The organism is Pseudomonas sp. CFBP13509, assembly GCF_005233485.1.
Classification (GTDB): Bacteria; Pseudomonadota; Gammaproteobacteria; order Pseudomonadales; family Pseudomonadaceae; genus Aquipseudomonas; species Aquipseudomonas marginalis.
In genome coordinates this window covers 1-54652 of the sequence record NZ_QGAA01000018.1, presented here as the reverse complement: position 1 = coordinate 54652, position 54652 = coordinate 1, and the positions used below count along the sequence as shown (strand labels likewise).

The window sequence follows — 54652 nt, the reverse complement described above, 5'->3', positions numbered from 1 at the left end:
GATCAGGATCGGGGCGTTCGTTGCAGTCATGGGAGGCTCGCGTCGCTGGCAGGCGCAAATCATACCAGCGACGGGCCGCCCCTGTACTCACGCCGCCGCTTCGGAGGCCTTGCGCGGGGCTGGCGCTGGGTGCAGCCAGTTCGCCAGCAGGTGGGTCGACAGCGGAATGAACCAGTACACCATCAAGGGCGTGAGTGCCATTGTGCTGACCAGCACACGTGGCCCCAGCTCGAGTTCACTGAGCAGCGGCCCCAGGACGAAGTTGAACAGCAGCGACACCGGGAAAAACGCCAGCCAGATCGCCACCGCCTGCTTCCAGCGTGGCGGACGCGCACCCGCTGCGCCAAACCAGCCATCGATGCCCCGTACACGGTGCTCGGACGGGTCGGCGAACAAATCGCTGCCACGGCTCAACCACGCACTGCGTGAGGCGGAAAACTCCCAGGCGTGCAGGGTCTTCTCATCGGCGAAGCGGAAAATGATCTGGAATTCATCGTCATTGGGCGGTGGGGCCAGCACGCCGGAGCCCAGGTAACCGGGGAAGTCGGTGGCCAATTGCTCGCCTTCGCGCAGCCAGGCCATCAGTTCTTTATAGCGCCCTTTGGCCACGCGGCGCGCAACCATCAAGGTGACGGGAGAGGTAGACATTGTGTATCTCCAAATGTACGGGTGCACTGGACCGTGTAGGTGGCGCACAGACGAAGCTGCGGGGTGTTGCAGCGACGTGTAAAAAGCAGGCAAGGATTATTCCTGTTTTACCCGAATACACCAGCGACATTGGTCCGAAAAGCGGGAAACTTGAAAAAGACAGGTGTAAAGGGGTTAAATGAGCGCCCAGTTAACGTTGGTTTTTTGGTCAAAAATGCCCGTGATTACTGCTCCGCTTGAAAGTGTTTCGCATCTGGATTCCACTGATTCCGATGAGCTGTTTCCGATCCGTGAAGTCTCGAGATTGACAGGCGTCAACCCGGTCACCCTGCGTGCCTGGGAGCGCCGTTATGGGCTGATACAGCCCACGCGCACCGAAAGTGGGCATCGCCTCTATTCCAAGGCCGATATACAGACAGTCCATCGTATTCTCGATTGGATCGAGCGCGGCGTCGCCGTGAGCAAAGTGGGCAAGATCCTCGCTCGCGACGATCAGCAGGCCGAAGCCGTTCGTGCGCAGCGCGATGCGGTCGAGGAAAGCGAATGGCCGCAGTGGCAGGCGCGGTTGATGCAGGCCGTCAGCGACTTCGACGACCGTCAGCTGGAACGTGTGTATGGGCAGGTCCTGGCGACCTACCCACTCGACATGGTGTTCCAGGACATTCTGATGCCCCTGTGGAATGAGCTGTTGCGTCATCAGGGGCGTTTTGGCCAGGCCAGCGAGTGGCTGTTCTTCGACAACTTCCTGCGAGTACGTGCCTTGGAGCGCCTGCAACTGGCGTGTGCTTCACCCGTGCCGCGGGTATTGCTGGCGGCCATGGCGGGTGAGTGCCGCAAGTTGGAGTTGCTGGTGGCGGCGCTCCTGATGAGCCGGGATGACCTGGCCGTGAAAGTGCTGGGCATGGGACAGCCGTTTGACGAGTTGACGCTGGTCTGCGAGAAGACTCACCCACAGGCGCTGATCCTCTTCTCCAATTACTCGCATAACCATGATCTTGCGGGGCGCTTGAACCGCTTGGCGTTGACCCTGGATTGCCCGCTGCTGCTTGCAGGTGCGGCGTCGGATCTTGCCGAGGACGGCCTGGCCGGCACGTCCCTCGGCTGCCTGGGCAATGAAGGTCGCTTGATGCGGCGGCGCTTGCAACAGTTTCTCAGCGGCGGGCTGGATACCTGATTTCAGGCATGCATGTGCGGGTGGACCAGGCGGTGCTGGTGCAGGATGAACTGACGCAGACGCTCGGTTTCATCCACGTCGCTTTGGCTCAAGCGGTAGGCAAACAAACCCCGCGCCGTTTCCCGCTCGAATGCGCCGCGCAGCGCGATGCGTTCGTAGCCCGACGGGCTGAACCACAGGGAAAAGGTTTTTGGCGGCTTGATCCGGCCGCGAATCTCTACCAGCACACCCTTGAATGACACTTCATGCACCCGCAGGGCGCCAGCAGCGCCACGGATGTTCTCCAGCGCCACCGGCGTTTCAAGCGCCAGGCGCCACGGGCGTATCATTGGCCCGTCTTCGAAAATACTCGGCACGCCCAAACGCAGATGCACCGCATTGAACTCATCCTCTACCAGATGCAGGGGGAAGGTCAGTTGCTGGTTGTCGAACTGCGCCTGGATGGTGAGGTGGTCGTGGGCGGCCAGGCGGGTGAGCAAGTCGCGAATCTGTGCACCGCCGTTGACGGTCAGGCTCGACGAAGCATCCCGCAGGTTGAGTTGCGGGTTGTGCTGCATGCTCTGAATGAAATCCAGCTCATCCTGGGTCAGAAGCGCATTGCGTTGCATCGTGCTTGCTCAATGGAGGGGTGTTAAAGTGCCATTATCCGCTGTTATGGCCGCAGTTTCTAAATTTTGTTTAATCCGCTTGTCGCTTTGAGCGCTGCCAGCTCGGCCTTGACCTCGGCCAGTTCACTTTCCAGCTGCGCGACACGCTGCTGGGCCTTGACCTGGCGCGTGACGTCCTTTTGTACACCGACGAAATACGTCTGCTTGTCCGCTGCGTTGTAAACCGTTGAAAGGGACAGTTCGTTCCAGAAGTGGCTGCCGTCCTTGCGGTAATTACGCAGGGTTTCCCGGCAGGCACCGCCGTTCTCCAACGCGTCACGGATGGCCATCAGGGCCGGCTGGTCGCGGTCGCCGGATTGCAGGAAGCGGCAATCCTGGTAGAGGATTTCGTCGAGGGTGTAGCCCGTCAGCCGTTCGAATGCAGGGTTCACGTAGATCAGCGGCTTGTCCTTGCCTTCTCTTTCAGCGACGACGATGCCGTCGTTGGAAGCGTTGATCACCATTTGCATCAGCTTGGCGTTAATCATTGAGCGGTCCATGGCTTGTGATTGGAGTGGGCAGTTTAAGACATGCCTTGAATCTTGCACGGCGGGCGCCGAAATATTTGCGCCAGCTGCTAATATCCCAGGCTTTCGCTCAACTACAGGATCAGATTGATGAAAGTCGCCATCCTTTCCGGCTCGGTGTACGGCACGGCTGAAGAAGTCGCGCGCCACGCCGCCGACCTCCTCAACAAGGCCGGCTTTGAGGCCTGGCACAATCCCCGTGCGACCTTGGCGGATGTAATAGCCTTCAGTCCGCAAGCCTTTCTGGCGGTGACCTCCACCACCGGCATGGGCGAATTGCCCGACAACCTGCAACCCCTGTATTCAACCATTCGCGACCAACTGCCCGCCGCTTGGCGCGGCCTGCCCGGCGCAGTGATCGGCCTGGGCGATGCCAGCTACGGCGACACCTTCTGTGGCGGTGGCGAGCAAATGCGCGAGCTGTTCGGCGAGTTGGGTGTGCGTGAAGTGCTGCCGATGCTGCGCCTGGACGCCAGCGAAAGCGTCACCCCGGAAGCCGACGCCGAGCCATGGCTGGCCGAGCTGGTCACTGCACTGCGCGCTTGACCGGAAACTCGCGTAACAACGCCAGCCAGGCCTGGGCGGCTTTCGACAGGTAGGCGCCCTCACGCCAGATAAAGGCAATGTCCCAGCGCAGGTAGTCGGGCGCCTTCAACGTCAGGCGCACCACCCCAGGTCGCACGAGCCCACGGGCGACCACGCTGGGCAGCAGCACCACGCCTTGGCCGGCGGCCACCAAGGCTGCGAGGAAGTCCGCCTGGCCGCTGCGGCCGATTTCCTTCGGGGTAAAACCCAACTGCTGACACGCCTGCATCAGGCGGTCGTTAAGCACAAAGCTGCGCTGGTACATCAGGAACGGCGTGTCCGCCAATTCCTCAAGGCGCACCTGGGCGTTGTCCGCCAGGGGATGGTCAATCGGCAGCAGTGCGTCCAGGGGTTCATCGCAAAAGGCTTGCCAGGCAAACGCCGGGTCATTGGGTTTCAAGCTGCCGCCCACTTCCAGCTCACCGCTCAGGATGGCCTGTTCGATATTGCGGCTGCCACCCTCCAGCAACTGGATGATGACGTTCGGGTAGCGCCGGCGGTACTCGGCAAACAACCCGGCGAACAGCGTGTCACCCGCCAGCAGCGGCAGGCCCAGGCGCAACTCGCCGCGGGTGAGCTGCTGCATATCGTCCAGCTCGCTCAGCAGTTCGGCTTGCAGGCGCAACATGGCTTCGGCGCGTTGCAGCACGACCTGGCCGGCGGCGGTCAGGCGGATCTGCGAGCCGATACGATCGAGCAGCGGCGTGCCCAGGCTTTGCTCCAATTGCGCGACTTGCTTGCTGACGGCGGACTGGCTGATATGCAGGGTTTTCCCTGCCTGGGTAAAGCCCCCTCGGTGGATCACTTCGACAAAGCTGCGCAGCTGTTTGAATTCCATCGGCCTGATTCCAGTTTGGAATGGTTGGCAGTCTAACAATTCGCTGTGGGGATGGAAGGCCGCGTTCTAAAATGGGCGCCTGCGAGGACCCAAAGCCCATGAAACGTTTTTCCTTCAAACACCTTGGCCGTTTACTGACTGAATTGGTTGTGCTGCTCGCGATTTATCTGCTGGGCACCCAGTTGGCGACCTGGCTGGCCTGGCCCATTCCCGGTGGCGTGGTGGGCTTGGGCCTGTTGCTGGCAACGTTCGCCAGCGGCCTGGTCAAGCCGGCGGCACTGCAATTGGGCGCCGGGGTGTTGATGGCCGAGATGCTGCTGTTCTTCATCCCGGCCCTGATGAGCCTGCTCGATTACGGCGGCCTGCTGCGCAACGATGGCTGGCGCATCCTGTTGGTGATCGGCTTGAGCACGCTGGCGGTGATGCTGGTCACGGCATTTACGGTGGAAGCCGTGTGCCGCTGGAGGTTGCGCCATGAAGCTTGAACTGATGCCGGTGTTCTGGCTCGCCTTGACCCTGGGCGCCTACGTATTCAGCCGCTGGCTCTACCGGCGTACCGGGCGCTACCTGCTGTCGCCGCTGATCCTGGTGCCGGCATTGTTGTTGGCGGTGGCCGTGCCGATGCACACCGCCTATGCCGAATACGCCACCGACACCCACTGGCTGATGTTGGTGCTGGGCCCGGTGACCGTGGCGTTTGCCGTGCCGATCTGGCAGCAGCGCCGCTTGCTGGCGCGGCACTGGCCGGCGTTGCTGCTGGGTATGGTGGCGGGCAGTGTGGCGTCGATCGCGACTTCGTTCGGCCTGGCGAAGGCACTGGCGCTGGACGGTGCGGTGACGCTGTCGCTGGTGCCGCGCTCGATCACCACACCGTTCGCCATGCCGGTGTCTTCCGACCTGGGCGGCGTGCCGGAGCTGACGGCGGTGTTCGTGATGTTCACCGGTGTGTTCGGCGCCATGCTCGGTGGTGTATTACTCAAATGGCTGCCGCTGCGGACACCCCTGGCACGTGGCGCGTTGTTTGGCGTGGGAGCCCACGGTGCGGGTGTCAGCCGCGCCCATGAAGTGGGCGGCGAAGAGGGCTCGGTCGCCGGCCTGGTGATGGTGTTGACGGGGTTGCTCAACCTGTTTGCCGTGCCTTTTCTGGCGGCACTTCTCTGACGCGCTTTAAACAAACCTCAACTATTCTCTGAACTGACCCGCTCGGTCATCAAGCTGGCTGCCAAGGCAACTCCGGCGGCCATGAGGTCTGACTAGACTGGCCCATCACACAAAAAAACAACAATAAGACAGTGCGCCAAGGAGGTCATCGCCGTGAGCCTAGCCCCCGTTCTATCGCCGCAGAATGTCAAAGACCAGGTCAGCGCTGCCGAATGGCAGACCCGCGTCGACCTGGCAGCCTGCTATCGCCTGGTGGCGCTGCATGGCTGGGATGACCTGATCTTCACCCATATCTCGGCCAAGGTGCCGGGCACCGATGATTTCCTGATCAACCCGTATGGGCTGATGTTCCACGAGATCACCGCGTCCAGCCTGGTCAAGGTCGATCAGGCCGGCAACAAACTGATGGACAGCCCCTACGACATCAATCCGGCGGGCTACACCATTCACAGTGCCATCCATGAAGTTCGCCATGATGTGACGTGCGTGCTGCACACCCACACGGCCGCGGGGGTGGCCGTCGCTGCGCAGAAGCAGGGCGTGTTGCCCATCAGCCAGCAATCGCTATTCGTGCTGTCGAGCCTGGCCTATCACGCCTACGAAGGCGTGGCCTTGAACCATGAAGAAAAAGCCCGCTTGCAGGCCGACCTCGGGGATAGCAATTTCCTGATGCTGCACAACCATGGCCTGCTGACCTGCGGCAGTACCATTGCCGACACCTTTCTGATGATGTTCACCTTCCAGCGTGCCTGCGATATTCAGGTGCTGGCGCAGAGCGGCGGCGCCGAATTGATCGCCATCGGGCCGCAGATTCTTGCCGGTGCCAAGGCGATGGTGGCGGCTGTCACAAAGAGCGCCCAAGGCATGGGCGGCGCGCTGGCCTGGCCGGCCTTGCTGCGCAAATTGGACCTGCAAGACCCGGGGTATAACCGCTGATGCCACTCGCCGAAATCCCGCTCAGAGTCTGGCGCAAGCGTGGCCAGGATTTCGTCTTTCGCGGCCGTACCCTTCGCTATTGGGTGGCCGGGCAGGGCGAACCGCTGCTGCTGATCCATGGCTTCCCCACGGCCAGCTGGGACTGGCATTACCTGTGGCAGCCCCTGGCCCAGCGGCACTTGGTGATCGCCTGCGACATGCTCGGCTTCGGTGACTCGGCCAAGCCGCTGGACCACGATTACTGCCTGCTGGAACAGGCGGACTTGCAACAGGCCCTGCTCGAACACTTGCGAGTGGAACAGCCGGTGCATGTGTTGGCCCACGACTACGGTGACAGCGTCGCCCAGGAACTCCTGGCCCGGCACTACGAAGGCCGGTTTGAGATGGCCAGCTGTGTGTTCCTCAATGGCGGGTTGTTCCCCGAAACCCATCGCCTGGCGCTGGTGCAAAAACTCTTGCTCAGCCCCCTGGGCTGGATGATCGGCCGCGCCTTCGGGCGCAATGCCCTGGCGGACAGCTTCAGCCAGATATTCGGCCCCGACACCCGCCCCAGTGAAAGTGCCCTGGATGATTTCTGGAGCCTGATCAACGTCAACGACGGCACGCGCATCCTGCACAAACTGATCGCCTACGTCCCCCAGCGCCGTCGCCTGCGTGATCGCTGGGTCGCCGCCATGCAGCGCGGCGAAGTGCCGTTGCGGGTGATCGACGGCGAAGTGGACCCGATCTCCGGCGCGCATATGGTCGAGCGTTACCAGCAACTGGTGCCCGACGCCGACACGGTGTTGCTGGCCAATATCGGCCACTACCCGCAGATCGAGGCGCCGGTGCAGGTGCTCAGGCACTACCAGGCCTTTCGTGATCGGCTCCGGCAGCCGGCCTCGCAAGTGGCCTATTCCTGATCCCGAATCCTTTTCTGTAGGAGCGAGCTTGCTCGCGAAAATCGTCAACGATAACGCGGGAGTCCTGACACCACGCGGCGCTCTGGGATTTTTCGCGAGCAAGCTCGCTCCTACTGAGAGACGAGTCATCATCCCCCAGCCTTATCGAGCACCATTCAGCCTCCGCCGTATTTATTGTGACCGCAGGCGCGTTGCCGGACACTCGAACCATTCCCATTGTCGCCAGCGGAGTTCGGTATGAGTGAGTCAGTGCAGTTCCAGGATAAGGTCGTGATCGTCACCGGTGCCGGCGGCGGATTGGGCCGGGCCCATGCGCTGCTGTTCGCCAGGCACGGGGCCAAGGTCCTGGTCAACGACCTCGGCGGCTCTACCCAGGGCGAGGGCGCCAATGCGTCCGCCGCCGACCGAGTGGTGGCCGAGATTCGTGCTGCGGGCGGTGTCGCCGAGGCCAACCATGACTCTGTCACCGACGGTGACAAGATCGTCCAGAACGCCCTCGACGTCTTCGGCCGCATCGACGTTGTGGTCAACAACGCCGGCATCCTACGCGACAAAACCTTCCACAAAATGGACGACGCCGACTGGGACCTGGTTTACCGGGTGCATGTCGAAGGTGCCTACAAAGTCACCCGCGCCGCCTGGCCCCACCTGCGTGAGCAAGGCTACGGCCGGGTGATCTTCACCGCGTCCACCTCGGGCATCTACGGCAACTTCGGCCAGTCCAACTACGGCATGGCCAAGCTCGGGCTGTACGGCCTGACCCGCACCCTGGCCCTGGAAGGGCGCAAGAACAACATCCTGGTCAATGCGATTGCCCCTACCGGCGGTACGCGCATGACCGAAGGCCTGATCCCGCCGCAAGTATTTGAGCGCCTCAAGCCGGAACTGGTCAGCCCGCTGGTGGTGTACCTGGGCAGCGAAGCGTGCCAGGAAACGTCCGGGCTGTTCGAGGTCGGTGGCGGCTGGATCGGCAAGACCCGCTGGGAGCGCAGCCTGGGCGTGGGCTTCGACCCTGAAGCCGGGTTCTCCCCCGATGATGTGGCGGCGCATTGGGCGCAGATCTGCGACTTTGAAGGCGCAGCCCACCCCAACGACAACATCGAAGCGTTGAAGGAGATGATGGCGAACTTGCAGAAGTACAGCCTGTGATCGTTGCTTGAAAAAGCTTGAATCCCACGGGGCGCTGATGGCGCCCCGTTTTATTTCAGGCAAAAAAAAGCCGCTGCAAACGCAGCGGCTGAAGTCAGACGTTGGATCAAGGAGCGACAAATCAACGTCATTGAACACGGGTAACAGATTGAAAAAAGGCATCAATCCATTCGAGTCTGGCTGTTCTTCCCGATGGGGAAACGGGCTGTTTGCCCTGAAAGCGAGGCAAGAATAGTCGGTTGTTACAAAATGAGTAATCCCGATTCATGACAAGGACTGTTACTGAAAGCGCAACAGTTTGAGGGCGAGCCATCCATTCCCCTGATAACCCGCCATCCACCCAATCCATGGGCCCGCCCACACCCCGGCCAGAGCGGCTTGTCATCCTTTCGAGCGATAGAGCGAATCCCTCCTTGGTGCGCTTATCGCTCCTGATGCGCGGCAGTAGGGTGAGGCCTTCTGTCACTCACCGGGGAAGACGCATGACAAAAACAACAATGCGCGCCATCTTCACGCCACAGGCGCTGGCCGCTGCGGTTGCGTTGGGTTGCTGTGCCCAGGCACAGGCTGTTTCCTTCAACATTGGCGAGATCGAAGGGCAATTCGACTCCTCGCTGTCGGTCGGCTCGAGCTGGGGCATGCGCGATGCCGATAAAAAGCTCGTGGGCACCGTCAATGGCGGCACGGGCCAGGCTTCCACGGGGGATGACGGGCGTCTCAACTTCAAGAAGGGCGAGACCTTCTCCAAGATCTTCAAAGGCCTGCATGACCTGGAGCTGAAATACGGCGATACCGGTGTGTTCGTGCGCGGCAAATACTGGTACGACTTCGAACTCAAGGACGAAGACCGCGAGTTCAAGCAGATCAGCGACCACAACCGCAAGGAAGGCGCCAAGTCCAGCGGCGCGCAGATCCTCGATGCGTTCGTCTACCACAACTACTCCCTGGGCGACCTGCCGGGCACCGTGCGTGCCGGCAAGCAGGTGGTCAGTTGGGGCGAAAGTACCTTCATCGGCAACTCCATCAACAGCATCAACCCGATTGACGTGTCGGCGTTCCGTCGGCCCGGTGCCGAGATCAAGGAAGGGCTGATCCCGGTCAACATGCTGTTCGCGTCCCAGAGCCTGACCAACCAACTGACTGTGGAAGGGTTCTACCAGCTGGAGTGGGACCAGACGGTGCTGGATAACTGCGGCACCTTCTTTGGCAATGACGTGGCGGCGGATGGCTGCACCGGCAACTACACGGTGGGTAGTCCGGCGATTGCCCCGCTCCAACCGATCGCAGCGGCTCGCGGCCAAGGCTTTGTGGTGACCCGCGAAGGTGTGGTGGTGCAGCGTGCCGGTGATCGCGATGCACGGGATTCCGGCCAATTCGGTGCAGCCTTGCGCTGGCTGGGCGATGACACGGAGTACGGCCTGTATTTCATGAACTACCACAGCCGTACGCCGACTGTGGGCACGATTACCGCCAACACCAATCTGGCGACCATCGGTGGTATCGCGGCGGCTGCTCCGGCGGGCTTCGGTTCGGCCCTGGCCCAGAGCACCATGCTCGGCCGTGGCCAGTACTATCTCGACTACCCGGAAGACATTCGCCTGTTCGGCGCGAGCTTCTCCACCACCTTGCCCACCGGCACCGCGTGGACCGGGGAAATCAGCTACCGGCCCAATGCCCCGGTGCAGTTGAACACCACCGACTTGACATTGGCTTTGATCAATCCGATCGCCGGCCAACTCGCTTCACCCATCCGCAGCAACTTCGGTGACGACAACAAGGGCTACCGCCGCAAGGAAATCACTCAGATCCAAAGCACCATGACCCAGTTCTTCGACCAGGTCCTCGGCGCCGAACGCCTGACCCTGGTAGGCGAGGCGGCCGTCGTGCACGTGGCGGGCCTGGAGGACAAATCCAAACTGCGTTACGGCCGTGATTCGGTCTATGGCGCCTACGGTTTCCAGGGTGACACCGACGGTTTTGTCACCTCCACCTCCTGGGGCTACCGCGCGCGGGCGATCCTCGACTACAACAACGCGCTCTTCGGGGTGAACCTCAAGCCCAACCTGTCCTGGTCCCATGACGTGGCCGGCTACGGGCCCAACGGGATCTTCAATAAAGGCGCCAAGGCCCTCAGCGTCGGCGTGGATGCGGACTATCGCAGCACCTACACCGCCAGCCTCAGCTACACCGACTTCTTTGGCGGCGACTACAACACCCTGACCGACCGCGACTTCCTCGCCCTCAGCTTCGGCGTGAACTTCTGATTTGGCTTAAAGAAGGACAAGAATCCATGCGTAAGACAATTGCAGTATTGGCCCTCAGCCTGTTGGCTTCCCACGTGATGGCGGCGGTGTCGCCGGAAGAGGCGGCCAAGCTGGGCACCACCCTGACACCGGTCGGCGCCGAAAAAGCCGGCAACGCCGATGGCTCGATCCCGGCGTGGACCGGCGGTATCCCGAAAAACGCCGGCGCGGTGGACAGCAAGGGCTTCCTCGCCGATCCGTTCGCCAATGAAAAACCGCTGTTCGTGATCACCGCCGCCACGGTGGACAAGTACAAGGACAAACTCTCCGACGGCCAGGTGGCGATGTTCAAGCGCTACCCCGAGACCTACAAGATCCCGGTGTACCCGAGCCACCGTACGGTCAACCTGCCACCGGACATCTACGAGTCGATCAAGCGCAGCGCGCTGAACGTCAAGACGATCAACGACGGCAACGGCCTGGAAAACTTCACCGGTAACCGTTACTACGCGTTCCCGATTCCCAAGAATGGCGTGGAAGTGCTGTGGAACCACATCACCCGCTACCACGGTGGCAACCTGCGCCGCATCATCACCCAGGCCACCCCGCAGACCAATGGCAGCTACACGCCGATCCGCTTCGAGGAGGAAGTGGCGGTGCCCCAGGCGATTCCCGATATCGACCAGGCCAAGGCGGCCAACGTGCTGAGCTATTTCAAGCAATCGGTGACCGCCCCGGCACGCCTGGCGGGTAACGTGCTGCTGGTGCACGAGACCCTCGACCAGGTGAAGGAGCCGCGCCTGGCCTGGATCTACAACGCCGGCCAGCGCCGCGTGCGCCGCGCGCCGCAAGTGTCCTATGACGGCCCGGGCACCGCGTCCGACGGCCTGCGCACCACCGACAATTTCGACATGTTCTCCGGCGCCCCCGACCGCTATGACTGGAAGCTGGTGGGCAAGAAAGAGATGTACATCCCCTACAACAGCTACAAGCTCGATTCGCCGTCGCTCAAATACGACGACATCATCAAGGCCGGTCACATCAACCAGGACCTGACCCGTTACGAACTGCACCGCGTGTGGGAAGTGGTCGGCACGGTCAAACCGAGCGAGCGGCACATCTACGCCAAGCGCCACATGTACATCGACGAAGACAGCTGGCAAGTCGCGCTGGTGGATCACTACGACGGTCGTGGCCAACTGTGGCGCGTCGCCGAAGGCCATGCGCAGTTCTACTACGACCATCAGGTGCCGGCCTACACCGTCGAGACCCTGTACGACATCATTGCCGGGCGCTACATCGCACTGGGCATGAAGAACGAGGAGAAGAGCAGCTTCGTGTTCGGCTTTGCGGCCAAGGCAGCGGACTACACCCCGGCGGCGTTGAGGGCTGAAGGCGTACGCTGATCCCGGATCGAAGCGGAGTCAAAATGTGGGAGGAGGCTTGCCCCCCTCCCACATTGGGTTTTGTGCATGGCCTTCAATCATTGTGCTGAATACTTCTTCAACAACCACCCGCCACAGGACTAGGGTAAGCATCAGGTTGCATAACAATAAAAAAGCAGGATGCAGCAATGACTGCCATGACACGCTGCCTGGACCGTCCTGGATTCATGCCCCGGCTGTCCGCTCACCATCTGCTGCGCCCACGCCTGGCCGAGCCGTTGCTGACGGACCAGGCCAGGGTCAAATTACTCTGCGCCCCCGGCGGCAGTGGCAAGAGCGCGCTGCTCGCCGAATGTGCGTTGCAGGCGCCTGCGGGTTGCCAGGTGTACTGGTTGCCGCTCAATGGCGCGGTGCTCAGCCCCCTCGACCTGTGCCTGCGGCTGGCGCAAAACCTGGGCCTGACGTTTACCGATGAAACCACCTTGCTGCTCGACCTCAGCCGCTGGCAGGCCTCGGCGTGGCTGTTCCTCGATGATTTTTGCCGCTTGCCCACGCCCGACACCGACGCCTTGCTCGACCGCCTGCTCACCGCCAGCAGCCCGGCCCTGACCTGGTGGCTGGGCGCGCGGCGGCGACCGACGTGCAACTGGCCGCGCCTGCTGCTCGACGATGAGTTGCTCGAATGTGGCGCCGAACTGGCCTTCAGCCCTGGGGAAATCCAGCAACTGCTCAGCCATGCACCCGGGCATTCGGTCGACAGCGTGCAGCAATTCAGCGCCGGTTGGTGCGCGGGCGTGCGCATCGCCCTGCTGGGGGATGGGCACCCCGACAAGACCTTGCTCGACTACCTGCGACACGAACTGTTCAGCACACTGCCGCCGGAGCTGGCGGAGGCCTGGCGCGTACTGGCTCATCTGCCGCGCTTCAACGCCGGCTTGTGCGAGCACTTGTTCGGCGCGGGTGACGGTGACCAGTACCTGAGGGATCTGCAGGTGCTCGGCACCTTTATCCAGCCGTGGGAAGACACCGACTGGCTGCAGGTTTTTCCGCCCCTGGCGCAGCTGATGCAACACGAGCCCTGGCCGGCCAAACGCTCCTGGCATCGCCGCGCCTGCCAATGGTTCTGCGCCGAACAGGACTGGCAGGCCGCCTTCGAACAGGCGCTGCTGGCCGAAGAATATGAAATGGCGGTGAGCCTGTTGCAGCATTTCAGTTTCGAGGACCTGTTCCGCCAGCAGAACGCCGTCTTGCTGTTGCACCTGCATGAGCAACATGGCGATGAGTTGATGCTCGGCTCGGCACAACTGGTGGGGCTGGTGACGGCGGCGTTGCTGTTTGTCGGGCGTTTCGAGCAGGCAGCGGTGTGCATCGATCAACTGGCCCGGTTTGCCCCGCAACCGACGGCGGCGCAACAGCGGTATTTGTTGGCGCGCTGGCAGGCGCAATGGGGCTGGCTGCTGCACCTGGGCGGCGATGCCGAGGGCTCGCGCCTGCATTTTCTGGAGGCGCTGCAAGCCTTGCCCGACAGCGCGTGGACCTCGCGGCTGATGTGCCTGTCTGGCCTGACCCAGCAAGCCTTGTTGCGCGGCGAATTGGACGTGGCCCAAAGCCTGAACCGCGAAGCGCTGTGCCTGGCGCGCGCCCATGGTTCGTTGCTGCTGGAGGCGCTGCTAGAGCTGGATCACGCTCAACTGCTGGAACAGCGCGGGGCACCGTACCGGGCCCAGAGCCTGCTGGAAAATGTACAGGCCATGTTACTTGAACAGCGGCTCAAGGCCGGCCCCTTGGTGGGGCGTATCGCCTTGCGACGCGGGCACCTGGCCTTGCGCCAGGGCCAGGACAGCCTGGCCGCCGAGTGTTTCGACACGGGCTTGAAGATGTGCCTGCACAGCCAGGACAAGCGCGTGCTCTACGGCTTTCTCGGCCTGGCGCTGTTGGCTGCCAACCGTGGCGATTACGCCCAGGCCTTTGTCCAGTTGCGTGAGGCCGAGCGGCTGATGCAGCAACGCCAGGTGCCGGACACGGTGTACCGCGCGGTGCTGCTGTTGGTCAGCGGGCACTTCTGGTTGCAGCAGGGGCGCGCCGAATTGACCGTGGAAGCGGTGCGTCGCGTGCTGCGTCACTTCCGTGGGCCCCAGGGCAAGCAGGCGCCGCCGGCCACCCTGGAACTGATCCCGCGTCTTGAATACCTGTTGGTGCTGGCGGAGGTGAAGCTGGGCTGCGCCGAGCAACCGCTGGAACGGCTCAACGCCTTGCTGCAAGCCACCCATCAGCGCGGCATGCTGTGCCTGGAAATCGAACTGCACCTGGTGCTGGGCGAAGTCGCCTGGCAGCTGGGTGATCAGGCCTTGGCGCGCCGCTCGCTGCAAGCCGGCCTGGAGTTGGCCGGGCGTTGCCAGGTGCAGCAAGCGATTCGCGAACTGCGTCTGCGCGCGCCGGGACTGCTGAGTGAGCTGGGCCTGGAACCTCAGGCATCAACCCCCGGCACGGTGGAAAACCCCTTGAGCCAGCGCGAACTGGAAGTGCTGCAACTGATCGCCCTCGGCAGTTCCAACCTGGAGATCGCCGACCGCCTGTTTATCTCCCTGCACACCGTCAAGACCCACGCGCGGCGCATTCACAGCAAGCTCGGCGTAGAGCGGCGTACCCAGGCGGTGGCCAAGGCCAAGACCTTGGGCCTGATGGTTTAGATGAACGCCTGACGGTATTCGCCGGGCGTGGCGCCCATGGCCTGGCGGAAGCGATGGGTAAAGTGGCTGGCGCTGGAAAAACCGCACAGCAGGGCAATCTCGCCCAACGGCAGGGCGCCGCCACGCAGCAGGTTTTGCGCGCGTGTCAGCCGGCGCGCCAGCAGGTACTGATGGGGCGGCAGTCCGAAGCTTTGGCGAAACATCCGTGCGAAATGGTACTCCGACAACGCACACAACCCAGCCAGTTGCCCAAGGCTGATGGGCTCCTCCAAGTGCTGGTCGATGTAGTCCACCAGCAACCGTCGTTGGTAGGCGGCCAGCCCGCCTTTCAACCGCAGGCCTTCGCGGGCGCCCACCTGGCTGAGCAGGGTGTGGCTGAGCATTTCATGGGCGAGGCTGCTGGTAAGCAGGCGTTCGGCGGGCTCGTGCCAGTTGAGGGCGATCAGTTGGTGGAAGCGTTGGGCCAGGCGCTGGTCTTCCAGAAAGGTACTTTCCCGCAGCTCCAGCGTGCGCGGTTCGCGGTCAAGCAGGGTGACGCAGCCCAGGGCAAATTGCTCCGGGCTGAAATACACGTGGGCCAGGCGGATCTCACCGTTGATCACCCAGGCCGATTGGTGCTCGGCAGGCAGGATGCACAGCTTGTCGGGGCCGCCCTTGGTGCCCGGCCGGTCACGCCGAAACGTGCCGGTGCCGCCACCGACATAGCAGGACAAGGTGTGATGGCTGGGCGCCTGGTAGTCCTGGGAATCATGATGGTTGCTCCACAAGGCCGCGGACAAGCCGTCACCGAGCTCGGCGCAGGCTTCCAGGCGTGCGTTGGGCGAGCGGTTAAGGGCTTGGAAGACTTGCAGGGATTCCAGGTCTGGCATGGTGTGTGTTCTCCGACGCCTTGCATCCTACTCCGCGAGGCTGGCGCTGTGATCCCATCGCCCGACAAAAGCGCAAGATTGTGCAAGAGCCTTGCCCGGGTTGAAGGCGACACTGTGGCTCAATCGATGGAGCCCGCTATGAACCTTTCCCTGTATTTACTCACCGTGCTGATCTGGGGCACCACCTGGATCGCCCTCAAATGGCAATTGGGCGTGGTGGCGATTCCCGTGTCCATCGTCTACCGCTTCGGCCTGGCGGCCCTGGTGTTGTTTGCGTTGCTGCTGGTCAGTCGCAAGTTGCAGGTGATGAATCGGCGTGGGCACCTTATCTGCCTGGCCCAGGGGTTGTGCCTGTTCTGTGTCAACTTCATGTGCTTTCTCACCGCCAGCCAATGGATCCCCAGCGGCCTGGTGGCGGTGGTGTTTTCCACGGCCACGCTGTGGAATGCGCTGAACGCCCGGGTGTTTTTCGGCCAGCGGGTGGCACGCACTGTGTTGATGGGAGGCGGCCTCGGGCTGGCGGGCTTGGGCCTGCTGTTCTGGCCGGAACTGGTGGGGCATACCGCCAGCCCGCAGACCTTGCTGGGGTTGGGGTTGGCGTTGCTGGGGACGATGTGTTTCTCGGCGGGCAATATGCTCTCGAGCCTGCAGCAGAAGGCCGGTCTGAGGCCGCTGACCACGAATGCCTGGGGCATGTTGTATGGTTCGTTGATGCTGGCGACCTACTGCGTGGTGCGCGGTATTCCGTTTGAGATGGACTGGAGCGCACGGTACATCGGTGCGTTGTGGTACCTGGTGATTCCGGGTTCGGTGATCGGGTTTACTGCGTACCTGACCTTGGTCGGGCGCATGGGGCCGGAGCGTGCGGCGTATTGCACGGTGCTGTTCCCGGTGGTGGCGCTGAATGTGTCGGCGTTTGCCGAAGGCTACCAGTGGACCGCGCCGGCGTTGGCGGGGTTGGTACTGGTGATGCTGGGGAATGTGTTGGTGTTTCGTAAGCCCAAGGTGGCTCAGCCGGTGAATCCGATCCTCCAGGCAAAGCAGGTCTAGTGTGGGAGGGGGCAAGCCCCCCTCCCACATTTCCTGCATTTCTCACATTTGACCGAGTTGTCTGGTTTATTTGAGCCCTAAACGCTTGGCCATCCGGCCGAGGTTGGCGCGGTCCAGGCCCAGTTCGCGGGCGGCGCTGGCCCAGTTGTGCTGGTGGCGTTCCAGGCAGGCGTTGATGACTTGGCGCTGGTAGTGCTCGGTGGCCTGGCGCAGGTCACCGGTGACGGCCAGGGCGGTTTCTGCCGGTGCTTCGATCACCGGCGTGCTGATGTCGGGCAAATCCAGGTCCTGGGCACTCAGGCTCAGAATCTTCGGGCGTTCGCGACAGTTACCCAGTGCCTTCAACGCACTGCGCCCGATCAAATGTTCCAGCTCCCGCACATTGCCCGGCCAGTTATAGGCCAGCAGCGCCGCCTGGGCATCGCTGGTCAGGCGCAGGCTGCCCAGGCCCATGCGTGAGCGGTTCTGCTCGAGGAAGAAGCCGGCCAGCAGCAACACATCACGCCCGCGCTCGCGCAGGGCCGGCACTTGCAGCGGGTACACGCTCAGGCGATGGTAGAAGTCGGCGCGGTAGCGGCCGTTGCGCACTTCATCGGCGAGGTCGCGGTTGGTGGCGGCGATCAAGCGCACATCCACCTGGTGTTCCTTGTCCGAGCCCAGGCGCTGCAACTGGCCGCTTTGCAGCACCCGCAGCAGCTTGGCCTGCACGCTCAGGGACAACTCGCCCACTTCGTCCAGAAACAGCGTGCCGCCATTGGCCAGCTCGAACTTGCCGCGCCGTTCATTCAGCGCGCCGGTGAAGGCGCCACGCACATGGCCGAACAACTCGCTTTCCACCAGGGTTTCCGGCAGGGCCGCGCAGTTGAGGCTGATCAGTGGTTTGTCCGCGCGGGACGACGCCGCGTGAATGGCCTGGGCCACCAGTTCCTTGCCCACCCCGGTTTCGCCGGTGATCAGTACCGTGAGGTCGCTGCCACCCACCAGCTTGATTTCCTCCACCAGGCGCTTGTGGGTTTTACTCTGGCCGATCATTTCCTTGTGCTGCTGGCCGCTGGCCTGGCGGTAGATTTCGGCCCGCTGGTGTTCGTCTTCGGCCCGCAGGGCCAGGCGTTCGATGCGTTCGGCAACATTCACCGTTGCGGCAGCGAGGCTGGCGAAGGCTTGCAGGGCGTCCAGTTCCACGCGTTCGAAGCGTTCGGTGTCCAGCGCGTCCAGGGTCAACAGGCCCCATGGCAGATCGTCGACAAACAGCGGGCAGCCCATGCAGTCGTGGACTTCCAGGTGGCCGTGCACGCCATCGACCAGGCCGTCGTAGGGATCGGGCAATTCGCTGTCACTGTCAAAGCGTGTGGGCCCAGGGCTGCTGAGCAGCACGGCGAAGCGCGGATGTTCGCTGACCTTGAAGCGGCGGCCCAGGGTGTCTGCGCTCAAGCCATCCACCGCCAGCGGCACCAGCGATTCGCCGTCCAGGCGCAGCAGGGCGGCCGCATCACACGGCAACAGGGCGCGCATGGCTTGCAGCAGGCGTCGATAGCGTTCGCCTTCGGGCAGTTCCCGCGACAGGTCGGCGACCAGCGGCAGCAGGGTGGTGAGCAGTGAGTGTGCAGTCATAATGACTCCTTGTGGTCCGTATGACTATAAGGTGTAGGAGGTCATACTGACTACATATCGCTCAAGCTATTGAAATTAAATGATTTATTAGTTGGCATGAATACTGAGTAGCTAAGGGCAATCAGTAAAGAAGCCCAGGAGGCTCCCATGCTTAGTGCCCAAGACCGTGCCATCGTCAAATCCACCGTGCCCCTGCTGGAAAGCGGCGGCGAAGCGCTGATCACCCATTTCTACCGCATGATGCTCTCCGAGTACCCTGAGGTTCGCCCGCTGTTCAACCAGGCCCACCAGGCCAGCGGTGACCAGCCCCGGGCCCTGGCCAATGGCGTATTGATGTACGCGCGGCATATCGACCAGCTCGACCAACTGGGCGACCTCGTGGCGAAGATCATCAACAAGCACGTCGCCTTGCAGATCCTGCCGGAGCATTACCCGATCGTGGGCGCTTGCCTGCTGCGGGCGATTTCCGAGGTGCTGGGCAGTGAGATCGCCACCCCTGAGGTGATGAATGCCTGGGGCGCCGCGTACGGCCAACTGGCGGATATCCTGATCGGTGCCGAGGCCGCTATCTATACAGAGAAAGCCCAGGCCCCCGGCGGCTGGCGCGGTGCGCGGGCGTTTACCCTGGTCAAGCGTGTGGAGGAGAGCGCCGAGATCACTTCCTTCTATTTCGCGCCGGCGGACAACGGGGCGATCCTCGCGGCCGCGCCGGGCCAATACATCGGCATGAAGCTGGTGCTCGACGGTGAGGAAGTGCGCCGCAATTATTCACTGTCGGCGCTGAGTGATGCAGGTCAGTACCGCATCAGCGTCAAGCGCGAGGCCGGTGGGCGGGTTTCCAACTACCTGCATGACCAGTTGCAGGTCGGTGCGACGATTGACCTGTTTCCACCATCGGGCGAGTTCACCCTGGCGGCCAGCGATAAGCCGTTGGTGCTGATCAGCGGCGGGGTAGGGATCACCCCGACCTTGCCGATGCTGGAGGCTGCGCTGGCCACCGAGCGTCCGGTGCACTTTATCCACTGCGCGCGTAATGGCGGGGTGCATGCGTTCCGCGATTGGGTGGATGCACTGGCGGCCAAGCACCCGCAGCTCAAGCGCTTTTATTGCTATGCCGAGGACGACGGCGTGAGCCCTGCGGCGGATAAGGTCGGCCTGCTGAGCCAGGAGCAACTGGCCGCATGGTTGCCGAAGCAGCGTGACCTGGACGCGTACTTCCTCGGCCCCAAAGGTTTCATGGCGGCGATCAAGCGCCACCTCAAGGCCCTGGGCGTACCCGAGAAACAAAGCCGCTACGAATTCTTCGGCCCGGCTGCCGCGTTGGAGTAACCGCCTTTGGGGGAGTAGGAAGCTTCAAGCCGCAAGCTTCAAGTAAAGGCCGCATCGAAGCCCGCTTTTTACTTGAGGCTTGCAGCTTGCAGCCTGTCGCTATCCCCCAATTAATCCCCTGTTAACCCCTCTCTGTTTAAACCACTCTCTGTGTGTAAACTTGCGGCCATTGGCACAACCAAACAAAGGGATACGGGGATGAGTGACGAATTGCGTTTAGGCAGGGAGCGGCGCTTTCTGGTGTTGCTGGGCATCATCTGCCTGGCGCTGATCGGTGGGGCGTTGTACATGCAGGTGGTGTTGGGCGAGGCGCCGTGCCCGTTGTGCATCCTGCAACGCTATGCCTTGCTGTTGATTGCGATCTTCGCGTTCATCGGTGCCGCCATGCGCACCAAGGGCGCCCTCACGCTGTTCGAAGGCCTGGTGGTACTCAGCGCTCTCGGTGGGGTGGCCGCGGCCGGTCACCATGTGTACACCCAGTTCTTCCCGCAGGTGAGCTGCGGCGTCGATGTACTGCAACCTATCGTCGACGACCTGCCCCTGGCCAAGGTCTTCCCACTGGGCTTCCAGGTCGACGGCTTCTGCAGCACCCCTTACCCGCCGGTGCTCGGCCTGTCCCTGGCGCAATGGGCACTGGTGGCGTTCGTGCTGACGGTCATCCTGGTGCCCCTGGGCATCTATCGCAATCGCCGCCACAAAGGCTGAACCCATCAGTGAAACGCCCCGGTCTTTCTTCAAGGAAGGCCGGGGCGTTTTTGCATGTAGGCTTTTGTGAACAGAGCGTGACGCCGGACAATTTTGGGTGCGCGCAATGTGCGACATGTTGTCACACGGAAGCCGCCGCAGGACGTTTCTGACCCGCCAAACCAGCGCTTAAATTTGCAAAAAGCCTCCAGGATGTGCTGTCAGTTCGTGGTTTGGACGCCGCCACGTACCTCACGTCGTACAAGGCTTTGAGTGATGTCCGAATGCCTTGTTTTATGGGGGGTTGCATAGGTTTCGTAGGGCCTTACGGGGTGTAAGGGCTGTGACGGTTTGCCCTATAACACGGCAATTTTTGTGGTTTTTGTTGAGAATCGAACGCGATAAGATCGCGAACCATTGCAATATTGGTGAAGGATTATTGCTGTAATCGATAAAAATTATTTCTTTATAAGACATGGTTTATACATCGCTAGCTAACTACAATCGCCCGCACTGAATGTCCGGTGCTGCTCAATCTTTGAGCACTGGAGCGGTCGAGGGGCAGATGGACGGCTCTGTGCGACCCCAAGGTTCCGGCAGCCTTTCAACTATCCGCACCAAAGGGAATTGGTCTGTAACAAGGCCTTTAACCACGAAATCGAATAAGAACTCACCGCAGGCTCGTGAAGCGTACCTATATGACGTGACGGGCAGGCTCTTATTCAATCGAAGAGAAATGCCAACCCTTGGCAGGGTGAAGTGTTGGCGATCAAAACCCAACTGCATTGCGCAAGCTGCTTTAGAGGTCGTGAGATGAGTAAAAACAGGTACCCCCGATTACTAGGCTTTTTGCCGCTGCTTGGCATGATGTTAATGCTGGGAGGCTGCAAGTGGACCTTGATGGACCCAAAAGGACAGATCGGTCTGGATCAACGAAACCTGATCATCACTGCCACCCTGCTGATGCTGTTGGTCGTGGTGCCTGTGATCATCATGACCTTTGCCTTCGCCTGGAAATACCGCGCGTCGAACACCAGCGCGACCTACGCGCCTAAGTGGTCGCACTCCACCAAGATCGAAATCGCGGTGTGGCTGGTCCCGATCCTCATCATCATCGCCCTGGGTTACATCACCTATAAGTCGACCCACGAGCTGGACCCATACCGTCCGCTGGAGTCCGACGTCAAGCCAATCAACATCGAAGTGGTCGCGCTGGACTGGAAGTGGCTGTTCATCTACCCGGACCTGGGTATCGCCACGGTTAACCAGATTCGCTTCCCTGAGAACACCCCGCTTAACTTCCGGATCACCTCCGACGCCGTGATGAACTCGTTCTTCATCCCTGCCCTGGGCGGTCAGATCTACGCGATGGCAGGCATGCAGACCCGACTGCACCTGATCGCCAACGAAAAAGCTGAAATGGAAGGCATCTCCGCGAACTACAGCGGCGCTGGCTTCACCGGCATGAAATTCAAAGCGATCTCGACGAGCCAGGAAGATTTCAACGCCTGGGTAGCCGAAGTCAAGGCCGCACCTAAACAGCTTGATCAAGCTGAATACGACGCCCTGACCAAACCAAGCCAGAACAACCCTGTCGCCCTGTACTCCGCGTATGAGCCGAACCTGTTTCAGAAAATCGTCGACAAGTACGAAGGTATGAAGCCAGGCAAGCCGGTCAAGCACGAGAAGAAAGAAGTGGCCGCGGTTGAAGGTTCTGACACGGGCTCGCATTCAACTGCTGGGGCAGAGGAGTAAACGATGTTTGGTAAATTAAGTTGGGATGCGGTCCCGTTCCACGAGCCGATTGTGATGATTACCATCGCCATGATCGCGCTGGGTGGTCTGGCACTGTTTGCAGCAATCACTTATTTCAAGAAGTGGACCTACCTGTGGACCGAGTGGCTGACGTCGGTCGACCACAAGAAAATCGGCGTGATGTACATCATCGTTGCCATGGTCATGCTGCTGCGTGGTTTTGCCGACGCCATCATGATGCGTACCCAGTTGGCCATGGCCACCGAAGGTTCGCCTGGCTACCTGCCGCCTGAACACTATGACCAGATCTTCACCGCCCACGGTGTGATCATGATCATCTTCATGGCGATGCCTTTCTTCACCGGCCTGATGAACCTTGCAGTGCCGCTGCAGATCGGTGCGCGTGACGTTGCCTACCCGTTCCTGAACTCCCTGAGCTTCTGGCTGCTGGTTTCCGGCGTGGTGCTGATCAACGTGTCCCTGGGTGTCGGCGAATTCGCCAAGACCGGTTGGGTTGCGTATCCGCCATTGTCGGGCATCCAGTACAGCCCTGGCGTGGGTGTGGACTACTACATCTGGGCGCTACAGTTATCAGGACTCGGGACGACGCTGACGGGGGTCAACTTCCTGGCCACCGTCCTGAAAATGCGCGCCCCTGGCATGAAACTGATGGACATGCCGATCTTCACCTGGACCTGCACCTGGGCCAACGTCCTGATCGTGGCTTCGTTCCCGATCCTGGCCGCTACCATGGCGCTGCTGTCGCTTGACCGTTACCTGGATTTCCACATTTTCACCAATGAACTTGGTGGCAATCCAATGATGTACGTGAACCTGTTCTGGGCATGGGGTCACCCTGAGGTGTACATCCTGATCCTGCCAGCGTTCGGTATCTTCTCCGAAGTGATCTCGACCTTTACCGGCAAGCGCCTGTTCGGTCACCACTCGATGGTCTACGCATCGGGCGCAATCTCCGTACTGGGCTTCATGGTGTGGCTGCACCACTTCTTCACCATGGGTTCGGGGGCCAGCGTCAACGCCTTCTTCGGCCTGGCGACGATGCTGATTTCCATCCCGACGGGGGTGAAGCTATTCAACTGGCTGTTCACCATCTACCACGGCCGTCTGCGTATCACCAGCCAGGTCCTGTGGACCCTGGGCTTCATGGTGACCTTCGCCATCGGCGGCATGACCGGCGTACTGCTGGCCATCCCGGGTGCTGACTTCGTACTGCACAACAGCCTGTTCGTGATCGCTCACTTCCACAACGTGATCATCGGTGGTGCTGTATTCGGCTACATCGCTGGTTTCAGCTTCTACTTCCCGAAAGCGTTCGGCTTCAAGCTGCACGAAGGTTGGGGCAAGGCTGCATTCTGGTTCTGGATCTCGGGCTTCTTCGTTGCGTTCATGCCGCTCTATGCACTGGGCTTCATGGGCATGACCCGTCGTCTGAACGCCACTACCAACCCTGAGTGGGTGCCGTACCTGTACGTCGCCATGTTCGGTGCAATCATGATCGCTGTGGGTATCGCCTGCCAGTTGATCCAACTGTACGTGAGCATCCGTGACCGTAAGCAGAACGCTTGCGAATCCGGCGACCCATGGAATGGCCACACCCTGGAATGGTCGACCTCGTCGCCACCCCCGTTCTACAACTTCGCGGTGATCCCGACTGCGAACACCATCGATGCGTTCACCGAAGCCAAGGAAGACGGTACTGCGTACCAGCAACCTAAGCACTACGAACCGATCCACATGCCAAGCAACACCGCCACTGGCGTGGTGATGGGTGCGCTGTTGACCGTGTTCGGTTTCGCGATGATCTGGCACATCTGGTGGCTGGCAATCGTGAGCCTGGTGGGCACCATCGGCTACTTCATTGTCCACGCAGCACGTGATGATCAAGGCTACATGGTGCCGGTCGAAACGATCGAGCGCATCGAAGCCGAGCAGCACGCTCGCCTGGTCGCCGAGAAGAAAATCCCGGCCAACCGTGTAGAAACCTCGTTGGAACAGGCTTAAACCATGTCGAACTTAGTGACCAATGCTGGACACGCCCATGTCGATGACCATGGGCACGATGACCATCACCACGACTCGGGGCCGATGACCGTTTTCGGTTTCTGGCTCTACCTGATGACCGACTGCATCTTGTTTGCGTCGATCTTCGCGGTGTACGCGGTACTGGTAAACAACGTAGCGGGTGGCCCGTCGGGCCACGACATCTTCGAACTGCCTTACGTGCTCGGCGAAACCGCCTTGCTGTTGTTCAGTTCGATCACCTACGGCTTCGCCATGTTGGCCTTCTACAAGGGCAACAAGAAAGGCGTCCTGAGCTGGTTGGCACTGACCTTCCTGTTCGGCCTGGGCTTCATCGGCATGGAGATCAACGAGTTCCACCTGCTGATCTCCGAAGGCTACGGCCCGCACCGTTCCGGCTTCCTGTCGGCGTTCTTCACGCTGGTAGGTACCCACGGTCTGCACGTAACGGCCGGCCTGCTGTGGATGGCGGTGATGATGTATCAGGTCAATAAACACGGCCTGACCAACACCAACAAGACTCGCCTGAGCTGCCTGAGCCTGTTCTGGCACTTCCTGGACGTGGTCTGGATCTGCGTCTTCACCGTTGTTTACCTGATGGGGACTCTGTAATGGCTAATGCACACTCCCATGACCATGACAGCCATGATGCGAGCCACGGCAGCGTTAAGTCGTACGCCATCGGCTTCATCCTGTCGGTAATCCTGACGCTTATCCCGTTCGGTCTGGTGATGTACCCGACCCTGCCGAAGTCGATCACCTTGATGATCGTGTTGGCGTTCGCAGTGATTCAGGTGCTGGTTCACCTGGTGTACTTCCTGCACCTGGATCGCTCGAAAGAGCAGCGCGATAACGTGATTGCGTTTGTGTTCGCAGGTCTTGTGATCCTGCTGCTGGTTGGCCTGTCGATATGGATCATGTTCAGCATCCATACGTTCATGATGGCGAAGTGAGGTAAGACCCGATGTCGCTTAAGCACTTTATCCAAATCACCAAACCGGGGATCATTTTCGGTAACGTGCTTTCTGTGGCGGGCGGTTTCTTCCTGGCCTCCAAGGGACATGTCGATCTGGCCATCTTCCTGGCTGCGATGATCGGTACGTCCCTGGTGGTAGCTTCCGGTTGTGTGTTCAACAACTGCATCGACCGTGACATCGATATCAAGATGGAGCGCACCAAGAATCGCGTGCTGGTCCAGGGCCTGATCTCCCTGAAACTGGCGCTGATCTTCGCGACCGTCCTGGGTGTTGCCGGTGTGGCCCTGTTGTACCAGGTGGCCAACCCGTTGGCGGCGTTGTTTGCCGTGATCGGTTTTGTCATCTACGTCGGCCTCTACAGCCTGTACCTCAAGCGCAAGTCGGTGCACGGCACGCTGGTGGGCAGTCTGTCGGGGGCGATGCCGCCGGTGATTGGTTATGTGGCTGTGACCAATAGCTTCGACATGGCTGCGCTGGTGCTGCTGGTGATGTTCAGCCTGTGGCAGATGCCGCATTCCTACGCCATCGCGATCTTCCGCTTCAACGACTACCTGGCTGCTTCGATTCCGGTGTTGCCGGTCAAGCGTGGCATCCAGGTCGCCAAGAAACACATCCTGCTCTACATCCTGGCCTTCCTCGTGGCGACCTTGATGTTGACCTTCAGTGGCTACGCCGGCATGAGCTACCTTGCCGTCGCCGCCGCCATGGGCATGTACTGGTTGTACATGGCCTGGACCGGCTACAAGGCGGTGGACGACACCGTCTGGGCGCGCAAGCTGTTCGTGTTCTCGATCTTCACCATCACCGCGCTGAGCGTGATGATGTCCCTGGATTTCCAAGTGCCGAAAGAGCTGTTGCTGACCTACGCCCACTGAGTGTCTGAGTAATAAAAAGGCCCCGCCTTCGAAAGAAGCGCGGGGTTTTTTATTGAGTGACCTTTAAACTACGACCAAACCCTACCCCTGCAGGAAGCAAAGTGATGAGTAAAAAAGCCGTTATGGTGTTCAGTGGCGGTCAGGATTCGACGACCTGCCTGATCCAGGCGCTGCCGCTGTATGACGAAGTGCACTGCATCACCTTCGATTACGGTCAGCGCCATGTCGCGGAAATCGAAGTCGCCCGGAAGCTGGCCAAGCAACTGGGGGCCACCGTTCACAAAGTGATGGACGTGTCGCTGCTCAACGAACTGGCGATCAGCAGCCTGACCCGCGACAACATTCCAGTGCCGACCGTGAACAGCTCCGGCGAAAGCCTGCCGAGCACCTTCGTGCCGGGCCGCAATATTCTGTTTTTAACCCTGGCGGCTATCTACGCGTATCAGGTCAAGGCCGGGACGGTCATCACCGGCGTGTGTGAAACCGACTTCTCCGGCTACCCCGATTGCCGCGATGAGTTCGTCAAAGCCTTGAACCAGGCGCTCAAGCTGGGCATGGAGTACGACGTACGCCTGGAAACCCCGTTGATGTGGCTGAACAAGGCTGAGACCTGGGCACTGGCGGATTACCACCGGCAACTGGACCTGGTCCGCGAGCAGACACTGACCTGCTACAACGGCATTATCGGCACCGGCTGTGGCGAATGCGATGCGTGCAACCTGCGTGCACGTGGCTTGAATGACTACCTGCAGAACAAGGCAGTGGTCATGCAGAGCCTGAAGCAGAAATTGCAGCTGAACTGACCCCAATACGTAGCAGACCCTGGCCAGAAAAAAGCCCCGTCTTCGCAAGTCGTACGGGTTTTTTTTATGGCGGGTCGGTTAAATCATTTGTTCCTTGTCTCGTCATACCCTTCTATACGAGCTGTGCGAATTCCTCACCCGTCTACAAGGAGTAGTCACCATGGTCAGCGTTAGTCGTCGATCCCTTCTCGCTCTTGGCGCCGCCCTGCCTTTGCTCGGGCGCCTGGATTGGGCGCTCGCCGCACCCGCGCCGACCAAGGCTGACAAGGTACTGCTCAACTACAACGAAAGCCCCTACGGGCCTTCGACGGCGGCCCGCGAAGCGATGCAGCGCGGCATCGCGACAGCCGGGCGGTATCCGTACAAACATATGTACGCCTTGGCCGGCTTGTTTGCCCAGCAGCACGGGATTGCCGAAGAGCAGGTGGCGGTGTTCGCCGGCTCCATGGCCGCGCTGCGCTACGCGGTGCTGGCGTTCACCAGCGAAACCCGCGGCCTGGTGATGGCCACGCCGTCCTACGAAGTACCGCGCCAGGCCGCCGAGTCCCGTAAGGCGCCGGTGCGCGAAGTGGGCCTTGACGCCGATCACGCCCACGACGTTCCCGCCATGCTCGCCGCCGATCCCCAGGCGGGGATGCTCTATGTCTGCAATCCCAACAATCCGACGGGCACCATCACCTCCACCGAGGCTATTCGCCAGGCGCTGGCGAACAAGCCCAAAGGCAGCGTATTGGTGGTGGACGAGGCCTACATCGACTTCGCCGACACCCCAAGCGTGGTGAGCTGGGTCAAGGACCATGACGACCTGTTGGTGTTGCGCACCTTCTCGAAAATCTACGGTATGGCCGGCGCCCGTCTGGGCCTGGCGATCGGCCACCCGGCGCTGCTGGAACGGCTGGCGGTGTTCGGCGGTGACAATGTCCCGGCGGGTTCCTCCCTGCTCGGCGGCATCGCCAGCCTGGAAGACGTGAAGCTGCTGCCACAACGCAAGGCGCTCAATGCCCAGCTGCGCGATGAAACAATCACCTGGCTCAAGGGCCGTGGCTTCACCTGCACGGCGTCCCAGGCCAACTGCTTCATGATCGATGTGAAGCAACCGGCCGAGCAGGTCATCGACAAGCTTGCCGCACAGGGCGTGTTCATCGGGCGGGTGTGGAAAAACTGGCCGCAGTGGGTGCGCGTGACGGTGGGGAACAAGCGGGAGATGGAGCGGTTTCGCGAGGTGTTTGCGGCGACGGTCTAACGCCGATGTGGGAGGGGGGCTTTCTCCCTCCCACATTCAGTTCAGGGGTGTCACTGCTGCGCGATGCTGTAGCCCTCAAACGCCGTCTGCTGTTGCAGCGCAGTAATCACGCTCTTGCGGCTCAGCGGCTGTTCGACGCCGGCGTTATCCACAAAGCTTTCAACCTCCAACTCGGCTTCGTCGCCTTCGCCTACAAAGCTGAAGCCCAGGAACTCAAACGCCTCACGGTCGACGTTCAACCGCGAGCGTGGCGTGCGCAGCGGCAGGGTGACGCTGATGCCGTCCTTGCTGATCACAAACACTTCGGCTTCTTTCTTGGGGCGAGCGGCCTTACCTTTGCCGGCGCTTGGGTTGCTGATGGCCTGGTGAGACTGGTTCAGCACTTTGAGGGCCAGCCCGTAGACCAGCTCCTGAAACTCTGGATCATCCTTGAAGCTCGACAGGATGCGGCTGATGGAGAACTTGCCGCTCAGGTCTTCAAGGGCGAGGTTGTCAGCGGCTTCGGCGTCCTTGAGCTGCTTGAGCTGGCCCATCAGGTCGTAGGCCTTGTCGTCGTCGAAGACGTCGTGGGCCTGACGAATGGCCACGCGCAGTTCGCGGATCTGGTCGCTTTCCTTGGAGGTGTGAAAGGCGTCCAGCACCATCTCGCTGATGATCTTGGCGGCTGGCACATGCTGTGAAAGATTGATGGCGTTTTCGTATTCAGCCTTGGCGTGCAAGGCGACTACGGATTCTTCGGCGGAGTGTTCGGTGTAAGAATCGGACATTGAAATTTCACTACTTCAGTAAACGGAAGACAAAAAAGCGTCGCGCATTTTCAGCGGGGAGGGGGATCAGGTCAAGGCTGCCGACCGGCGAATGCAGGGCGTCAAACCAACTGCTTCAGGCACGCCTGGAGAATATCCAGTCCTTCTTCCAGCACCGCAGGCTCGATGGTCAGCGGTGCCAGCAAGCGCACGATGTGCCGCGACTTGCCGCTGGGCATCAACAACAGCCCGGCGTCTCGCGCCAGGCTCAGCAATTGGCTCAGTTGCCGGGGCGCGGGCGTGCCGTCGGCGTTGGCCAGTTCGATGCCGCGCATGGCACCGACGCCGGTCAGGCGGCCCAGGTACGGCGACAGGTGCTGCGAACGCCAGGCGGCATAGCGGCCAACGATCGCTTCTTCCTGTTGCGAGCCCCAGACCTGCAAGTGTTCATCCGTCATCGCATCGAGGGTGGCCAATGCTGCCGCGCAAGCGATGGGGTTACCCGAGTAAGTACCACCGAGGCCGCCTTTGGGCAGGTTGTCCATCAAGGCCTTGCGCCCGACCACCGCGCCCAGCGGCACGCCGCCGGCGATGCTTTTGCCCAGCAGGATCAGATCCGGTTCGATGCCCAGGCGTGAGAAGGCGAAACGCTGTCCGGTGCGACCGAAGCCCGACTGGATTTCATCGGCAATCAACAGGATGTTGTGTTCATCGCAAAAGCGCCGCAGGGCGTGGGCAAACTCGATATCCAGCGCGAGGAAACCGCCTTCGCCCTGCACCGGCTCGATGATGAAACAGGCGACGTCACCGACGTCGATTTCCACGCTGAACAAGCGGTCCATGGCTTTCAGCGCTTCAGCGCAGCCCACGCCGTTATCGGCGCTGGGGTAGGGCAGGTGATACACCGGGCCGGGCAGGACGCCGACCTTCTGTTTGTAGGGCGCCACCTTGCCATTGAGGTTGAGGGTGGCCAGGGTGCGGCCGTGGAAGGCTCCGTCAAAGGCGATCACCGCCGTGCGGCCGGTGGCGCCGCGCACGATCTTCAAGGCGTTTTCTGCCGCTTCCGCACCGCTGTTGGTGAGCATGCCGCTGACGGGGTAGTCCACCGGGATAAACCCGGCCAGGCGATCCATCAGTTCGATGTAGGGTGTGTGCGGTGCAGCGTTGAACGCATAGTGGGTCAACTTCGTCGCCTGTTCACGAATCGCCGCCACCACGCCCGGGTGGCAATGGCCAAGGTTGAGCACGCCGATCCCGCCGACAAAATCGATATAGCGTTTGCCCGTGGTGTCCCAGACCTCGGCGTTGCTGCCATGGCTGAGGCTGATGGGATGAACGATGGAAATCGACTGGCTGATGGTTTCGCGGCTCATGAATCTCGGACTCGGCAGTGGCGGGCGTGCTTTTATCTAAGCCGTGGGCCAGGCCCTGCCGCAAACGAAATAAAGTCGCCGGGTCATTCCAAATCGGAAGAGCTGTTGCCAAAAGCTCGTTTTTGGCAACGCCGTAGCCCCGTCGATGCTACGCCGACACCCCATCCTTGCCCGCCGCCTTGGCGCGATACAACGCCTGGTCGGCACGCGTCATAAGCGCGCTGGGGGGTTCATCCATACGGCGCTCGGCCACGCCCACGCTCAGGGTGACGTGGAGGCCGCCGCGCATCGGGATCTTGCGCATCTTTTGGCAGATTTTCTCGGCCAGCTCCCTGGCGGTTTCCAGTGCGCTTTTGGGCAGGACCGCGATGAACTCATCGCCACCCCAGCGGGCGAGCAGATCGCCTGGGCGCAGGCAGCTTTCCAGGCATTCCACTACCTGCAAAAGGGTTTGGTCGCCCATGCCGTGACCATGCTGGTCATTGATCGGCTTGAAGTCATCGATATCCATCGCAATCAATGCCAGCGGCAGGCGAAAACGCTGGGCGCGGTCGCACTCTTCCAGCAGGACTTTTTCCAAGCGGTAGCGGTTGGCAACGAGGGTCAGGGCATCCCGTTCGGCCAGGGAGCGATTTTCGTCCAGCTGCAATTGCAACTGTTGATTGACTCGCGACAGTTCGCGCGTGCGCTCGGCCACCAGCGCCTCAAGCGATTGGTTGCGCCGCTCCAGCTGTTCGACGGAGCACTTGCGCATATGAATATCGCGATGGGCGCCCACCATCCGCGCCACCGAGCCGTCGGGGTTGCGCGCAATCACGTAGCCCCGGTCTTCGATCCACAGGTAACTGCCATCTTTTTTGCGGCAACGGTATTCGATTTGATAATGGGGGGCGAGACGGTGGATGTAGTCATCGAACAGCGTCATCACGTGGGGGTAGTCTTCCGGGTGGATGACGGTCTCCCAGGTGAACACGCTGTTTTCCAGGGAGTGGCGAGGGTAGCCCAGCATTTCGTACCAGCCTGGGTTGCGGTAGACGAACCCGGTATTGGCGTTCCAGTCCCAGATCCCGTCGCTGACCAGCTCCAGCACGGTATGCAGCATGTCGGCATTGAGGTGGGAGAAATTGCCGTTGTCGGAGATATCGTCCATCTGCGCGCTCCTTGCATGGGCTGGCGTCCAAGGCCAGTCATATTGATGCCGATACTCCGTGGCTGGAGCTACTGTACAACGGAGCTTGTGCGCTTTGAATAGGGCGGATGGACGGTTACAGGAGCGGGCCATGGGCTATTGCTTCGGCGCGATCATCCTCGTACGCGCCTTCCCGTCGGCGTTGTGCTGGTAGATCTTGTCAGGCTGCCCCCGCTCGTTGAAGAACACTTGGCCGATGCCTGCCGAATTCCATAACCGTTCACCGGCCTCGGCATGCTCCGGGATATGCGGCACCACCTGCATGGTGCGGCGGCGAGTGAACCAGTTGAGAGGCGAGCGCGGCGAGTACAGCCAGCGGTTGAGGCGGTCGAACCATTCCAGCAAGCGCGGCGGGAATTCGTTCTTGATGCCGCTGCTGGTGATCTGCCAGATCCTGGGGCCGGCGTTGCGATGGCGGATCAGCACTTCATAGACGAACGAGTAGTGCACATCGCCCGAGAGGATCACGTAGTTACCCGGTGTGCGCGAGTGGCGAAAGATGTTGAGGATCACTTGGGCTGCACCGCGATGGGCCATCCAGTTTTCTGCGTCCACCAGCAACGGGTGGCCGCACCAACTGAAGATTTTCTGCACGGTCTCGATCAGCTTGACGCCAAAGATCGGTGCGGGGGAGACGATGATGGCCGAGGGATGGTCGAGCAGTTCCTGTTGCAGTTCGCTCAAGGCTTCCCAGTCCAGCAGGCCGGACGGTTGCTTGAGGGTGAATTCGCTGCGCCAGCGCCGGGTGCGGGTGTCGAGCACTACCAGGGCCGGCGTGGTGGGCAGCACGTAGTGCCACTGCTGGAACTTCAGCAGCGCCGCGAGCAAAGCATCCTGTGCCTGGGCGTCCAAGTGATTGCTCTGCGCCTGGCTGGCCAGTGCCTGGGTGTGGCCCACCAGCTCATCAAAGGCGTCCGGGTTATTGCCCCAGCCCTGGCACAGCAGGTACGCCAGCAGGGCGTTACCGATGATGCGTCTGGAAAACGGATGGCCGTAGGCGGTTTCTTCCCATTGCGCGCTGAGGTTCCAGTCGTCGGTGATGTCGTGATCGTCAAAGATCATCAAGGTGGGTAGATGGGCGAATACCCGCGCCACGCCCGGCAGGCCGTCGCGAAATTTATCCACCTGCACCTGTTCGAGGGCATAGCGCGCAGCTTCATCGGCGCTCAGTTGCGGTGGCTGTACGGTGAGCAGGAACCAGGGGATGGGCGACCACACCAGCAGGTACATCGCCATGACTTCGGCGAACGTCACCAGGTGATTGTCGGCGGTGCTGCTGGTGAAAATCGGCTTTTTCACGCCGCCAAAGAAACGTTCGCGCAGGGTCTCATTGCTGTCCAGCGCGGGTAGCAGGTCTGCGCGGTGGTAGTAGCTGGCGTGATGCCCGTAGAGGCTGGCGCTGTCGTCTACCACCGCGCCTTCCAGGTACTCATCGAACAGGCCCAGGCGCGCAATCAGCCCATGGATCGCCCGCAACATCGGCCCGGCCACATCGTCGGCGTACACCTGGTCGCCGCTCATCATCAGCAAGGCTGGGCGGTCGGCCGGGGTCTGTGCATCGGCCAGCAGCCGATCAACGCAGAGCAGGCCTTCGTCGGCGCTGTGGTGAGGTTTGCGGCAGGAGCCGTGTACCAGCTGATGGATGTGGCTGTGCAGTACGAAACTTGGGCAGTGTGTGTCGGTGTACAGCAGGTGCGGTGCCCATTCGGCAATGCCGGCATCGTCGACCAGCAGATCATAGTGGATGACTACGTCCTGGGGCAGCGCCTCGTCCAGGCGTACATCAATCAGATGGATGTACGCCTGGCGCCCCACTGGCACGACCTGGCACCGGTCCTGGCCCAGCGGTATGTCCAGGCACTGGTCGGCACAGTGCAGTTTCAGGCTCAGGGGCAATGCCCGGCTCCCCACCAGCCACAGCACCAGGCGCCGGGGTTCCAGGCGCCGCAGCAGAGGGCCGGCGAGTACGGCGGGCAAGGTGTCGGGATGTGGCATGCGGTAACAGGCTCCGGCCAGGGTTGAACCGGCAAGGTTAGCGCAACGGATGTCAGTGTTTTGTTAAGGCGGGGCGGTCTGTAAAAAAGAAGAAGGACAATACGCTGCCCTTCTTCCTGCGGTTCAGAGCAAGTTCCCCTTGCCCAGGCTATCCAGGCCGCCACTTCTGGGGCGGTTGCGCGATGAACCGTCAGCTTCCTGAGGCTCCAGTTGCAACTGAGGGTCTTCAATGCTGCGTTTCTTGCGTTGCAGGGCTGTGTCGTCCTGCGGCGTAGTGGGGGGAGAAGGGGGGAGCGGTGTCGCGTTGATGGAGCTGAGCATGGCAGTGTCCTTTTATCTATTAGTCGAGTGTTACTTCACCCCTTGGAGCGAAGTGCCGCCAAACTTATAGAGCAGGGCGCTGGCGAGCTATAAACGTCCTGCTGCAAGATATGACGACCTTTGGCTACTCGGCTCAGAAGTCATCAGCGGCGCCGTTCGCGCAACCCCCGGTCGCGGGAGTGGTCGCGCCGTCCTTGCCATCCAGCACAAACGCCGCACGGTTTTGTGCCACGACATTACGTATTGCGCTGTAATAGTCCGGCAATTTTTGCAGGCTGTCGGTGAGCGGCAACAGTGATGCCCGGGTATCCACGGTGCCACCTACCAGGCTGAGGGTGCCCAGGGTCTGCACGGTGTCACTGTCTCCCAACGGCGAGACCAGGAAACTCAAGACTTTGCCTGCCGCATCGCGGCTGTTGCTGGTGCCCAGCAGTGGCAGTTCGACAATCGGCCCGTTGCCGATGCCCCACACGCCGAATGTCTGGCCGAAGTCGGCGCTATGGCGCGGGATGCCCACGCGGTCTGATACATCGATCAGTCCCACCACGCCCACTGTGGTATTCAGCGCAAAACGGCCAAGGGTATTGACCGAGCGCCTTGGGTTGCCTTGCAACAGGTCATTGATAAACACCTTCGGCTCGCTGAAGTTGCTCGCAAAGTTATGCACACCCTGCTGGAAAAAATCCGGCAGGTAGCGGTAGCCACGTGCTACCGGCGCCAGGGCGTAGTTATCCACCGTCCGGTTGAAGGCAAACACCCCGCGATTGAGCGATTCGGCCGGGTCATACACCGGGTAATTCACCTGTGCGCAGCGGGTGGTGGTGCCCGAGGGGGCCGGGCTGGCGCAGCCCGTGAGGTAAGACACGGTCAACAACAGCACGACCTGGCGAGCCAGGTGCCGGGGATAGGTCAGCGAGCGCATAAGCACGGTCTCCGCAAAAGGGAGGCCGATGCTGGCAGCCGTCCCTTGCGCAAAGATGTCTGGTTTATTGCGGCGCTGACGCTTTATTGCACGATTGAAATATATGACGGGCTGCGTCGAATGGTTTTAGATGGCGCATCGACAACACCCAGTGATGCCCGCCTGTGAGCAACCTTTTGATCGTGGACGATGACCTTGAAGTCCTCGCGCTGCTGAAGAAATTCTTTATGCAACATGGCTATGCGGTCGAGACCGTCGCCGGTGGCACCGAGCTGTGGGCCGCCATGGAGCGTCATCCCGCCGACCTGATCATTCTTGACCTGATGCTGCCGGGGGAGAACGGCTTGTTGCTGTGCCAGCGCCTGCGCCAGCAGTACGCAACACCGGTGATCATGCTCACCGCCATGGGCGAACTCAGTGACCGCGTGGTAGGCCTGGAAATGGGCGCCGATGACTACTTGAGCAAGCCCTTCGACGCCCGTGAACTGCTGGCGCGGGTGCGTGCGGTATTGCGTCGGGCAGGCGAGGGGCGGCCGGTGTTGGGCGAGTCTGCCCGTCCCTTGATTCGCTTTGCGGGCTGGCAACTGGACGTTACGCGCCGTGAACTGCGCTCCCCCGACGAGGTGATGATCCCGCTGTCATCCGGTGAGTTCGACCTGCTGCTGGTCTTCGTCGAACACCCCCAGCGCGTGCTGACCCGCGAACAACTGCTGAACCTGGCGCGGGGCCATAGCCATGACGCGTTCGACCGCAGCATCGACGTGCAGGTCAGCCGCCTGCGCCGCAAGCTGGAGTTCGATACCAAGCGCCCGGCCATGATCCGCACCGTGCGCAATGGCGGTTATCAATTCACCGCCAGCGTGAGCCGTTCATGAGCCGCCGCCCGCGTGACACGGTGGCCCGCTGGATCGCCCTGACCATCCTGGTGGCGATGCTGACTGCGTTGGCGTTCAACGCCCTGTTTGTGCAATTGGCGGGCGTGTGGGCACGGCCGCCGTTGACCGAAACCGGGCTGCTGGAAAAAATCGCCGTGGTGGTGCGCGTGGTTGAAGGTTCGCAACCGGCGCAACGCGCGCACCTTGCTCAGGTTGTAGGCGACGAATCCTTCAGTGTGACGTGGGCGGCGCAGCGGGAAGCCTTTGAGCTGCCTGTGCTCGCCGACCCGGATTTTCATTCGGGCGAACAGGCCTTCAAGAACCTGCTCCAGGGGCCGGTGCGTCCCATGGAAGCCTACGAACCCTCCGATTGGCCGGGCGGCGATGGTCACTATGTGCTGCTGATGCAACTGGCCGATCAGTCCTGGCTGATGTTCAGCGCCCGTGCCCGCAGTTGGGGGCTGGACGAGGGCGCGCGCAGCGTGATTGTGGTGCTGCTGGTGCTGATCTCGACTGCGCTGGTTACCCTGGTCGCGACCCGTCGCCTGGCTCGCCCCCTGCAACACTTCGCCCAGGGCGCGCGGCGCTTTGGCGCCGACTTCCGCGCGCCGCCCATCGAGCCGGTCGGGCCCCACGAAATCCGCCAGGCGATCCTCGCGTTCAACGGCATGCAGGCGCAGTTGCGGCACTTTATCCAGGACCGCACGCAAATGCTCGCGGCCATCTCCCACGACCTGCGTGCGCCCCTGACCCGCCTGCGCCTGCGCGGTGAATTCATCGAAGATGCCGACCAGCAACGCCGGCTGTTCAATGATGTCGATGAAATGCAGGCCATGATCAACACGGCCCTGGCGTTCTTCCGCGACGACGCACGCCTGGAGCAGGCCACCCAGCTGGACCTGGCGGAACTGCTGCAAACCCTGATCGACGACTACCGCGACCAGGCGATTGAACTGGCTTTCAGCGGACCGCCGCGCCTGGTGTACTTTGGCCGGCCCTTGGGCCTCAAGCGGGTGATGACCAACCTGATGGACAATGCCATCCACTACGGTCGGGCGCCGGAAATCGAACTGCAACAAGGGCCGGCCGAAGTGGTGATCCGCGTGCTGGATCGCGGCCCGGGGATTGCGGCGCAGTATCGCGAACAGGTGTTCCTGCCGTTCTACCGCCTCGAAAATTCACGCAACAAGAGCACCGGCGGCGTCGGACTTGGGCTGTCTACCGCCCGTGCGATTGTGCTGGAACACGGCGGCACACTCACCCTGTCGGAGCGCCAGGGTGGCGGGTTGGAGGCGGTGGTGGTATTGCCGGTGTAACCGGTGCTCGCCACAGAGGCGGTCAGGTATGGGAGTCCTCAATCACCTTCGGCACCGTAAACCGGAACTCACTGCCACGCCCCACTTCACTTTCAGCCATGATCTTGCCGCCATGGGCGTGGACAATCCCTTGGGTGATATACAGCCCCAGGCCGGTGCCGGTGGGATTGTTTTCCGACTGGGTCCAGTAGCGATCAAACACGTGGGGCAGTTGATCAGGCGCAATACCTTCGCCTGAGTCACGCACCGAAAACACGATCTCTTCACCATTGGTCATCGCACTGATGCCGATATTGCCCTGGCGCGGAGTGAACTTGATGGCATTGCCGATCAGGTTCGACAGCACCTGGAACAGCCGCTCCGGGTCGCCGTTGATCTGCAGGCCAGGCTCGGCGTTGAACGACAGGTCGATGCCTTTTTCCATCGCCAACGGCGCGAGCAGGGAATAGGCCTCTTCGAACATTTGGCTGACGTCCAGGGCAACGGGTTTGACCACGTAGCGCCCGGCCTCGATTTTCGAGGTGTCGAGCAAGTCTTCCAGCAAAACGTTCATGCGTCCGGCGGCCTGTTGCATGGTGTCGATGGCGGAGGAAATGCGTCGCGAGGTGTGCGGGCCGTCGGAGCTGAAGGCCTTTTGCATCATGCCGCAGAGCATGGAGATCACCGTCATCGGGTTGCGCAGGTCGTGGGACACCACCGCCACCAGGTCATCACGGGCGCGCACGGCCTGTTGCTCGCGCAGCACCTGGCGAGCCAGGTCGTTTTCCAGGGCAGAACGACGCAGGTCGTTGGCGGCGAACAGGTCGCCATGGCTCCACTTGGTGGAAATACCGGCCATCTCCACCTTCCAGATTTCAAACGAGGTACGCGGGCGAAGGCGCAGGCCGGCGTCGGAGCTTTCCAGGTCGAGCGGCTTTTTCGGGTCACCACTCCAGTTAATGTTTTCTTTCACTTCCGGGCGGAACCACAGTACGCCGTTATCCACAGGCTTTGGCAGGCTCATGGCCAGGACACCGCTGGCCACCTGTTGGAACTCGGCGCCTGGCGGGTAGATCGACACCAGGTTATGGCTGGAGAACACCGGCTCGCCGCTGTCCTGCAGCCACTTGTGCAAGGCCCGGATCTGCGCCGGTTCCGGGCAGTTGCCGTAGCGGTGCAGTTGCTTGTCTTCGATGATCGCCACGCCGCCGGACAAGGTCAGGTCCATCAGCACCTGGCCGCGCTGGGCCAGGCCGTCGAACACGTTTTCTTCGGAGGCCTTCATGGCTTTATCCAGCAACGCCAGGGCCTCGACTTTTTCTTCTCGCTGACGGCTCAGGTCCAGGGCTTCCATGGCGCTGATCTGCAATGACAGCACCTGACCGATGGTCTGGCAGGTGATACGCAGGTCATTGGGCACCAGCAGCGGCTCGCGGTTGCCGCAACTGATCAGGCCCCAGAGCTTGTCGCCCTTCATCAGCGAAATGCTCATGGACGACAGCACGCCCATGTTTTGCATGTACTGGCAGTGAATCGGCGACACGCTGCGCAGGGTGGCAAAGCTCAAATCCAGCGGCTCACCGGTATCCGGGCGCAGCTTGGGCAGCAGGGGCACCGGCTCGTAGGCAGCATTCGGGATGATGCGCAGCCAGTTGGTGCGATACAGCTCGCGGGCCTGCTCCGGGATATCGGACGCGGGGAAGAACAGTCCGTTGAACAGCTCCATGGACGGTGCCGACGCTTCCGCGATCACCTGGCCATGGCCTTCTTCTTCGAAACGGTAGATCAACACCCGGTCGTAACCGGTCATGGCCTGGATTTCAGTCACGCTGATTTCGTACAGCGCTTGCAGGGTTTTCGCTGATTGCAAACGTTGCAGCATCTTGCCCAAGTCACTGCTGCGGCCTTTCAGGGCCCGTGGCCGGAAGTCTTTGAGCCGCGGTTCGAATTCCAGCACCAGCACGTCCTGATGGCGGTGCAACAGGCCTTCGAACTCGGCGCCGTTGAGGGTGACGTGCAAAGGCGGCGCATCAAGGAAGCTGTTGTGTTCGGCCATGGCCTGCACGGCCTGGGCGTGCTCGGCACCGATCAGCGCGTGCAGTGGCTGGCCCAGCAACGACTCGGGGGCGCGGTTGAACAGGCTGGCGACGTTAGTGCTGACTTGAATGATGTTCAGGTCGGGCTCCGACAGCGTCAGCAGCACACCGTGGGGTTGGATCGCCCCCGGAAAGCGGATGGGCTCGTCGGCACAGTTGGCAAGCAGCTCTTCAAAATCGTCGGGTTTCATAGCAGTACCTCCTGGCTGTCGAGCCATTGCTCAAAGCAGCTGAATGTCGAGCGGGCCGCGTGCACCGCGCGCTGTTTGGCTGGCGTGTCCAGCGGCAGGCGGCCCAGGTAGTCGAGAAAATCTTTCCAGCGCCGACCGGTTTCGGCACCGTACACATCGAGGAACGCCCCTCCGTTGTCGGCGTCCAGCGCCAGGCGTCGAGCCATTTCCCGACGCAGTACCTGGCCGCCCAGGGTTGCGCCTTCAAGCACATACAAGGCGCCGAGGCAGGCGGCGGGGGTATCGAAAGCGGGCAATTGCACACAGTGCGGCAAGGCGTTGATCGCGGAGGCGTCCAGACCAAGGGCGTGAAGATCGTTGATCAGCGTCGGCGTTTTCATACGCAGCGTCGGGTCGAAGCCTTCAGGGATAAACTCACAGCCGTACAGCGCTGCTTCAATCGGCCGGTAAAACCCGTAATACGCCTGGATCAGGCGCTGATACCAGCCGGCATCCAAATGTTCGGAAAAAAACGGCAGTCGTTTTTCCAACGCCACGTGCAATAGGCCGGTGCCTGCGCGCAACGCGTCCAGCAATGAGGGCGCACCACCTTCATGGGCCTGTGAATGCATTCAATGAGCTCGAACTGTGGGCCTTTCGGCCATGAATGACGCGTTGAAAAAGGCGACGATTCTACACAACACATAAGCATCAGCTGAACGCACAAGGCGAAAAGGCTGACCAGCGGATCAGAAAAGTCGCTCCCTGCTTAAGTAAGTGACCATAAGGGCTGCTGCGAAGTTCGGCATCAATGATATCGCGACGCTATCAATGCATGGACGCCCCCTGCTGGGTCAATGCCGTTTGCACGCACTCAAGTAAATGCTCGGTGCTCCACGGTTTGGGCAGGAACCGCACGGAGCCACCCAATTGCTCCGCGAGTCTGGCGTTGCCCGAGGTGAGCAGCACCGGCACTGATGGCCAACGGTGCGCTACCACCCGGCTCAAGTCATAGCCGTTGAGCAAACCCGGCATCTGCACATCGCTGACAATCAAGTCCACCGGATCATCGCCGCGTTCCAGGTAAATCATTCCTTCATCGGCTGAAGGAAAAGACGTCACAACCGCGCCGAAATCCTCCAGTACATCCACCATCAACGACCGAATGATCTCGTCGTCTTCCAATACCAAAATCGATGGCTGAGCCATGATCCTTACTCCACCATCAGGGTTCAGTAAGGTGGAGTGGAACGGGGCCGGTTAGGTTCGATTGGATGCGTATGGGGCGATGGGTGGTCAGTTTCGAGGGTCTAGGTTGCGCATTTGCGCGGAGGTACGGCAGGATACCGGCGCTCTGCAATCAGGATCGGCCCGAATCCCGTGGGCCCTCGCACAAGGTCGTCAACCGTGAACGCTTCCGCAGCCCCCTTGATCGACCCTGACCTGGGCAATCGCATGATCAAAGTCGACCACGCCGGCGAGCATGGCGCGATCTGTATCTACAGCGGCCAGCTGTTTATGGCGCGATTGTTTGTACCCGGCATGGTGGGTGAGCTCGAGGAATTCCTGTCCCACGAACGTCGCCATCGCGCGGTGTTCCAGGCCGAGTTGCAACGACGGGGTTACCGACGCTGCCGCAGCTACTGGCTTTGCGGCCTTGGCGGGCTGGTGCTGGGCCTGCTCACCGGGGTGTGCGGGCGCAAGGCTATTGTTGCCACCACCGTCGCGGTGGAAAGCGTGGTGCTCAAGCACCTGGCTCATCAGCTTCATGCGTTACGCGAAATCGACCCACTGGCCGTGACGGCCATTGCTTCCATCGTTGAAGAAGAGCAACACCACCATGACCACTCGGCTGCGCAGATCGATGTGCAGGATCCCTGGTTTCGTGCGCTGACGCCGGTGGTTACGGCGTGGACCGAAGCGGTGATCTGGATGGGCATGCGCTCCTGACAAACAGGCATAATCGCCGCCAACACCGATGTGGAGTCACCCATGAAGTACGTCCTGCTGACCCTTGCGCTGATTCTCAACACCAGCGCCGCCAATGCCGCCGGCGATGCCGAGGCCGGCGGCAAACTCTTCACCAAGACCTGCGGCGGCTGCCACAGCGTCGGCGAAGGCGCACGCGGTGGCTTTGGCCCGGAGCTCAACGGCATCATCGGCCGACCTGCCGGCACCACCGCCGACTATCAATATTCGGACGCGATGAAAAACTCCGGTGTGGTCTGGACCCGCGACAAGCTCGCGGCCTACATCGAAGCGCCCAAAAAGGTGGTGAGTGGTACGCGCATGATTTTCTGGGGCATCAGCGACCCGGAAAAAATCGACAATATCCTGGCGTACCTCGAGACATTCCAATCCAAGTAATCACTCACGCACATTCCTGAACAGCATCAATCGCGCACTCTCGTGCAGCCCACGGGTCAGTGCCTGCAGGCGCTGGAATTCCTCGGGGTGCTGCGCGGCCACATCGTCACGCGGGGTGAGTGATGCCAGGTCATGCAAGGTGGGTGAGCTGCCGTCGTGTTGCATCTGCAGCAAAAAGTGCCGGGTCACGCCGCCGATGATCGGGAAGGTGCCTTCGCGCAATACCAGCGGCACCACGCGTTCGCCCTCGGGCGCCGGTTGCTGGATGTCCCTGCCCATCGCACCGTTGCGAAACGGTACGCCTGCCATGCCGGCCACGGTGGGCAGCAGGTCGGCCAGCCCTACAGCTTCCTCGATCACCCGAGGCGCAAGGCCGGGAGCGTGGATCAGCAGCGGCACGTTGTTACTTTCCAGGCCCAGCTGTTCGAAGGCCGGCGCCATGTGCGGGATCTGGCTGATGCGGGTGTTGTGGTCGCCGAAGAACACAAAGATGCTGTTGTCGTAGTAGCCACCGGACTTGGCGATTTCCATCAGCCGGCCGATGTTGTAGTCCAGCAGGCGTACGGCGTTGTACTGCTCGACACTGCGGGAGCCCGCGGCCTGGGCCTGTTCCAGCGTCACGTGGCTGAGCTGGAAGCCATCGTTGTGTTTGGGGATGGTGAAGGGGCGATGGTTGCCGGAGGTTTGCAGGTAGGCAAAGAACGGTTGGTCCTTGGGAAGCGTGCTCAACAGATCGTCAGCTTCCTTGAACAGGTCCAGGTCGGAAATCCCCCACACGTCTACCCGTGGCGATTGCCAGTCGCTCTCCTCGAACAGTTGCACATCGTCGATGCTCTGGCGGATCAGTGCATTGATATTCGCCCAGCCGGCGTTGCCGCCGATCATGTAGAACTTCTGGTAGCCCTCGAATGCATTGATCAACGTGTGTTGCCGCGTGATCAACGGGTTGCGCGTGGCGGTCTCCTGGCGGGTGACGTCGGGCACGCCGGTGATGCTGGCCCACACGGTTTTCGCGGTGCCGGTGACGGGGACGTAGAAGTGTTTGAAGAACCAGCTTTGCGTCGCCAGTTTGTCCAGGTTCGGCGTGGGGTTGAGCGGGTTGCCATAGGCACCCACGGCACTGGTGCCGAGGGATTCGAGCATCACGAAAATCACGTTGGGCGGGCGCTCGCCGGCCAGTCGATAGGGCTGCACGCCTTGTTCGCGGATGAAGTCCAGGGACTGGGCATCGGGTTGGGGCACGCCCAGGTATTCGGCGACTTGCGGGTAATACTGGCGGACCTGGGCCTCATCGAACTGCGATTGGCCGACCTTGAGCGTGTCATACAAAAACAGCACCGGGTTCAGGCCCACGGCGGCCAGTTGGCTGTTGCCGGCAAAGAAGGCATCGCTCCAGCGCAGGGGCACCGGGTTTTCCAGGTTGAGATGGGCGACACGGCCCAGCAGGGCCAGCAGCACCGCGACGACGCCCATCACACTCACCAGCGCCAGTGCCGGTTTGCTGATGGCGGTGGGCGCTCGATCCAGGGTCAACCGCTCCAGGCAGACCAACGCCCAGACCCAAAGCGCCACCGCCGCGAGCCAGCAGGCGGTTATCCACAGTACCGGGTAGGTTTCCCACACCATCTGCTGGGAAATCTGCGCATCCTGCAGGTAACGCAGCACCGTCGCATTGATACGCACGCCGAGGTAGGCGTAGTGGCCGAAGTCGATGATGTACACCAGCCCCACCCCCGCCAGCGCGATGACCAGATAACCGCGCGCCAGCCAGCGCAGGGCCGGCAGGGTGGTGAGGTTCCAGCGCGGCAACCACGCCAGCACGGCCAGCGGCAGCAGGATCAACACCGCCAGGCGCAGGTCGAAACGCAGGCCGATTCCCAGGGTTTCCAGCAGCGCCGGGGTGTTCAAGTCCAGGCCGGAAAAAACCAGCACAAACACCAGCCGCAACGCAGCCAGCAACACAAATACCAACCCGATCGCGCCCAGGCCGTAGCGCAGGCGGCGTGATTGCAACGCACTCATCATTGACCCCGGTGCCATTTCAAAAGAGGGCGCCAGGCGGCGCTGATCAGCAGCCCCGCGCCGGCGATCAGGCAGTAACCGGTCAGCAACGGGTCGACCAGATAATCCCAATAGTTTTCCGACGCCTTGAGCCGTAACGCAAAAGCCAACGTGCCCATCGCCAGCATCCACACCGCCAGCGTATTACGCAGCCACAGCATCAACAGTGCGGCCGCCGCCATCAGGGCGATCATCGGTCGCGGGTTGAAGCCCCAACGGTACGGGTCGAAGTAGGTCAGGCCCAACGTGGCCGGGTACAGCACCAGGCTCAGCAGGCCAAACAGCAGCAACGTCTGCACTTGATGCCGACGAGCGAGCGGTTGCACTAAGCCCAGGCGGCTGAGCATGACCCACGCCAACAGCACCAATGTGCAGATGGCCAGGTCATCGGTAAAACTGCGCACATACGCCGCCAGCGGCAGCTCGTTGACCGGGATAAAACTGACCGCTACCAGCACCGGCAGCAGCCATGGCCGCCAGGGAGCGGTAAACCTGAGCGCGCTCAACAGCACAAACCCCAGCAGCACAAAACTCAAATGGGCCTGCCACACAGAAACCATCACAGACGCTCCGCCAGCCAGGCTTCGTTGAAGCTGACATGTTTGATGAAGGTGTTATTCCACGAGTACACCACGTGGTACATGCCGTCCGGACTGCGGCTGAAGTACGGGTACTCGTATTCGAAATCGCAGCCTTGGGGTTTGCATACGCGGTAATCGAGGTTGCTGAGAAAGCGCTGTTCCAGCGGCAGGCGTTTGGCGCCGCTGGAGGCGCGGAAGCCTTCGCCGATGATTGCTTTATAGGCCTCGGGGGAGAACGGTTGGCCGAGCGGGTCGGGTGACTCATCCAGTTGCACCACGGTGCGCCATTGGCTGAGCTGGGCGTCGGTGCCGTAGAGGCTGAGCTTGAAGCGGCCGTCCTGCAGGTCGTTGAGGGCCACGAGCAGCCCGTCGTCCTCGGTACCCACCGCCGCCAACGATGAATTGGGATTTGCCGGTTCCAGCGGGTACGGCTCGCTCCAGGTTTGCCCCGCATCTTCGGTGCGGCTGGCCAGGACGCGGTGGTGGGTGTCGCCGGCGTAGCGCAACATCGCCACCGCGCGCTTGCCATCCAGCGGCACGATAGTGGGTTGCAGGGAATTCTTGCCGCGGCTGATGCGGAATTTGTCGATTACCGCGCCGTCGGCACTCAAGTACAGGTACTCGGCAAACTTGCCCATGAACTCGTGGTACACCGGCAGGCCGATGGAGCCGTCGGCGTGGAACACCGGCGCGGCGCGTACCAGGGTACTGATGTTGAAAAACGGTGAGGTCACCAACTGTCGGGGCGCGGACCAGTTGGCGCCGAGGTCGTCGGACACCATCAGGTTGATTGCACTGGTGGCCCAGCCACCGACCGACACCGACACATAAAACATCCACAGGCGTTTATCCGGCCCCAGGGCAATCACCGGATTGCCGAGCTTGCGGATATAACGCTGGGTGCCGTCGCGGGTGCTTTCCCGCGTGGCCAGCACCTGCTCGGCACCCCATTCGCCACTGCGGGCATCGAAGCGTGCGGTGCGCACCTGCACATCGGCGGCGCCTTCACGGGAACCGGCAAACCACACGGCCATCAAGTCGCCGCCGGGCAGGGCGGTGACCGAGGAAGCGTGGACAAAGTCAGTGAGCTGCGAGGACACAAAACGGCTGGTGTATTGCGGGGCCGCCGCCACCTTCGAGGTGTTCGGCGCCACTTGGGCAAAGTGTGCCAGTACATGGGGCGGATGGCTTAGCCATGCGGCCAGGAACACGCCGAGCAGGCTGCAGATCAGTAAGGCGGAGCGCATAGAGAACCTGTCGAGAAAAGGATTACTGCGCAGGCTCATCCGGCAGGCGCTTCCTGCGACCGGTGAGCATGGATAACGGCAGGTTGTCCCGCACCTGGATACTTTCAAACACCGCGGCCAGCACATGGATGCACACCAGGCCCAACAGCACATTGGCGGCGGTCTCATGGATTTGCAGGGGCCAATCGGCGCCCCACAGGGCATCCACTTCCTGCATCAAAAAGCCGCTGATGCCGACGACCAGCAACGCCAGCAACATCAACAGCATCACCAGCGCGCCGAGGGGCGAGTGGCCCAGGCGATGCTGCGGGCGGCGGTTGAGCAGCGAGCGCAGATGGTTTTTCAAGCGTTTCGGGGTCGGCCAGAAATCCGCCCAACGTGCACTGCGCGGCCCGATGAATCCCCACACCACGCGCACCAGCAGCCAGGCCATGGCGTAATAGCCCAGCCAGACATGCCAGTCGTCGCCTGCTTCGTTAAAGAAGTAATTGGCGACAAAGACCCCGGCGATCGACAGATGAAACAGCCTCACCAGCGGGTCCCACAGGCGCAGGGATTCGCCTGGCATCAGCCTTTGATCTCAGTCTTCACGGCCTTGCCGGTGACCGGATCGTGGTAGATCTCTACCTTGCGCTTGTCCTTGTCGAAACCGTAGATTTCGTAGCAGTTGCCGTCGGTGACCTTGAACTTGCTGATCTCGTAGCCTTCGGCCTTGAGCTTGTCCTGGAAGGCTTTTTCGTCTTGCCATTGCGAGCGTTCGGCGGTGGTGCATTGCGGACCGGCAAGGGCCAGGGGGCTGGCGATAATCAGGGACAGCAGGAGAATTTTGCGCATGGAAAAGCTCTCAGCAGATGTGGGAGATTTCACAGTGCAAAATCAACCTTAGCGCAACCTTAGTTGGCAACGCGCGGTAACATCTTTGCCGAAATAGCCTCGGCCAGAACCCGGCATGATGCCGCCGATTCCTACAGAGGTTTTGCTATGCGCCTACTCCTTGTCGAAGATGATCGTGCCCTTGGCCAAGGGATTCGCGTGGCATTGGGCGTTGAAGGCTACACCCTGGATTGGTTGCAGGATGGCGTTGCGGCCCTGCATGCCCTGCGCATGGAAAGCTTCGACCTGTTGCTGCTCGACCTCGGCCTGCCGCGCCTCGATGGCCTGGACCTGTTGCAGCAACTGCGCGCCGAGCAGCACGACCTGCCGGTGCTGATCCTCACTGCCCGCGACGGCACCGCCGAGCGCATCGCCGGCCTGGACGCCGGTGCCGACGACTACCTGGTCAAACCCTTCGATGTGGAAGAACTCAAGGCCCGCGTGCGCGCCTTGTTGCGCCGCAGTCAGGGCCGCGCGCAACCGATGCTGGAACATGCCGGCGTCAGCCTCGACCCGGCCACCCAACAAGTGCGGTATCTGGAGGAAGACATCATCGTCACCCCGATGGAATACCAATTGCTGCACCAACTGATGGTACGCCCCGGCAAAGTGGTGACCCGCGAGCGCCTGTCCCGCGCGTTGTATGGCTGGCAGGACCGGGTCGAGAGCAACACCTTGGAAGTGTTGATCCACAACCTGCGTAAAAAGTTATCCACCGAGCTGATCCGCACCGTGCGCGGCGTTGGCTATGTACTGGCGCTTAAACCATGACCTCCGTGCGTGCTCGTATCCTCATCCCTGTCCTGGTGCTGATCCTGTTGGGCGACGCCCTGATCAGTTGGCTGGTGCTGCGCGATAGCCACCACGAAATCGAAGAAGTCTACGACGCTCAACTCGCCCAAAGCGCACGCCTGTTGCAAGGCGTATTGCGCCAGCGCGACCCTGGCGAAGCCGACTGGGACCGCCTGTACCAGGCCTTCGATCAGGCCATGAGCCGTGTCGGCGAAGACGGCGTTGCCCACCCTTATGAAACCCGGTTGACCTTCCAGGTGTGGCGCAGCGACGGCCAATTACTCGTACGCTCCGCCGAAGCGCCAGTGTTGGCCGCACCGCCGGCTACCCTGGGCTCCCATGACATCATGGACAACGGCAACGACTGGTGCGCCTTCCTCCTTGCCGACCCGCAGCAAGGCCTGCTGATCTGGGTGGGCGAGCGCGACGATATTCGTCAGGACGTGATCCAGCGCATCATGCGCCACACCCTCTGGCCCACCTTGATCGGCGTGCCGTTGCTCACGGTGTTGATCTGGCTGGTGATCGGCTGGGGCCTCAAACCCTTGCGCGCCATGGCCCGTAAAATTCGCGGGCGAACCGCCGAGACTTTGCAACCGCTGCACCTCAAGCCGCTGCCCAGTGACCTGGAGCCGATGCAAACCGCGCTCAACCGACTGTTGGTTCAAGTGGATGATCTATTGGAACGCGAACGCCGTTTTATCGCCGACGCCGCCCACGAACTGCGCACCCCCCTGGCGATCCTGCGCATCCACGCCCAAAACGCCCAAAGTGCCGCAACGGTCGAGCAACGGCGCGAAGCGTTGGACTTCCTGGTCAACGGCGTCGACCGCGCCACCCGCATTGGCAGCCAACTGCTGACCATGGCGCGTATCGAACCGCAGTTGAACAATCCCAAGCGCAGCCGCGTACAACTCACCGAGCTGGTGCGCGAAGAACTCGCCGAACTGACACCGCTGGCCATGGAGAAAGGCGTGGAGTTGGTGCTGGAAGGGGATGAAGACTGCTGGATCGAAACCGAACCGGTGGCGCTGGCCATCGCCCTGCAAAACCTGGTGACCAACGCCCTCAACTTCTCCCCGCCGGGCAGCGAAGTGAAAGTGGTGATTGGTGCCCATTGCCTTAGCGTGGAGGACCAGGGGCCGGGCATTGATGAGGCGGAAATGGGGCGTTTGTTCGAGCGGTTCTACAGTCGTGGCAATGCCAATGGCGCAGGGCTGGGGCTGGCGATTGTGGAGATGATCGTGGGCAAGATCGGCAGCCGGTTGGCGTTGCATAACCGTGAGCAGGGCGGGTTGTGCGCGCGGTTGGTGTTCAGCGAGGCCTGAAGCGATCACGGCTCAAATGTGGGAGCTGTCGAGCCCCTGCATCGCGGTCGCTCCACTGCGGAACATTCTGTTTAATCACTGGTCCAGTCATCATCATCTGTCACCCTGATAAGGACATCCTCCCGTGAAGCGAATCGCACTGCTCTCCCTGGCCCTGGCGCTGTGTGCCTGCCAATCCAACCCACGTGACTCATCGCCCAGCCTGCTCAAGGACGGCATCCAGCTGCGCCAGAAAACCGTGGCTGTCGATGCTGAGCACGCCAAAGTCATCATGAAAGCCTACGGCGGCACCGCTCCCGTCGAGTTCTCGATACGTCGCGAAGGCGACCCCGATCAACGCATGGAAACCCTGGGCACGGTGATGGATACAGGTGAAGGCCGCGTCTTCAACTGGATTGCAAAGCTCAACCAGACGGTGGCCAGCGCTGGGTTTAAGCGCTTCCCGCAGTTGGAGATCCAGGCAGATCCTGGCAAGAAGTTGACCGTTGCCAGTTCGTCCACCGACTCACGCCCTGGCATCTACGCCATTTGCGGGCCTCTGCTAAGTAGCTTCCAGCCTGAAAAGGGCAAGGTGTATCTGGTGGAGTTCCAGTTCAAACCTTCGGCGTGTGCGCAGCAGGTGTTTGATATTACGGATCCGGGGAAACGGGTTCTGATTGGGGGGGAGGGGAGTGAGGCGAAAGAGGGTTAGTTGGACGGCCGAACAAATGCGGATGCTGCGCTTGGAAGGACCTGAAGGTTTGATACTTCCAGCGCTCTCCGCCAGGGTCTTCATCGGTCGTGCTGACTTCGCCGAAGTACCAATGCTCTGATTCGAAAACGTTTCCTTTTTCGTCCTCGTGGATGAAGTGAAAGCCAACTTCGTGGAGGCCTGCCTGAACGACAGTCTGCGCATGAAGATGAATTCTCTAAGTCTGTGTTATTCGTTTGCACCTTCGTAATCAAACGCGATGAAGTAGTCGCTTTCTGAAAGAGCAATTTCATGAGAGAAGTGTGTCTGTATCTGTGATAGCCATTCCCGCCGCAGTTCAAACATACCGTTATTGACGTCCTCGTCTATCGACAGTCCAAGTTTAGAAATCACGGAGTAGTCGTTTCCTAGGTCCGCTGAGTCCTCCGTTCCGCGTAGCCGCTCTGTGGTTCTGTCGAACCATTCCAATCTCATTTTTAGTCCCATGTGTCCCTCATAGATATTTTTTGATGTTTCGTTTTTTCTTCGGCTCTTTTAGCTGCTCGCCGGTTATGTGACTGAACGCACCTAAATGGCTCCCATCACTTGCAAGATAAACTTCCAACTCTCCATGTTGGGAATCCCATTCATAAACTCTCCTGCCTTTTTCCTCAATCCAACGCTCTCTCAGCCCGGCACCGCCCTGTCTGGGAGTCATGGGTTTTGCTTTTATCAGGTTTCCAAAGCCAGTTATTTGTTCAGTATTTGGAGCCCTGTGGTACTTGTGATCCCCAGCCTTAACACTAACCACCACATACAGTGGTCGAACCCCCGACTCCACCGGGAACACCAGGATAAAATCCCGATACTCCGGCGGATAAATCGGGTTTACCAGAATCTGCGCCGCTTTCTCCGTCGGTGGGTAAATCCAGATCACCGGTGCTTGCGGCGCAGCCTCCAGGGTCGGAATACCCAGCGTGTCACTTGGATCAACGGCGGGCGTCCAGATCAGCTCGACACCCTCACCCAAATCCGCCACAAATTGATCGCCACGGCTTTGGAACTGCACCACATCAATCATTTGCCAATCAGGATTATTGCCGGTGTAAAACCCATACCCCTTGAGCGTGCCGTCCTCGCGTTGCTCGATATGCAAACGCATCTGCGAACGCGCCCTTTGCATCGAACGCAATTGCGCCTCGCTGTAGAGCGCGCTATCTCCCAACTCTGATGGCCAGGCCAACGCCACCAAACCCGTCAACAGGCCACCGGCGACGGATCCGACTGCAGTGGCTGCCGACTCAAAAAACGCCGAACGCAACGCCAACTGTCCTAGACCCGCCGGTAGTGCACTGCCACCGATCTTGCGCAAGGCAACTGCGCGCCGACCGTCTACCTCACGCCCACCCAGCAGGCTTAAATTGCCGTACTCTTTGATCAGCTCCAACGGGACATAATCGGCGGGGTTGAAGTAATGGGTGATGCCGTCAGGCAGTTGGCAGGGCTTGATGAAGACGCAGCCGGGAGGTTTGGCTGGCGTGGGTGCCGGAGCAGGGGATGGCTCGTAAAAATCAACAGATGGCGAATACGGCGCCCGCGACGGCTGTGGGGTCAGGATTCGCTGTTTGAGTAACTCTTCTTCGGTGGGGGGGTAAAAGCGTTCTGACATGGATGGCTCACTTCCTTGTGCTAGGGAGTGAGGCTACGAGGGGGGATCAGAAGCTGATATCGGCTTAATTCGTTGGCTAGTGTCGGAAAAGTAGACTGATGTTTGAGTCAGTCGCGCTGCTTCGATTATTTCGATTTTCGTTTGTTTCGTTCAGTGACTCAAATGTGGGAATTATCGGTGAAGGCCGGGTTTTCAACTGGCATGACACTCTCCGTATCCAACCCGGCGAGACGCCACGCAGCGAGGGGACGGGTGTGGTCAGGTAAGGCACGCGGCGATTTGCTCGCCGCGTGGTTCAACGTTACATCGGCGCGAAATCGAACGACCACAGGCCGCTGGCACGGCTTACCGTCACGTTCACCTCAGTGGCGGTGATGGGGGCGATGAACTGGGTCATGTCCGAGAAGTTCTGCACGATATAGGTCTGCCCGACCATCGGAGGCGTTGCCACCATGAAGTAAAAGTTGGGCTCGTATTCAAAGCTTACGGTCATGCTCGAGTCCACTTTTGGCATGGTCACTACAGGCCGACCGTTGACGTACCAGTTGCTGTCGAACTGCAGGTACGGGTTGGTTTTGTTGATGATGCCGCACTGCTGCGGTGTGAGTTTCTCCTTGGCCAGTGAAAGCGCCGCCGGCTCAAGGTACGGCGACAATCCGTTAGGGCTGACCGCCTGAAGCAAGGTACCAGGGTTAAGCGTGCGACGGCCCGAGATGATGGTATTGCTGTCTTTTTCACCAAGGGTGGTGACATCGGTTTCAATAATGGCCTCGTAGTCGAACGACTCCGTGGCACCGGCAGAGCCGGTCAGGATCTGCCAGGCGTGAATCCGATAATCGCGCTGAGGCTGTTGGGGTTTGAGAAATACCAGAACGGTCTTGCCTTCCATATCATCGACAGCAAAGTTCACATTGAATGTGGTCATTGTCCTTCTCCTTGTTCCCTGTTCAAGCCGGAGCAACATGCCTTGGCTTATCCCTCCTGACGTACCGAGTCACCGCTTGTGAAGATCTGTTTCAACTTCTTCCTCGCGGTGCAAGAAAGCCGTGCAGACGCGGTCATGTACGCTTCACAACTGTAGTCGCGTTGCGTCCTGACGAAGGGACATTCCGTCCCGATTGTCAGAAAGGAGTATTGTCATGCACGCACTTACCGTCGTTGCCACGGGTGTGGCCAGCGCACTATTGAGCCTGTCGGCTGCTGCGCAGATGGACTGCGCTGCGGCTTCAGCCGCGGTGATCCCGCTACCGGTGCAGGTCAGCAACGTGGCTATCCCTAACAGCCGTAGCAACCCGCAGATAAACCAACGGCATATCTTCTGTGGCGAGATCAACGCCGCTGGCAATGCGGTGGGGTTTCACTCTCGGCCCGGTAACCATGATCCGCAGGTGGGGCCACTGGCGCTTGACCCGGTTGCCGCTCGTACCATCGGTCCTCGTACATACATGGTGCCTTACGGGCTTAATCCACCTAACGATTACCGTTATGCAAACGCCAACGTAGAAGTGCTTAACGTGGCGACGGGGACGTGGGTGGCCAAGGCAGGGCCTTCCACGTTCTTCCCCGACAGTTGCACGCAACAGCAGGTTGTCACGTCGATTCGCTATGCCTTCATGCACCTGAGCTCTGGCCTGGTGATGGGTGGGGGAAACAGCCAGATTTTCTTCGGGCCTTCCGCGCCGACGGTGATCGCCGTCGTTCCCAATCCTTATTGTGTTGATGAGCAAGGGCTGGCATTTACAGTTGGCGGCTATCTCAACGGTATTCCCCCTGCACCTGGTGCTGCCTTGGTTTGGTGGGTGAATTCCGCCTTCCCGATCGCGGCTTTCTGAGTATGGAAAAGCCTGCCCCAATGATTTGGGGCAGGCTTGTTCTTGCGGGGCTTGCCAATGGATCAAGTGCCGCAAATCGGACCGAGTAAACCCCGTAATTGCTGCCGTGCCAGTTGCACACGCTTTCGGGCGTTGGACTCACTGATCAGCAACGTGCCTGCCATACCTTCGTATTCCAGGCCATCGATGCAACGTAGCGCCAACGCCTGCGAAAGTGTCGCTGGCAACCGGCCGATGGCCAGGTTAAGGGCCTGCAAGGCTTCTTGTCCGCACGCATTGCGCTCCGGGTCATCATGCGGCGGTTGCCAGGTGACGCTTTCATACAGATCGTGATCAAGCCATTCAAGGCTGCAGGTGACCGGCGTTTTGCGCAGGCGGTCGATACAAAAGTTGTGCGCCACCCGCTTGAGCCAGGCGGGCACATTCTCCACGCTATTCAAGCGTTCGGGGGCCTTGCTCAACAGGTTGAACAAATGCAGGCGCACCTCGCTCAAGGCGTCCTCTGCATCCTGGGGGCGGCGCAGCAACCGTCGACAGCGCTGACGAATGATTGCGTCGTGATGGATCAAGAACAGCCAAATTTCATTCGGCGCACAGCCGTGCTCGACACCGTGCGGCTTCGCATCCCTGTCACTCGCCATAATCATTCCCTGATCAACTGCGGCGCCAGGCCCGACAGGCTTTTTTTGCAAAGCGTGTGAGGCACTGGCCGGAGCAAGCAGGACGGAATAACGACAGGGTTTGTGAACGTGGGCTAGTGAAATAAGGGGAGACGGTGTAGGAAATGCAGATTGGGGGGCGGTAGCCTCATGCTCCTGAGTTCTGGCTTGGTGAATGTGGGTAGCGTCAGCTGTTGACTGGGGGCTCCACTTAGTTGATGAGGTTGCGTGTAGTAAGCGGCGGTTTACTTTTAGGTAATCGGGCTCGGTTCAACAGCAGGATGACGATCAATAGGCGTCATCTTTGATGCTCTGAGCATGCCTGCTGATCAGGTCAGCAAGTGCTTGGAGATCAAGCGGGAGATTTCGACAATCGAGGTCTTGCCGGTGAATTCAAATTTCACTTTTCCCAGCGACGAAAAGTAAATCTCCAGTTCCGAATCCAGGTCAAACGTCCCGGACGTTTCCACCGAGTACGCGACGATGTTTTTGTACGGCAGCGAGGTGAAGTCCTTCTTGCTGCCTGTTATGCCTTGTACGTTCACTGCGATGATGCGTTTGGTGGTGAAGACCACGCCATCGCGCATGGCTTTGTAGGCGTCGATGACTTCTTCGCCGTCCAGCAGCAGGGCCGCGACGCGTTCGGCGTATTCGTTGTTTTGCTTGAGTTTGAAGAAGCCTTTGTTGTTGAAGTCGATCATGTGAAGGTCCTTGTGGTGAGTCCGTTACTGAATGGCTTTAAGGTAGTCCTTCAGTGTCGCGAGCAGTGGCTTGAGTTCCTCCAGCGTTGAGGCTTGCTGTACGTTGGTAGACAACCGCTGCAGCTCACGTCCCAATACCGTATCGGCCCCACCCAAAGCGACCAGTGCCTGCATCACACATTCGTCTATCTTCAGCAGAACTCCCGGCAGATCCCCCTGTCGCACCAGCAACCCGAACACCTCCCGCTCATACCTATCCATCACCAGGTCGTCCCTCAACACCGGGCTGCCGCCGTCCTTCTCATGCACGAGCTTGAGTGCAAAGAGCGCAACAGCTTCCAGCGTCAATTCCATGGTGTCGGTTCCTCTGGGGTTGGGGGAGGGCGATGATCCCTGTTCTGGGCGTGAAAACAAAGACCCGATGCGTACCGGGCTCTCTTGCGGTATTAAAGAGTCGCCTGACTTCACGGGGACACCGGAGTGATCCTTGGCAGTCGCATCCCCTATTGGCCAAGTACCCCTTCTATCTATATAGACGCAACGACGCGCTTCTTTTAAAGGCGGGCGTCGTTGCGTCGCGGTGTGGGTTCTTTGTTAAGGAAAAGATTTTCCAGAAGAGGGGTTGACCAGGTAATTCAATACTGTATTATTCGCCTCCCGCTAACGAGAGATCGCAAGCGCAAGTGGTTGAAGTTGTTGAAGAAATCTTCGAAAGCTTCTGAAAATAATCACTTGACAGCAAATGAGGCTGCTGTAGAATGCGCGCCTC

55 protein-coding genes (1 of these 55 cut by a window edge) are annotated in these 54652 nt (G+C 60.7%); 28 read left to right on the top strand and 27 right to left on the bottom strand.

Annotated features, from left to right (window positions below):
* Both folM and PspCFBP13509_RS24920 read right to left on the bottom strand, forming a co-directional pair.
* Positions 1-30, bottom strand: partial view of a dihydromonapterin reductase gene (folM, locus tag PspCFBP13509_RS24925; protein ID WP_065925977.1) — the 5' portion only. The gene continues 681 nt to the left of window position 1, outside the view; the window shows 30 of its 711 coding nt (coding positions 1-30); it begins with the start codon at positions 28-30; its stop codon lies off the left edge, out of view.
* 57 nt (positions 31-87) lie between these two features.
* On the bottom strand, positions 88-648 hold the full coding sequence (locus PspCFBP13509_RS24920) for an antibiotic biosynthesis monooxygenase (RefSeq protein ID WP_137212839.1): 561 nt from the start codon (positions 646-648) through the stop codon (positions 88-90).
* Between the two features lie 214 nt (positions 649-862).
* On the opposite strand from PspCFBP13509_RS24920, the gene PspCFBP13509_RS24915 reads away from it, so the two are divergent.
* Positions 863-1822: a MerR family transcriptional regulator gene (locus PspCFBP13509_RS24915; protein WP_137212838.1), complete on the top strand. Its 960-nt coding sequence runs from the start codon at positions 863-865 to the stop codon at positions 1820-1822.
* 2 nt (positions 1823-1824) lie between these two features.
* Here the strand turns inward: PspCFBP13509_RS24915 and PspCFBP13509_RS24910 are convergent, their stop codons facing one another.
* Both PspCFBP13509_RS24910 and PspCFBP13509_RS24905 read right to left on the bottom strand, forming a co-directional pair.
* Entirely contained in the window at positions 1825-2430 is a 606-nt protein-coding gene (locus tag PspCFBP13509_RS24910) for a hypothetical protein (protein ID WP_065925980.1), read from the bottom strand.
* 59 nt (positions 2431-2489) lie between these two features.
* Positions 2490-2957 (bottom strand): PAS domain-containing protein, encoded by a 468-nt coding sequence (locus PspCFBP13509_RS24905; RefSeq protein WP_137212837.1) that lies wholly within the window; start codon positions 2955-2957, stop codon positions 2490-2492.
* A gap of 129 nt (positions 2958-3086) precedes the next feature.
* Here PspCFBP13509_RS24905 and PspCFBP13509_RS24900 point away from each other — a divergent pair, with 129 nt between their 5' ends.
* Positions 3087-3542: a flavodoxin gene (locus tag PspCFBP13509_RS24900; protein ID WP_065925982.1), complete on the top strand. Its 456-nt coding sequence runs from the start codon at positions 3087-3089 to the stop codon at positions 3540-3542.
* Here PspCFBP13509_RS24900 and PspCFBP13509_RS24895 read toward each other — a convergent pair.
* Positions 3523-4419, bottom strand: coding sequence for a LysR family transcriptional regulator (locus PspCFBP13509_RS24895; protein WP_065925983.1), 897 nt, complete (start codon positions 4417-4419; stop codon positions 3523-3525). The genes PspCFBP13509_RS24900 and PspCFBP13509_RS24895 overlap by 20 nt on opposite strands.
* A gap of 98 nt (positions 4420-4517) precedes the next feature.
* Here PspCFBP13509_RS24895 and PspCFBP13509_RS24890 point away from each other — a divergent pair, with 98 nt between their 5' ends.
* The 8 genes from PspCFBP13509_RS24890 (at position 4518) to PspCFBP13509_RS24855 (ending at position 14885) form a co-directional block, all read left to right on the top strand.
* Complete coding sequence (locus PspCFBP13509_RS24890) at positions 4518-4904, top strand: CidA/LrgA family protein (protein ID WP_065926023.1); 387 nt, start codon at positions 4518-4520, stop codon at positions 4902-4904.
* Complete coding sequence (locus PspCFBP13509_RS24885; RefSeq protein ID WP_065947207.1) at positions 4894-5580, top strand: LrgB family protein; 687 nt, start codon at positions 4894-4896, stop codon at positions 5578-5580. Before PspCFBP13509_RS24890 ends, PspCFBP13509_RS24885 begins: the two co-directional genes overlap by 11 nt.
* A 153-nt stretch (positions 5581-5733) precedes the next feature.
* Positions 5734-6516, top strand: coding sequence for a class II aldolase/adducin family protein (locus tag PspCFBP13509_RS24880; RefSeq protein ID WP_065925985.1), 783 nt, complete (start codon positions 5734-5736; stop codon positions 6514-6516).
* Positions 6516-7418, top strand: coding sequence for an alpha/beta fold hydrolase (locus tag PspCFBP13509_RS24875; RefSeq protein ID WP_137212836.1), 903 nt, complete (start codon positions 6516-6518; stop codon positions 7416-7418). The genes PspCFBP13509_RS24880 and PspCFBP13509_RS24875 overlap by 1 nt, the downstream gene beginning before the upstream one ends.
* Before the next feature lie 237 nt (positions 7419-7655).
* Entirely contained in the window at positions 7656-8567 is a 912-nt protein-coding gene (locus tag PspCFBP13509_RS24870) for an SDR family oxidoreductase (RefSeq protein ID WP_074847598.1), read from the top strand.
* A gap of 482 nt (positions 8568-9049) precedes the next feature.
* Positions 9050-10831 carry a DUF1302 domain-containing protein gene (locus PspCFBP13509_RS24865; protein ID WP_074847597.1) on the top strand — a complete coding sequence of 594 codons (1782 nt, stop codon included), beginning with the start codon at positions 9050-9052 and terminating at the stop codon, positions 10829-10831.
* 26 nt (positions 10832-10857) lie between these two features.
* On the top strand, positions 10858-12216 hold the full coding sequence (locus PspCFBP13509_RS24860; protein ID WP_027607629.1) for a DUF1329 domain-containing protein: 1359 nt from the start codon (positions 10858-10860) through the stop codon (positions 12214-12216).
* A gap of 167 nt (positions 12217-12383) precedes the next feature.
* On the top strand, positions 12384-14885 hold the full coding sequence (locus PspCFBP13509_RS24855) for a LuxR C-terminal-related transcriptional regulator (protein ID WP_137212835.1): 2502 nt from the start codon (positions 12384-12386) through the stop codon (positions 14883-14885).
* Here the strand turns inward: PspCFBP13509_RS24855 and PspCFBP13509_RS24850 are convergent.
* A complete protein-coding gene (locus PspCFBP13509_RS24850) occupies positions 14882-15754 on the bottom strand; it encodes a helix-turn-helix domain-containing protein (protein ID WP_065947204.1) in 873 nt (290 codons plus the stop codon). The two genes, PspCFBP13509_RS24855 and PspCFBP13509_RS24850, sit on opposite strands and share 4 nt — an antisense overlap.
* A 138-nt stretch (positions 15755-15892) precedes the next feature.
* Between PspCFBP13509_RS24850 and PspCFBP13509_RS24845 the strand changes: the two genes are divergently transcribed.
* Positions 15893-16804, top strand: a complete 912-nt coding sequence (locus tag PspCFBP13509_RS24845; RefSeq protein WP_065925991.1) for a DMT family transporter — start codon at positions 15893-15895, stop codon at positions 16802-16804.
* A 66-nt stretch (positions 16805-16870) separates the two neighbouring features.
* On the opposite strand, the gene norR is transcribed toward PspCFBP13509_RS24845, so the two are convergent.
* Positions 16871-18415 (bottom strand): nitric oxide reductase transcriptional regulator NorR, encoded by a 1545-nt coding sequence (gene norR, locus PspCFBP13509_RS24840; protein WP_137212834.1) that lies wholly within the window; start codon positions 18413-18415, stop codon positions 16871-16873.
* Between the two features lie 147 nt (positions 18416-18562).
* Here norR and hmpA point away from each other — a divergent pair, with 147 nt between their 5' ends.
* The 9 genes from hmpA to ptaA all read left to right on the top strand — a co-directional run bounded on the left by hmpA (position 18563) and on the right by ptaA (position 28121).
* On the top strand, positions 18563-19744 hold the full coding sequence (hmpA, locus tag PspCFBP13509_RS24835; RefSeq protein ID WP_065925993.1) for an NO-inducible flavohemoprotein: 1182 nt from the start codon (positions 18563-18565) through the stop codon (positions 19742-19744).
* A 198-nt stretch (positions 19745-19942) separates the two neighbouring features.
* A complete protein-coding gene (locus PspCFBP13509_RS24830; RefSeq protein WP_027607623.1) occupies positions 19943-20449 on the top strand; it encodes a disulfide bond formation protein B in 507 nt (168 codons plus the stop codon).
* A gap of 792 nt (positions 20450-21241) precedes the next feature.
* Positions 21242-22183, top strand: coding sequence for a ubiquinol oxidase subunit II (gene cyoA / locus PspCFBP13509_RS24820; protein ID WP_027607622.1), 942 nt, complete (start codon positions 21242-21244; stop codon positions 22181-22183).
* 3 nt (positions 22184-22186) lie between these two features.
* Positions 22187-24205 carry a cytochrome o ubiquinol oxidase subunit I gene (gene cyoB, locus PspCFBP13509_RS24815; RefSeq protein WP_065925995.1) on the top strand — a complete coding sequence of 673 codons (2019 nt, stop codon included), beginning with the start codon at positions 22187-22189 and terminating at the stop codon, positions 24203-24205.
* A gap of 3 nt (positions 24206-24208) precedes the next feature.
* The gene (locus tag PspCFBP13509_RS24810) at positions 24209-24835 is read left to right on the top strand and encodes a cytochrome o ubiquinol oxidase subunit III (protein ID WP_010206435.1); all 627 of its coding nucleotides are present in this window, start codon (positions 24209-24211) and stop codon (positions 24833-24835) included.
* A complete protein-coding gene (cyoD, locus tag PspCFBP13509_RS24805) occupies positions 24835-25176 on the top strand; it encodes a cytochrome o ubiquinol oxidase subunit IV (protein ID WP_010206434.1) in 342 nt (113 codons plus the stop codon). The genes PspCFBP13509_RS24810 and cyoD overlap by 1 nt, the downstream gene beginning before the upstream one ends.
* A gap of 11 nt (positions 25177-25187) precedes the next feature.
* Positions 25188-26075, top strand: coding sequence for a heme o synthase (gene cyoE, locus PspCFBP13509_RS24800; RefSeq protein WP_027607620.1), 888 nt, complete (start codon positions 25188-25190; stop codon positions 26073-26075).
* 104 nt (positions 26076-26179) lie between these two features.
* Positions 26180-26878: a 7-cyano-7-deazaguanine synthase QueC gene (gene queC / locus PspCFBP13509_RS24795; protein WP_065925997.1), complete on the top strand. Its 699-nt coding sequence runs from the start codon at positions 26180-26182 to the stop codon at positions 26876-26878.
* A 160-nt stretch (positions 26879-27038) separates the two neighbouring features.
* The gene (gene ptaA / locus PspCFBP13509_RS24790; protein WP_137212833.1) at positions 27039-28121 is read left to right on the top strand and encodes a pyoverdine biosynthesis transaminase PtaA; all 1083 of its coding nucleotides are present in this window, start codon (positions 27039-27041) and stop codon (positions 28119-28121) included.
* 50 nt (positions 28122-28171) lie between these two features.
* Here the strand turns inward: ptaA and PspCFBP13509_RS24785 are convergent, their stop codons facing one another.
* The 6 genes from PspCFBP13509_RS24785 to PspCFBP13509_RS24760 all read right to left on the bottom strand — a co-directional run bounded on the left by PspCFBP13509_RS24785 (position 28172) and on the right by PspCFBP13509_RS24760 (position 34667).
* Complete coding sequence (locus PspCFBP13509_RS24785; protein ID WP_137212832.1) at positions 28172-28888, bottom strand: hypothetical protein; 717 nt, start codon at positions 28886-28888, stop codon at positions 28172-28174.
* A 101-nt stretch (positions 28889-28989) separates the two neighbouring features.
* Entirely contained in the window at positions 28990-30240 is a 1251-nt protein-coding gene (locus tag PspCFBP13509_RS24780; protein ID WP_065947202.1) for a 2-aminoadipate transaminase, read from the bottom strand.
* Between the two features lie 148 nt (positions 30241-30388).
* Complete coding sequence (locus PspCFBP13509_RS24775; RefSeq protein ID WP_178084559.1) at positions 30389-31390, bottom strand: diguanylate cyclase domain-containing protein; 1002 nt, start codon at positions 31388-31390, stop codon at positions 30389-30391.
* A 135-nt stretch (positions 31391-31525) separates the two neighbouring features.
* Positions 31526-33424: an alkaline phosphatase D family protein gene (locus tag PspCFBP13509_RS24770; RefSeq protein ID WP_137212831.1), complete on the bottom strand. Its 1899-nt coding sequence runs from the start codon at positions 33422-33424 to the stop codon at positions 31526-31528.
* 123 nt (positions 33425-33547) lie between these two features.
* Complete coding sequence (locus PspCFBP13509_RS24765; protein WP_137212830.1) at positions 33548-33745, bottom strand: hypothetical protein; 198 nt, start codon at positions 33743-33745, stop codon at positions 33548-33550.
* A gap of 133 nt (positions 33746-33878) precedes the next feature.
* Positions 33879-34667: an MlaA family lipoprotein gene (locus PspCFBP13509_RS24760; RefSeq protein ID WP_137212829.1), complete on the bottom strand. Its 789-nt coding sequence runs from the start codon at positions 34665-34667 to the stop codon at positions 33879-33881.
* Between the two features lie 164 nt (positions 34668-34831).
* Between PspCFBP13509_RS24760 and PspCFBP13509_RS24755 the strand changes: the two genes are divergently transcribed.
* Both PspCFBP13509_RS24755 and PspCFBP13509_RS24750 read left to right on the top strand, forming a co-directional pair.
* The gene (locus PspCFBP13509_RS24755) at positions 34832-35542 is read left to right on the top strand and encodes a response regulator (protein WP_065926005.1); all 711 of its coding nucleotides are present in this window, start codon (positions 34832-34834) and stop codon (positions 35540-35542) included.
* On the top strand, positions 35539-36858 hold the full coding sequence (locus tag PspCFBP13509_RS24750) for an ATP-binding protein (RefSeq protein WP_137212828.1): 1320 nt from the start codon (positions 35539-35541) through the stop codon (positions 36856-36858). The genes PspCFBP13509_RS24755 and PspCFBP13509_RS24750 overlap by 4 nt, the downstream gene beginning before the upstream one ends.
* A gap of 22 nt (positions 36859-36880) precedes the next feature.
* Here the strand turns inward: PspCFBP13509_RS24750 and PspCFBP13509_RS24745 are convergent, their stop codons facing one another.
* From PspCFBP13509_RS24745 to PspCFBP13509_RS24735, 3 genes are all read right to left on the bottom strand, one after another.
* Positions 36881-39124, bottom strand: a complete 2244-nt coding sequence (locus PspCFBP13509_RS24745; protein WP_065947197.1) for an ATP-binding protein — start codon at positions 39122-39124, stop codon at positions 36881-36883.
* Positions 39121-39735: a biliverdin-producing heme oxygenase gene (locus PspCFBP13509_RS24740; RefSeq protein WP_065926008.1), complete on the bottom strand. Its 615-nt coding sequence runs from the start codon at positions 39733-39735 to the stop codon at positions 39121-39123. The genes PspCFBP13509_RS24745 and PspCFBP13509_RS24740 overlap by 4 nt, the downstream gene beginning before the upstream one ends.
* 196 nt (positions 39736-39931) lie before the next feature.
* On the bottom strand, positions 39932-40312 hold the full coding sequence (locus PspCFBP13509_RS24735) for a response regulator (protein WP_065926009.1): 381 nt from the start codon (positions 40310-40312) through the stop codon (positions 39932-39934).
* 198 nt (positions 40313-40510) lie between these two features.
* On the opposite strand from PspCFBP13509_RS24735, the gene PspCFBP13509_RS24730 reads away from it, so the two are divergent.
* Positions 40511-41053: a 3-demethoxyubiquinol 3-hydroxylase gene (locus PspCFBP13509_RS24730; protein WP_235865605.1), complete on the top strand. Its 543-nt coding sequence runs from the start codon at positions 40511-40513 to the stop codon at positions 41051-41053.
* Positions 41054-41095: 42 nt separating this feature from the next.
* Complete coding sequence (locus tag PspCFBP13509_RS24725) at positions 41096-41470, top strand: c-type cytochrome (RefSeq protein ID WP_065926010.1); 375 nt, start codon at positions 41096-41098, stop codon at positions 41468-41470.
* Here the strand turns inward: PspCFBP13509_RS24725 and PspCFBP13509_RS24720 are convergent, their stop codons facing one another.
* From PspCFBP13509_RS24720 to PspCFBP13509_RS24700, 5 genes are read right to left on the bottom strand one after another with little or no spacing between them, the layout of a single operon-like run.
* Positions 41471-43492 carry an LTA synthase family protein gene (locus PspCFBP13509_RS24720; RefSeq protein ID WP_065947235.1) on the bottom strand — a complete coding sequence of 674 codons (2022 nt, stop codon included), beginning with the start codon at positions 43490-43492 and terminating at the stop codon, positions 41471-41473.
* Positions 43492-44091 carry a hypothetical protein gene (locus PspCFBP13509_RS24715; protein WP_065926011.1) on the bottom strand — a complete coding sequence of 200 codons (600 nt, stop codon included), beginning with the start codon at positions 44089-44091 and terminating at the stop codon, positions 43492-43494. The genes PspCFBP13509_RS24720 and PspCFBP13509_RS24715 overlap by 1 nt, the downstream gene beginning before the upstream one ends.
* The gene (locus PspCFBP13509_RS24710) at positions 44091-45359 is read right to left on the bottom strand and encodes a sialidase family protein (RefSeq protein WP_065926012.1); all 1269 of its coding nucleotides are present in this window, start codon (positions 45357-45359) and stop codon (positions 44091-44093) included. Before PspCFBP13509_RS24710 ends, PspCFBP13509_RS24715 begins: the two co-directional genes overlap by 1 nt.
* Before the next feature lie 22 nt (positions 45360-45381).
* The gene (locus PspCFBP13509_RS24705; protein ID WP_065947195.1) at positions 45382-45927 is read right to left on the bottom strand and encodes a cytochrome b/b6 domain-containing protein; all 546 of its coding nucleotides are present in this window, start codon (positions 45925-45927) and stop codon (positions 45382-45384) included.
* The gene (locus PspCFBP13509_RS24700; RefSeq protein ID WP_065926014.1) at positions 45927-46193 is read right to left on the bottom strand and encodes a PepSY domain-containing protein; all 267 of its coding nucleotides are present in this window, start codon (positions 46191-46193) and stop codon (positions 45927-45929) included. Before PspCFBP13509_RS24700 ends, PspCFBP13509_RS24705 begins: the two co-directional genes overlap by 1 nt.
* Before the next feature lie 147 nt (positions 46194-46340).
* Here PspCFBP13509_RS24700 and PspCFBP13509_RS24695 point away from each other — a divergent pair, with 147 nt between their 5' ends.
* The 3 genes from PspCFBP13509_RS24695 (at position 46341) to PspCFBP13509_RS24685 (ending at position 49043) form a co-directional block, all read left to right on the top strand.
* On the top strand, positions 46341-47003 hold the full coding sequence (locus PspCFBP13509_RS24695) for a response regulator (protein WP_137212827.1): 663 nt from the start codon (positions 46341-46343) through the stop codon (positions 47001-47003).
* Entirely contained in the window at positions 47000-48352 is a 1353-nt protein-coding gene (locus tag PspCFBP13509_RS24690; protein ID WP_137212826.1) for a sensor histidine kinase, read from the top strand. Before PspCFBP13509_RS24695 ends, PspCFBP13509_RS24690 begins: the two co-directional genes overlap by 4 nt.
* 124 nt (positions 48353-48476) lie before the next feature.
* Positions 48477-49043: a hypothetical protein gene (locus tag PspCFBP13509_RS24685; protein WP_065926017.1), complete on the top strand. Its 567-nt coding sequence runs from the start codon at positions 48477-48479 to the stop codon at positions 49041-49043.
* A gap of 228 nt (positions 49044-49271) precedes the next feature.
* On the opposite strand, the gene PspCFBP13509_RS24675 is transcribed toward PspCFBP13509_RS24685, so the two are convergent.
* The 3 genes from PspCFBP13509_RS24675 to PspCFBP13509_RS24665 all read right to left on the bottom strand — a co-directional run bounded on the left by PspCFBP13509_RS24675 (position 49272) and on the right by PspCFBP13509_RS24665 (position 51616).
* Positions 49272-49517 (bottom strand): colicin E3-like toxin immunity protein, encoded by a 246-nt coding sequence (locus PspCFBP13509_RS24675; RefSeq protein WP_370737660.1) that lies wholly within the window; start codon positions 49515-49517, stop codon positions 49272-49274.
* A 19-nt stretch (positions 49518-49536) separates the two neighbouring features.
* A complete protein-coding gene (locus tag PspCFBP13509_RS24670) occupies positions 49537-50691 on the bottom strand; it encodes an S-type pyocin domain-containing protein (RefSeq protein ID WP_065947191.1) in 1155 nt (384 codons plus the stop codon).
* A 301-nt stretch (positions 50692-50992) separates the two neighbouring features.
* Positions 50993-51616 (bottom strand): hypothetical protein, encoded by a 624-nt coding sequence (locus PspCFBP13509_RS24665; protein WP_027607593.1) that lies wholly within the window; start codon positions 51614-51616, stop codon positions 50993-50995.
* A gap of 214 nt (positions 51617-51830) precedes the next feature.
* Here PspCFBP13509_RS24665 and PspCFBP13509_RS24660 point away from each other — a divergent pair, with 214 nt between their 5' ends.
* Positions 51831-52523, top strand: a complete 693-nt coding sequence (locus PspCFBP13509_RS24660) for an EndoU domain-containing protein (RefSeq protein WP_065926018.1) — start codon at positions 51831-51833, stop codon at positions 52521-52523.
* Between the two features lie 62 nt (positions 52524-52585).
* Here the strand turns inward: PspCFBP13509_RS24660 and PspCFBP13509_RS24655 are convergent, their stop codons facing one another.
* The 3 genes from PspCFBP13509_RS24655 to PspCFBP13509_RS24645 all read right to left on the bottom strand — a co-directional run bounded on the left by PspCFBP13509_RS24655 (position 52586) and on the right by PspCFBP13509_RS24645 (position 54237).
* Entirely contained in the window at positions 52586-53164 is a 579-nt protein-coding gene (locus PspCFBP13509_RS24655) for an RNA polymerase sigma factor (protein ID WP_065926019.1), read from the bottom strand.
* A gap of 347 nt (positions 53165-53511) precedes the next feature.
* Positions 53512-53883, bottom strand: a complete 372-nt coding sequence (locus PspCFBP13509_RS24650; RefSeq protein ID WP_065926020.1) for a PH domain-containing protein — start codon at positions 53881-53883, stop codon at positions 53512-53514.
* 24 nt (positions 53884-53907) lie between these two features.
* Entirely contained in the window at positions 53908-54237 is a 330-nt protein-coding gene (locus tag PspCFBP13509_RS24645) for a hypothetical protein (protein ID WP_137212825.1), read from the bottom strand.
* Positions 54238-54652 lie beyond the last annotated feature (415 nt).

Coding starts and splice junctions, on each gene's coding strand:
- PspCFBP13509_RS24920 (WP_137212839.1), bottom strand. CDS start 648: ATGTCTACCTCTCCCGTCACCTTGATGGTTGCGCGCCGCGTGGCCAAA.
- PspCFBP13509_RS24915 (WP_137212838.1), top strand. CDS start 863: ATGCCCGTGATTACTGCTCCGCTTGAAAGTGTTTCGCATCTGGATTCC.
- PspCFBP13509_RS24910 (WP_065925980.1), bottom strand. CDS start 2,430: ATGCAACGCAATGCGCTTCTGACCCAGGATGAGCTGGATTTCATTCAG.
- PspCFBP13509_RS24905 (WP_137212837.1), bottom strand. CDS start 2,957: ATGATTAACGCCAAGCTGATGCAAATGGTGATCAACGCTTCCAACGAC.
- PspCFBP13509_RS24900 (WP_065925982.1), top strand. CDS start 3,087: ATGAAAGTCGCCATCCTTTCCGGCTCGGTGTACGGCACGGCTGAAGAA.
- PspCFBP13509_RS24895 (WP_065925983.1), bottom strand. CDS start 4,419: ATGGAATTCAAACAGCTGCGCAGCTTTGTCGAAGTGATCCACCGAGGG.
- PspCFBP13509_RS24890 (WP_065926023.1), top strand. CDS start 4,518: ATGAAACGTTTTTCCTTCAAACACCTTGGCCGTTTACTGACTGAATTG.
- PspCFBP13509_RS24885 (WP_065947207.1), top strand. CDS start 4,894: ATGAAGCTTGAACTGATGCCGGTGTTCTGGCTCGCCTTGACCCTGGGC.
- PspCFBP13509_RS24875 (WP_137212836.1), top strand. CDS start 6,516: ATGCCACTCGCCGAAATCCCGCTCAGAGTCTGGCGCAAGCGTGGCCAG.
- PspCFBP13509_RS24870 (WP_074847598.1), top strand. CDS start 7,656: ATGAGTGAGTCAGTGCAGTTCCAGGATAAGGTCGTGATCGTCACCGGT.
- PspCFBP13509_RS24865 (WP_074847597.1), top strand. CDS start 9,050: ATGACAAAAACAACAATGCGCGCCATCTTCACGCCACAGGCGCTGGCC.
- PspCFBP13509_RS24860 (WP_027607629.1), top strand. CDS start 10,858: ATGCGTAAGACAATTGCAGTATTGGCCCTCAGCCTGTTGGCTTCCCAC.
- PspCFBP13509_RS24855 (WP_137212835.1), top strand. CDS start 12,384: ATGACTGCCATGACACGCTGCCTGGACCGTCCTGGATTCATGCCCCGG.
- PspCFBP13509_RS24850 (WP_065947204.1), bottom strand. CDS start 15,754: ATGCCAGACCTGGAATCCCTGCAAGTCTTCCAAGCCCTTAACCGCTCG.
- PspCFBP13509_RS24845 (WP_065925991.1), top strand. CDS start 15,893: ATGAACCTTTCCCTGTATTTACTCACCGTGCTGATCTGGGGCACCACC.
- norR (WP_137212834.1), bottom strand. CDS start 18,415: ATGACTGCACACTCACTGCTCACCACCCTGCTGCCGCTGGTCGCCGAC.
- hmpA (WP_065925993.1), top strand. CDS start 18,563: ATGCTTAGTGCCCAAGACCGTGCCATCGTCAAATCCACCGTGCCCCTG.
- PspCFBP13509_RS24830 (WP_027607623.1), top strand. CDS start 19,943: ATGAGTGACGAATTGCGTTTAGGCAGGGAGCGGCGCTTTCTGGTGTTG.
- cyoA (WP_027607622.1), top strand. CDS start 21,242: ATGAGTAAAAACAGGTACCCCCGATTACTAGGCTTTTTGCCGCTGCTT.
- cyoB (WP_065925995.1), top strand. CDS start 22,187: ATGTTTGGTAAATTAAGTTGGGATGCGGTCCCGTTCCACGAGCCGATT.
- PspCFBP13509_RS24810 (WP_010206435.1), top strand. CDS start 24,209: ATGTCGAACTTAGTGACCAATGCTGGACACGCCCATGTCGATGACCAT.
- cyoD (WP_010206434.1), top strand. CDS start 24,835: ATGGCTAATGCACACTCCCATGACCATGACAGCCATGATGCGAGCCAC.
- cyoE (WP_027607620.1), top strand. CDS start 25,188: ATGTCGCTTAAGCACTTTATCCAAATCACCAAACCGGGGATCATTTTC.
- queC (WP_065925997.1), top strand. CDS start 26,180: ATGAGTAAAAAAGCCGTTATGGTGTTCAGTGGCGGTCAGGATTCGACG.
- ptaA (WP_137212833.1), top strand. CDS start 27,039: ATGGTCAGCGTTAGTCGTCGATCCCTTCTCGCTCTTGGCGCCGCCCTG.
- PspCFBP13509_RS24785 (WP_137212832.1), bottom strand. CDS start 28,888: ATGTCCGATTCTTACACCGAACACTCCGCCGAAGAATCCGTAGTCGCC.
- PspCFBP13509_RS24780 (WP_065947202.1), bottom strand. CDS start 30,240: ATGAGCCGCGAAACCATCAGCCAGTCGATTTCCATCGTTCATCCCATC.
- PspCFBP13509_RS24775 (WP_178084559.1), bottom strand. CDS start 31,390: ATGGACGATATCTCCGACAACGGCAATTTCTCCCACCTCAATGCCGAC.
- PspCFBP13509_RS24770 (WP_137212831.1), bottom strand. CDS start 33,424: ATGCCACATCCCGACACCTTGCCCGCCGTACTCGCCGGCCCTCTGCTG.
- PspCFBP13509_RS24765 (WP_137212830.1), bottom strand. CDS start 33,745: ATGCTCAGCTCCATCAACGCGACACCGCTCCCCCCTTCTCCCCCCACT.
- PspCFBP13509_RS24760 (WP_137212829.1), bottom strand. CDS start 34,667: ATGCGCTCGCTGACCTATCCCCGGCACCTGGCTCGCCAGGTCGTGCTG.
- PspCFBP13509_RS24750 (WP_137212828.1), top strand. CDS start 35,539: ATGAGCCGCCGCCCGCGTGACACGGTGGCCCGCTGGATCGCCCTGACC.
- PspCFBP13509_RS24745 (WP_065947197.1), bottom strand. CDS start 39,124: ATGAAACCCGACGATTTTGAAGAGCTGCTTGCCAACTGTGCCGACGAG.
- PspCFBP13509_RS24740 (WP_065926008.1), bottom strand. CDS start 39,735: ATGCATTCACAGGCCCATGAAGGTGGTGCGCCCTCATTGCTGGACGCG.
- PspCFBP13509_RS24735 (WP_065926009.1), bottom strand. CDS start 40,312: ATGGCTCAGCCATCGATTTTGGTATTGGAAGACGACGAGATCATTCGG.
- PspCFBP13509_RS24725 (WP_065926010.1), top strand. CDS start 41,096: ATGAAGTACGTCCTGCTGACCCTTGCGCTGATTCTCAACACCAGCGCC.
- PspCFBP13509_RS24720 (WP_065947235.1), bottom strand. CDS start 43,492: ATGAGTGCGTTGCAATCACGCCGCCTGCGCTACGGCCTGGGCGCGATC.
- PspCFBP13509_RS24715 (WP_065926011.1), bottom strand. CDS start 44,091: ATGGTTTCTGTGTGGCAGGCCCATTTGAGTTTTGTGCTGCTGGGGTTT.
- PspCFBP13509_RS24710 (WP_065926012.1), bottom strand. CDS start 45,359: ATGCGCTCCGCCTTACTGATCTGCAGCCTGCTCGGCGTGTTCCTGGCC.
- PspCFBP13509_RS24705 (WP_065947195.1), bottom strand. CDS start 45,927: ATGCCAGGCGAATCCCTGCGCCTGTGGGACCCGCTGGTGAGGCTGTTT.
- PspCFBP13509_RS24700 (WP_065926014.1), bottom strand. CDS start 46,193: ATGCGCAAAATTCTCCTGCTGTCCCTGATTATCGCCAGCCCCCTGGCC.
- PspCFBP13509_RS24695 (WP_137212827.1), top strand. CDS start 46,341: ATGCGCCTACTCCTTGTCGAAGATGATCGTGCCCTTGGCCAAGGGATT.
- PspCFBP13509_RS24690 (WP_137212826.1), top strand. CDS start 47,000: ATGACCTCCGTGCGTGCTCGTATCCTCATCCCTGTCCTGGTGCTGATC.
- PspCFBP13509_RS24675 (WP_370737660.1), bottom strand. CDS start 49,517: ATGAGATTGGAATGGTTCGACAGAACCACAGAGCGGCTACGCGGAACG.
- PspCFBP13509_RS24670 (WP_065947191.1), bottom strand. CDS start 50,691: ATGTCAGAACGCTTTTACCCCCCCACCGAAGAAGAGTTACTCAAACAG.
- PspCFBP13509_RS24665 (WP_027607593.1), bottom strand. CDS start 51,616: ATGACCACATTCAATGTGAACTTTGCTGTCGATGATATGGAAGGCAAG.
- PspCFBP13509_RS24660 (WP_065926018.1), top strand. CDS start 51,831: ATGCACGCACTTACCGTCGTTGCCACGGGTGTGGCCAGCGCACTATTG.
- PspCFBP13509_RS24655 (WP_065926019.1), bottom strand. CDS start 53,164: ATGGCGAGTGACAGGGATGCGAAGCCGCACGGTGTCGAGCACGGCTGT.
- PspCFBP13509_RS24650 (WP_065926020.1), bottom strand. CDS start 53,883: ATGATCGACTTCAACAACAAAGGCTTCTTCAAACTCAAGCAAAACAAC.
- PspCFBP13509_RS24645 (WP_137212825.1), bottom strand. CDS start 54,237: ATGGAATTGACGCTGGAAGCTGTTGCGCTCTTTGCACTCAAGCTCGTG.